Source organism: Rothia sp. HMSC068F09 (assembly GCF_001812775.1).
GTDB classification, from domain to species: domain Bacteria; phylum Actinomycetota; class Actinomycetes; order Actinomycetales; family Micrococcaceae; genus Rothia; species Rothia mucilaginosa_A.
The window spans coordinates 25,050-82,720 of the sequence record NZ_KV810427.1 but is presented as its reverse complement, the minus strand read 5'-3'; the positions used below and the strand labels follow the sequence as shown (position 1 = coordinate 82,720).

Sequence of the window (57,671 nt, the reverse complement as noted above, 5' to 3'; positions counted from 1 at the left end):
ACCTTAATCAGAACCTCGCCCGCAGCGGCTTCGGGTGCGGGGATGTCTTCAATGCGGATGTCGTGGCGGTCGTAGAAGCGTGCTGCCTTCATGGGATGGAGCTCCTTAAACGTATTAAAACGTGGTTGTGGCGTCTCACGGCGGTGTGCATCTGCCAGGTAGTTACCATCGGGTTCTGCCGTGGTGAGCGGTAGAATGACGGTGCGCGCTCGCGAGGTCGAAAAGGGGACAACCTGCGGATGCGTTCACCGAGATAGTGAACTTTCCTGCCGACATGCTCATCGCAACGCCGGTTGTAGGAGGGCGGTAGGATTACCGCTCCCACTGCTTAACGCTACTCCTGTGAGGCGTATAAAACCAGGCGACATACAAAAAATCTTTTATGTGACGCACATTTCTTCATAAAGTTATCTTGACCTACCGAATAGGGTTACTTCAACCCTTCATGTGCGGGTTGGCTAGCGTCGGTGATGCGCGCACGGTAGCGTAGAGTCCATGAGCACGAACCCCGCAAGCACTCCCGAAAATCCCGCCGCACCCGAGACTAAAACTACGCTTGGAGCGGAACCCTCTCGCCCCGAACAGCCAGCCCCCACCGTGCACCGCTACACCGCCCCGGATGCCGACCGCCAGCGCGGCAGCGAGTACGCCGAGGTACTCGCCTACGAGACGCAACAGCGCAAGAACGCCGCCGACCGCCGCATCGGCAGAGGCAAACACCACGCCGGTCACCACGGAGAACCCGACGGCGGAGGCTCTCTGCCCGGCCCGCACCCCAAGAAACGCCCGAGCAATCGCCACGGCAAACCTTTCGGTTATCGCCTCGACCACGACTGCGGCCTGGACGACACCCGCCGTGCCCTCGCGGACTCCATCGCCAACCGTTCCAGCGATCTCACCGAAATTCTTCGGGCAATCCACGCGCATCCCGAAACCGCCTACCGCGAGCGCTTCGCCTCATCCACGCTCGTCGAGGCCGTGCGCACCGCGCATCCGAGCCTCACCGTCACCCACCCCGCCTTCGGAATTGACACCGCTTTCGCGGTCGAGCTGACCAGCGCCGACTACGACCCCGAAAAGCACCGCACCATTGCGATTCTCTCCGAGTACGACGCGCTGCCGGGCATCGGGCACGGCTGCGGCCACAACGTTATCGCCACCGCCGGCCTCGGTGCATTCCTCGCCCTGGCGGATGCGCTCGCGGCCATCCCGGACGCCTTCAGTGGGCGGGTGCTCTACTACGGCACGCCCGCCGAGGAGTCCGAAGCCGGCAAGGAGCTCATGGCCCGCGCCGGCGCCTTCGACTCTGTGGATGCCGCAATCATGGTGCACCCCTACTTCATGGATGTGGCGGATCAGGCGTGGCTGGGCCGCCGCGAATGTCGCGTCACCTACACCGGTGTGAGCGCGCACGCCTCCTCGCATCCCTTCATGGGACGCAACGCGCTGGATGCGGCCAGCCTCGCCTACCAGGGGCTCGGCCTGCTACGCCAGCAGATTCCCGGGTCCGACCGCATCCACGCGATTATTGACCGCGGGGGAGAAGCGCCGAACCTGATTCCCGCCACCACGAGCCTGCACATTAATATCCGCTCCAAGCACGCCCCCACCCTGCGAGCGCTCTCACGCCGCGTGGAGGAGGTACTGCGCGGCGCCGCCCTCATGGCCGGGGTGTCTGCCGAGGTGATGTGGGACGGCTCGCCCATGACCATGCCCGTGCGCACCAACGGGCCGCTACTGAAGCGGTGGGTGGCCTCCCAGCGTGCCGTGGGTCGGCACCCGTACCCGCCCGGGACCGTGAGTGATACCCTGGCGGCCTCCACGGATTTCGGTAACGTGAGCCTGCGCGTGCCCGGTATTCATCCGCTCATCGGCATCGCGCCGGAAGGCACCGGCATGCACACCGAGCAGTTCGCGCTCGCGGCCAACACCCCGGAGGCTGTGGCCGGCGCGCTGGATGCCGCCTTCGGCCTGGCGTTTGTGGCGGTGGATTACCTGGTGGACGACGAGCTGGCCCGCGCGGTGCGCACCCATTTTGAGGAGGCAGGCGGCGCCGTGGATGTGGAGGGCTACTTCGCCGGGCAGTAGTCGCGTGCCGTGGTCTTCGGGGCCGTATTGGGGTTTCCGGCCCCCGCGGGTTTGTAGGGGTTCGGGCTCGCACCGCTCGGGGGACAAGATACCCAAGTGCCCCAACCGGCAGATGTGAGATTGCTCAAAAGGTCAGAACCGCATTATTTGGTTTTATGAGCGAAAAACATCCCCGCACGCTCATAAAGTCACCATGACCCATCAGAAAAGACAAATTAACCCCACACAAAACGCAAATTCTTCGGCATAATAGAACATAACGAAGCGAGGCACCGGGAAACACCTCACCTCGGCCACGCGTGCACCTCGCACGGGGCAACAGAACCCCGAGGCACACACCCCGCTTCGCCATCCCGCGAGAAAACCCTCGCACAGCACAGATAACTCTCACGAAAGAGGGCATACAGCAATGAACGGTGTCAACACCCCCACCAAGCTCGGCGTCATCGGTGCAGGCGGCGTCGGTAGCGCAACCGCATACGCAGCAATGGTTCGCGGTTCCGCCGATGAAGTCGTCCTGTACGACATCGACGGCAAGCGCGCTCACGCAGAGGCACTCGACATCGCCCACGGCGCAATGTTCGCTCACGAGGCAACCGTCACCGGCGGCGACGATATCGAGCTGCTGCGCGATTGCGACATGATCATCATCACCGCAGGTGCCCGCCAGAAGCCGGGCCAGCCCCGCCTCGAACTGGCCGGCGCAAACGTTGCCATCCTCGAGAAGCTGCTGCCGAACGTGCTTTCCGTGGCCCCCAACGCCATCATCATGCTCGTCACCAACCCCTGCGACGTGCTGACCGTCGTGGCCCAGAAGATTACCGGCCTGCCCGCCAACCGCGTGCTCTCCTCCGGTACCGTGCTCGACTCCTCCCGTCTGCGCTGGCTGATCGCCAACAAGGCCGGCGTCTCCATCAAGAGCGTTCACGCGAACGTCGTTGGTGAGCACGGCGACTCCGAGTTCCCCGTCTGGTCCGCAGCTAACATCGGCATGGTTCCCCTGACCGAGTGGGAGCAGGACGGCAAGCAGCTCTTCACCGAAGAGGTCCGCACCGAGCTGGCCACCGAGGCTATGCGCGCAGCCTACAAGGTTATCGAGGGTAAGGGCTCCACCAACTACGCCATCGGTATCTCCGGTGCACGTATCGCCGAGGCATTCCTCGGCGGCCAGAACGCAGTGCTGCCCGTCTCCACCACCATCGCAGGCGAGCTCTACGGCTTCAAGGACGTTGCACTGTCCCTGCCCACCATCGTCAACCGCGAGGGTATCCAGCGCGTTCTGCCGGTTCCCATGAACGAGGCTGAGATGGCACAGCTGAAGGCATCCGCTGAGGCAATCCGCGCTTCGGCCGCATCGCTGGGCTTCTAACAGCTAGACCCGGGGCCAGCGCCCCATGAGAGCCCGCCGCATCCGTCACAGTACATGACCGGATGCGGCGGGCTCAGTCTATGGGGTCGTAACGTATGACGGGCGAAAACACACCGCGTCCCCGTAGGTAGTAGAATAAAGAGCATGAGCACTGATCCTCGCACCGAACTCACCCGCCTCCTCGACGCGCTGGAGGCCCACCTGTCCGCCGTGATTGAACGCAACGGCGAGCATGACCCCGCCATCGATGAGGCCTACGTAGAAATTGCCAACGCCTTCGAAGCCTACGAAGACGCCCTCTTCGAAGCCTACGAAGAGGTCACCCCCCTGAGCGTGTACGGTGATGACGAGGAAGACGATCTCGAAGAAATCCTCGACGACGAAGACGACATCGACGACGACGATATCGAGTACGAGGACTAATAACCTCACCATACATTCCGACCCCTGACCGCAACCCCCACGCGGGGTGATGCGGCAGGGGTCGAACCGTACCCGGTGCACCCGCATCGGTAGCGACGGATACCGCAGACACCGCAGCCTCAGATACCGCACGCACCCCGCGGGGGAACCGCCGCGCACCCGCCAGAACCCGCAGAGACAGCCAGTGAACAACTACCGAGAACGGAGACACCCGTGAGCGAACCCCGCACCTGGCGCGATGCCGCCCTCATCCTCCGCACTCAAAAACTCGGCGAAACCGACCGCATCATCATCATGCTCACCCGCGACGGCGGAATCACCCACGCCGTAGCCAAAGCCGTGCGCAAACCCACCTCCAAGTTCGGCGGACGACTCGAACCGTTCATGCACACCGACCTATCCTTCAGCCGCGGTCGCACCAACCTGCACACCATCACCCAAGCCGCAACCCTGCACGCCTACACCGGCCCCATCATGGCCGACTACGCCGCATACACCTGCGCCTCCACCATCGCCGAACTCGCCGAAGACCTCACCCAAAACAACGCCGGAACCACCGAACTGTACACGCTCACCCACGGGGCATTCGCAACCCTAGCCCACGCGCAGCACACCCCCCAACGCGTGCTCACCCGCTACCTGGCCCGCGCCATGGACCGCTCCGGCTGGCCCCTCATCGGCGAACGATGCACCCGATGCGGCACCCCACTCACACCCGAAGCCACGGCTCGGGAGGGCACGGCGGAAGCCCCGGGCCGATACCTCGCCTTCCACACCGCCCACACCTACGGCCAGTACACCGTCCTCTGCCCGAAGTGCGCCACCGTCACCGATGCGCCCCTCACCGCCCTCACGGCCGAAGACCTGGCCTACGCGCTCGCCGCCGCCAGCCCCAACCCGAGCGCCTGGGAAACCATCGACGCCGCACCCTTCGGAACCGCCGATAAAATCCTCAAACTCTACCTCGCCACCACCCAAAATCTGCTGGAGCACCCTCTCAAAACCCTCGGGGCGCTCGAGACGGAAACCCCCGCAAAATAAACCCCGAAGCGCCCGCCCATGCGTGCCGTGCCACGGTAAAATAGCTAACAGCATAACTCGGCAGACAACCCCGGGGGAGAACCCCCGTCTGGGAAGAAAGGCACACATGGCACGCACCCAGCCCGTACCCCCGCCCCCGCACCCCACCGGGGCAACCCCGCCTCCCATCCCGAAGAAGTTCATCCCCCAGCACGTCGCCGTCGTCATGGACGGCAACGGACGCTGGGCCAACGAACGCGGCCTGCCCCGCACCGAAGGTCACCGCGCCGGCGAGGCCGCCCTGCTGGATGTTGTTGCGGGCGCCATCGAAATGGGCATCCCGTACGTGACCGCCTACGCCTTCTCCACCGAAAACTGGAAGCGCTCGCCCAGCGAGGTTGCGTTTATCATGCGTTTCTCCACCGAGGTGCTGCAGCGCCAGCTGGCAACCCTCAAGACCTGGGGTGTGCGCATCCGCTGGGCCGGTCGCCGACCCAAGCTGTGGAAGAACGTCATCGAAGAGCTCGAGCTCTGCGAGCGCGAAACCATCGACAACACCGTCTGCACCCTCACCATGTGCGTGAACTACGGCGGCCGTGCAGAAATCGCCGACGCGGCCGCAGCCATCGCGGCGGACGCTGCCGCGGGCAAGCTCAAGCCCGGCAGCATCACCGAAAAGACCATCCAAAAGTACCTGGACGAACCCGACCTGCCCGACGTTGACCTGTTCCTGCGCTCCTCCGGTGAGCAGCGCATCTCGAACTTCCTGCTCTGGCAGAGCGCCTACGCCGAGTTCGTCTTCATGAACGTGCTCTGGCCCGACGTCGATCGCCGCACCCTCTGGGAAGCCGTCGAAGAGTACGCGCGCCGCGACCGCCGCTACGGGGGCGCAGTCGACGCCGTAGCCGCCGAGTAGGCCGATTACTAAGCCCGGCGTTAGCGCCCCAACGCGGCGACCCGGTTCGCCGCCCCTCAAACCACCCACACCTCCAACACTAGGGAGAACAAATGCGCATCTACCCGACCTTCTTCAACATCTTCTTCAAGGGCATGGACCCCGAGAAGGCACACCACATCGGCTTCTGGGGCGTTCAGACCCTGCGTAACGTCGGCATCACCCGCGCGCTGCGCAAGTACTTCCAGCCCGCACCGGAACTGGCCACCACCGTCATGGGCATCACCTTCCCCTCGCCCTTCGGCCTGGCCGCGGGCTTCGACAAGGGCGGTAAGGGCATTGCCGCGCTGGCTGGTATCGGCTTCGGCCACGTCGAGATTGGCACCATTACCGGCCAGGCACAGCCCGGCAACCCGCAGCCGCGCCTCTTCCGCCTCGTCGAAGACAAGGCCGTCATCAACCGCATGGGATTCAACAACGACGGCGCCGCTGCGGCAGGCCCGCGCGTAGCCGCCGCCCGCGCAGACCTCGAAACCGAATACCGAGGCGTCGTACGCCCCATCATCGGCGTGAACATCGGCAAGACCAAGATCGTGGAACTCGAGAACGCCATCGACGACTACCTGATCTCCACCCGCACCCTGGCACCGCAGGCAGACTACCTGGTCGTCAACGTCTCCTCCCCGAACACCCCCGGCCTGCGCACCCTGCAGGCCATCGAGTCCCTGCGCCCGCTGCTCACCGCCGTGCGCGAGGAGGCAGACCGCGTCAGCCCCAATCGCCACGTGCCCCTGACCGTGAAGATTGCACCGGACCTGGTCGACGAGGACATCATCGAGGTGGCGGCCCTGGCCAAGGAGCTGAAGCTGGACGGCATCATCGCCACCAACACCACCATCGCCCGCGAGGGTCTGGGCCTGACCAGCGATATGACCAAGGTCAAGGAAATCGGTGCCGGCGGCCTCTCCGGTGCACCGCTGAAGCCCCGCTCCCTCGAGGTGCTGCGCCTGCTCAAGCGCGAAATCGGCGACGACCTGGCCATCATCTCCGTTGGCGGCGTGACCACCGCCGAGGACGTGCAGGAACGCCTGGATGCTGGCGCCGACCTGGTGCAGGGCTATACCGCCTTCCTGTACGAGGGTCCGCTCTGGGCGGCACACATTAACCGCGGCCTGGTGAAGCTGCGCCGCGCTCGCCGCTAAAAGGTTTACGCCCCGCCGGGTGACTGGCGGGGGAGGGAGCCTCACGCTCCCGGCGTGCTGAGGGGGGCACCGCTCTCTACCCGTTGGGGTGGAGGCGGTGCCCCCCTGCGTTTCTGCGCGGTTAGAGAGCCCGCATAAGAGGGCTAGCTGGTAATAGCCGCGATGGGTTCTTAGGGCGCAGGGTAGTCCGCCAGCACAGCTTACGTAATCGGACAAACCACCGCCGGACAACAATCGGGCAACAACCGGACGATGGGAATAGACCAATAACGGGTTCTAGGCGCACACCCCGCATAATGGAGATAGACGGGAAATCATGCACTACAACGATGTGGAGGACCGCCCATGACCCCCAACGCGCTGAACCGTCGGTCGATGCTGACGGGAGGCACACTCATCAGCCTCGGCACCATGCTCACCGCGTGCGCCCCGCACGACACCACGACAACCACGCCGGCAGGAGGCGCATCCACGGCATCCGGCGCAGCCACCACCAACGGCAGCCCAAGCAGTAGCACCGGCAACAGCGCCGGCGAATACCGCAAAGCAGATGCCAACGGCCCCGCCCAAAACGTCCCCAAGCCCAACGCGCCCGAAGACGGCTACCGCGAAAAGACCGCCGACGGCATCCGCAAAACCATGGACGCCTGGAACCAGTGGATTAACTACGGCATCCAAACCGGCGACTACAGCAAAGCACGCGAATTTCTCTCCTCGACAAATGACGGAGAACTCAAAATCTACCGGGAGATAGAAGCACTCTACCGGCGCGGCGGCTGGGTCATCGACGGCATCCAATACTTCAAGCCCGCCGGCGAGCCCTGGACCGACGACGACCAAACCTACCGCCTGAAAACCCGCCACGACTGGGACAAAGAAACCGATGTGGAACCCGACGGCCGCCAAGAAACCTGGAGCAGCGACAAGCAAGGAGAAATCTACATCTTCGCCCTCGAACACCGCGACGGCAGATGGCAGATTCTCTACTCCCAAATCGACATCTAGCCGCGATACATACGCCGCGTAAGGAGAAACAGAAGACATAAAAATAGGGGAGAGGCCCAAACAATCAGGACCTCTCCCCACACCCCACAAACGCAACCCCCAACACGGGACCGCGCCACAGGGCACTAACGACCTAGCGAGGGTACTCGCCGTACTTCACCATCGGAACCGGACGGCGCCAACGACGAACCATCATCACACGGTTAAAGGTGTACATACCACCACCGCGCTGAACCTCGCCAAACTTAGCAATCAGCTTCTTCTTCAGGCCACGCCACAGAATGAAATAATCAATCACCCACAGCAGCATCGCGGCGTACATCGCATACACAGAACCGTAATAAATCGAGACGCCAACCTCGGACGAGCCCGAAACACCCTGACCGATCCAGCCGCCAACCAGCAGAACCAGCAGAACAATCAGCATGAAATCGCCCAGGTTACGGCGCGCATCCACGTAATCACGGATATAACGACGCTGCGGACCCTGATCCACAAGAGGCAAGAAACGCTGATCACCGCCACGCAACGCCTCATTCTGACGAGCACGAAGCTTAGCGTTATCCTCACGCTCACGACGACGAAGCTCAGCACGCGCCTCACGATCATTCGCAAGCGCATGATCCCCGCCGCCCACCAAAGGCTTACGACGAGCCGCCTCCCGCTCCTTACGCGAAGGAGTCGGACGGCCCTTCTTCGGGGTAAACTTCGGATCAACCGGAGCCTGCGGCTCCTCTACAACCTGCGGCTGAGCAGCTTCAGTCTCAGCCTTCTTATTCTTACGACCAAACACCCTCCCATCATACCCGACACACACAGATACACCCCCTCCACAACAAAACCACACCAGAGCCTGAAACAACACAGCACCAGCCCACCGCAAGACCCCGAATAACACACCCCCACACCCCGCGATGTAAGGTAGAAACATGACTACTGAATTCACCCACCACAGCGCCCTCAACGACGCAATCAACGAACGATTCGAAGCCACCCTACAAACCCTCACCGACCTCGTCGCCATTCCCTCCATCGCCTGGGAATCGCACGACCTCACCCAGGTAGACCGCAGCGCCGAGGCAGTCGCCGCGCTCGCAACCAAGGCAGGCTTCGACAACGTACGCATCGAACGCGCCACCTACACCACCGCAGACGGCACCGAAAAGCAGGGCATGCCCGCCGTCATCGCCTCCCGCCCCGCCGCAGAAGGCTACCCGACCATCCTGCTCTACGCCCACCACGACGTACAGCCCGCCGGCAACCTCGACCTGTGGGACACCGAACCCTTCGTCGCCACCCGCAAGGGTGACCGCCTCTACGGCCGCGGCGCAGCAGACGACAAAGCAGGCATCCTCGTACACCTCGCCGCGCTCGCAGCCATCAACGAAACCCTCGGCGATGACTTCAAACTCGGCGTGAAACTCTTCATCGAAGGCGAAGAAGAAGCAGGCTCACCCTCCTTCGTCTCCTTCCTCAACACCTACCGCGACGAACTATCCGCCGACTACATCATCGTCGCAGACTCCGCCAACTGGCGCGCCGGCGTACCCGCACTCACCACCAGCCTGCGCGGCGTCGCATCCGGCGACATCGAAGTACGCGTCGGCAGCCACGCCATCCACTCCGGCATGTTCGGCGGCCCCATGCTCGACGCACACACCCTCATGGCGCAGCTCCTCGCAACCCTGCACGACGCCACCGGCGCCGTAGCCGTCGAAGGCCTGCACCGAGCCCCCGAACCCGAACTCGAATACGCCGAAGCAGACTTCCGCAACGACTCCGGAATCCTCGACTCCGTACCCCTCGCAGGCACCGGAACCGTCGCCTCCCGCCTGTGGACCCAGCCGGCCATCTCCGTTATCGGCATGGACATCCCCAGCATCGCAACCTCCTCCAACACCCTGGCAGTCCTCTCCCGAGCACGCATCAGCACCCGCCTCGCACCCGGCGACACCCCCGAAAACGCACACCGCGCGCTCGCCGCGCACATCAAGGCCCACGCACCCCACGGCGCCGAGGTCAGCTACACCGCCGTGGATTCCGGCATGCCCTTCTCGACCGAGGTGGACGCAGACGGTGCGCAGACCGCCCTGGACGCCATGCGCGCTGCCTGGGACCTGGAACCTGTGCAGACCGGCATGGGCGGCTCCATTCCGTTCATCGCCGACCTGAAGCAGACCTTCCCGCAGGCACAGATCCTGGTCACCGGTGTGGAAGACCCCGACACCCGCGCCCACAGCGCCAACGAGTCCCTGTACATCCCGGACTTCAAGAACGCAATCCTGGCGGAGGCACTGCTGCTTAGCGCACTCGGCACCCGCTAAATCAACCCGCAAAAAGTGGGGGAGAAGGGCCACCAAACCCCAACCCCCACTTTTTCGGTATCCTAGAAGCAGAATTACCGTGAAAGCCCATACGCAAACGCTCACGCCCCCGGCGAACTACACACAACCCAGGTTGTGAAGAACTCACCCCGGCGCGTATCGTGAAGGCTAAAACGCCCGCAACACCGCACACGGCCAACACGGGCAACCAACACAACAAAGGACAACACTCATGAGTGAAACCACCACCGAACTGCCCACCCACGGCGTCACCCTCACCGAAGTCGCACAGGCCAAGGTCCGCGCACTCCTCGAACAGGAAGGCCGCACCGACCTGCGCCTGCGCATCGCCGTCCAGCCCGGCGGCTGCTCCGGCCTCATCTACCAGCTCTACTTCGACGAGCGCGTCCTCGACGGCGACGCAGTCCGCGACTTCGACGGCGTAGAGGTCATCGTCGACAAGATGAGCGCACCCTACCTCGACGGCTCCACCATCGACTTCGAAGACACCATCGAAAAGCAGGGCTTCTCCATCGACAACCCCAACGCAGCAGGCTCCTGCGCATGCGGTGACTCCTTCCACTAAACCGAAGACACCCCGGCGCTAAGCACAACCAAGGTGCATCACGCCTAGTAAACCCCCGTCTCGCATACTGCACCCAACCGTGCAGATACGCGACGGGGGTTTTACACTTAAAACATGACTACGCACGAAATCACCTGGAAATACATCCTCAACCAACTGATTAAGCACCAGAACCTCAGCGACACCGAAGTCGCCTGGGCCATGGACCAAATCATGACCGGCCAAACCGAACAGCCAATCCTCGCATCCTTCCTCACCGCCCTCCACTCCAAGGGCGAAACCCCCGAAGAACTCGGCGCGCTCGCAGCCGGCATGATCGCCAAAGCCGAGACCGTAGACATCGACCCCCACGCCGTAGACATCGTCGGCACCGGCGGCGACCAGCAAAACACCGTCAACATCTCCACCATGGCTGCCCTCGTCATCGCAGGCACCGGCGCAACCGTCGTCAAGCACGGCAACCGCGCCTCCACCTCCAAATCAGGCTCCGCAGACGTCCTCGAAGCCCTCGGAATCCGCCTGGACATGCTCATTCCCGCCGTCGCCGAGTGCGCTCGCGAGACCGGCATCACGTTCCTGTTTGCGATGACCTTCCACCCGGCCATGCGCCATGTGGGCCCGACCCGCCGCCTGCTGGGTATTCCGACCGCCTTCAACTACCTGGGCCCCATGACTAACCCGGCCCGCGTGAAGTCATCGGCAATCGGCGTGGCAAACCCGGTCATGGCCGAGAAGATGGCTCACGTCTTCGCCGAGCGCGGCGATCACGCCCTGATTTTCCGCGGAGACGACGGCCTGGACGAGCTGACCATCGCCACCACGAGCCGCCTGTGGGAGGCTGTGGACGGCAAGCTGACCGAGTACCGTTTCGATCCGACCGAGTATGGTCTGCAGAACGCACCGTTGGAGCAGCTGCGAGGCGGCGACGCCGAGTACAACGCGGGTGTGTTCCGCGCAATTTTGGCGGGGGAGGGGGAGTCCCCGAAGAGCCCGCTGCGCGCCATTCACGACGCCGTGCTCATCAATGCGGCCGCCGGCCTGGTGGCCTACCGCCCGACCAACGGCGAGAGCTTTGAGACGCGTTTCACTCAGGCCCTGGCTGATGCGCGCGAGTCCATTGCATCCGGTGCAGCGGAGCGAGTGCTCAATGCCTGGGTAGAGTTCAGCGAGAAGCATGCGGAGGACTAGAGAATCAGTAGCCAGAGGTGAGAGCCTCAGAGGCTGATTTCAAGAAGCCGGGCTGAGAAGAGCTAGGAGCTCTGGAGGTCGAAAGCTCTAGAAATCCTCTAGAAATCGATAGATAGCAGGCACCCGAGACGAACAGAGCGCACCGAAGGGTGCAGGGTCTCGGGTGCCTGTCGTTTACCGGGACGCGCCGCAGGGCGTGAACGGTCAGGCGTTCGAACGCATAGCTGCTGCGGATTGAGGAAGCTGAAGCGCGCGGAGTTCAGAGCAGTGGACGAGAACAGCGTAGTCGTACTACAAGAGCGCAGGTTTGGCCCACGCCAGCCCGAGCGCAGAAAGCACCGGTGAACCGCCGGTAGGGTAGCGAAAAATAGGCCTACTTTACATAATGTATATTATCGGCTTTTTAAGGAGGTTGATGAATACTCGATTCTGCCTTGTTGAACGCCGTCTTAACACTCGATGTATTCACCCGCATTTTCCGTCATAACCTGTCCCCGCAGGTGCCCCACCTGACATAATGAGCGTAGGCCGCCGAGACATTGATGACTCAGAACCCGGTACGTCCGAGACGTGTTGAGCTTGCACCCGCGCGGCACACATTCCGAAACTCCGAAGGAGGAAACATGGATTGGCTCTTCGAGACACCCTGGACGCTCTGGGTTGTTCTCGCCCTCGCCTTCGCCGTTATTGAGATGCTCAGCCTCGACCTGTTCTTTCTCATGCTGGCGATCAGCGCAGGCATTACCGCGGCAATATCGCCCTTCGTGGATAACATGCTCATCCGAACCGTTATTTTCGTAGTGATCTGCCTGATTCTGGTTCTTGGCCTGCGCCCGCCGCTGCTCAAGAAGCTCAATCGGTCGGCCGGTAACACCGCCACCAATGTCGAGGCACTCATCGGGTCTGAGGTACGCATCACTCAAGATGTGACTAGCGAAACCGGTTTGGTGGTACTGGCTGGCGACACCTGGACGGCGCGCACCGCCTCCGGAACGCTCCCCGCGGGAAGCCTCGCGAAGGTCAGGTCTATTGATGGTGCCACCGCAATCGTAGAGCCTCTCCCCCACAGCTAATACCCACCTGAATACCGGCTCTAGAAGCAGATTCAGATACCCAAAAACACGCCATATAACACACCGATAAGGAGAAATAATGCCTATCAGCCTTATTCTGACGGTCCTACTCATCCTCTTCGTGCTGACGATGCTCGCCAAGACCGTGCGCGTCATTCCGCAGGGACGAGCCGGCATCGTCGAACGACTGGGTAAGTTCCGCGCCGTTCTCAAGCCCGGCCTGCACATCGTCATCCCCGTGATTGACCGCGTGCTGCCCCTCATCGACCTGCGCGAACAGGTGGTGTCCTTCCCCTCGCAGTCCGTGATTACCGAAGATAACCTCGTGGTCGGCATCGACACCGTCGTGTACTTCCAGGTCACCGACCCCCAGGCCGCAACCTACGAAATCACCAACTACATTCGCGCCGTGGACGAGCTGACCAGCGCAACCCTGCGTAACGTCGTCGGCGGCCTGAACCTGGAGCAGACCCTCACCTCCCGCGATCAGATTAACGCGGAGCTGCGAGGCGTGCTCGACTCCACCACCGGCCGCTGGGGCCTGCGCGTCTCCCGCGTGGATATCAAGGAAATTCAGCCTCCCGTGTCCATCCAGGACTCCATGGAGAAGCAGATGCGCGCTGAGCGTGACCGCCGCGCGGCAATCCTCACCGCAGAAGGCCAGAAGCAGTCTGACATTCTGACCGCCGAGGGTGAATCCCGCGCCGCCATCCTGCGTGCAGAGGGTGAAAAGCAGGCACAGATTCTGCGCGCAGAGGGCGACGCACAGTCCGCCATCCTGCGCGCAAACGGTGAGGCCGAGGCCGTGCAGAAGGTCTTCGCCGCCATCCACGAGGCCAACCCCAGCCAGCAGCTTCTCACCTACCAGTACCTGCAGACCCTGCCCAAGCTCGCCGAAGGCGACGCCAACAAGCTCTGGTTCATCCCGACCGAACTCGGCGATGCACTGCGAGGCCTGGGCAACGCGTTCGGCACCCTGCCCGCATCCGACCTTGCGGACGCGCCGAAGAAGCCCGCAGCAGCGGCTCCCAAGAGCGCACCGCAGGCACCCGGAAGCTACGGCATCAACGGCTAGCAGGCACCTAAAAAATTCATAGGGTTCAACCCCTGCACAGTGGGCGGGCGGAGACTATTACCGATATAATGGATGTTTTGTAAACGTTCGAGGGAATAGCTCTCCCCCGCCCAACGTTATACCTGAAGCGCCGCCCGGCGCACACGACGGACACTGGAGGAAAAATGAGCGATCGTAGCCTGCGCGGTATGCGCCTGGGTTCCCAGTCGATGGAAACCGAATCGAACGTGCAGCCGGCACCCCGCCAGCGCGTCGAGTACCGCACCGCAGACGGTGACCGTGTTTTCGTGACTTTCGCGGCCGAGGCAGAGATTCCCCCGGTCTGGACCGCAAAGTCCGGCAAGGAGGCCTTCCTGGTCAACGGTGATTCCACCGCCAACGCCGAGGACGAAAAGCCCGCACGTACCCACTGGGACATGCTCATGGAGCGTCGCAGCATTGAAGAACTGGAGAAGACTCTGGAGGAGCGCCTGGAGTACTACCGCAACCACTTCGCGGTCTAAGGAACGTCTAGATACGTTAGGGGGGCCTTTCAGCGGCATGTGAGCCGCCGAAAGGCCCCTTTTGTGTACCCCGGATGCCTTCCTGCCCGTCATGTGCGAGAGGCGTTAGGGGCTCTCGGAGGATTCCAACAGAAAGGGGCCGGGGCGGATGCTCGTAATGCGCATCCGACCCGGCCCCTCATATGAGGTTGGGTTATGACCCGGGACTACTTCTTGCCCAGGGCCTTCTTCAGCTTCTCCGCGTGGCTCTTCAGGCCCCAGCGGGTCACCTTCGACATCGAATCGAAGATGATGTTGCCGTCCATCTTCGAGGCACCCACCTCGCGCTCAACGAAGGTAATGGGCACCTCGACAATCTTCAGGCCGGCCTGCTCCGAACGCCACGCCAGATCAACCTGGAACACGTAGCCCTTCGAATCGATGCCGTCCAGGTTCAGACGCTGCAGGGCCTCGCGGCGGTACGCGCGGAAACCTGCGGTGATGTCCTTGATGGAGGTGCCCAGCACCATACGGGTGTACAGGTTAGCGCCGCGCGAGAGAATCTGGCGGTGAGCCGGCCAGTTCTTCGTCTTGCCACCCGGCACGTAACGCGAACCGATGGCCAGATCGGCGCCCGCCTCAACGGCGCGCACCAGGGAGGGCAGCTGCTCGGGCTGGTGGGAGCAGTCAGCGTCCATCTCAATCAGAATCTCGTAGCCCGCCTCCAGACCCCAGTCAAAGCCCGCCAGGTAGGCGCCGCCCAGGCCGTCCTTAACGGTGCGGTGCAGAACGTGAATCTGAGGGTCCTTGGCCGAGAGCTCGTCAGCGATCTGGCCGGTGCCGTCGGGGCTGTTATCATCCACCACGAGAATGTCTACCTCGGGAGCTGCCTTGCGAAGACGCTCCACCACAACCGGTAGGTTCTCCTTTTCGTTATACGTCGGGATGACAGTCAGAACGCGCATAATACTCTCTCACGTGTGCATATAAAACGGGCAGTGTAGATTTCCAGTATACCGGTTAACTATGTGAGCGACGGTACGCAATGGGGTATCTGGGTATTTCATTTCCTGTAAAAGGTGGTGGACTAGCCGAAAAAATTATTTACTTTCAGTGTAAATAGACTCAAGAACGGGTAGGGGCGAGTCGTCCTCCAGGACCGGAAGCAGCGGAATCCGGGCGCGCGGATCGGTGCTCCACGAGGCAACGCGCGAATCCGGAGCCTGAACCATCAGCGCCTCCACACGCCAACGCGTCACGAAGGCCGGGGTATCCGGCGCCAGCTGGCCCATAAACGGGTTCTCCTCATGCGCCAGACGGTATACGCCGCGGGTCAGCGCCGCAAACGCGCTACGTGCAGACACGCCGTGCTCATCGTTCACCAGCGCGCGCACCAGGGCCCACGCACCCGGCGCAAACAGCTGGGTATCGGAACCCAACGCAATCGAGGTGCCCGCGGCATTCGCGCGGCGCGCAACCGAAGCCACCGACTCCTGGCCCTCTCCCCCGGCGGCCAGTGTGGCCAGCGCCTGCACAGCCTCATCGTCCTCGTCAGACTCCGGCTCGCACACGCTCAAACCCAGGTGCACGCGGCCCTCGGCCAGCTTCTGCAACCACTCATCGCTAATGGGATCCTGAGCCGTGCTGTACGCTGCGTCCAGGCGAATCGGAAGCCACGGACGCTCCCCACGAATCGACAGGGCGGCCTCGGCGGCGGTAGCAAAACCTGCGGAAGCGTCAATCGACAGAACCAGCGCGGCGTCCTCGGCCACCTGGGCGTAGCGCTCCGCCAGCCCCGCGGGAACGTGGATACCCGTCAGCGACAGACCCGGCAGCGCGCGCGGGCCCTCGGTCAGCGGACGCAGCGCCTTAATCGCGCTCACCAGCTCCTCAAGGTCGACGCCCGCCCGCTCACGGCCCTCAACCCGCGGGCCCGAAGCATCAAGAACCAGACGGATATCCGTCGGGCCGTGCTCCTCGATGTTGTGGCGCAGGGCCGACACCAGATCCGCCGCATCATCCATGGAAGCCAGCAGGGTATGGGTGTGGTAACCCACGGCGCGGTAGACATCCAGGTACTCGAGGATCTCGACGGGCTCCTTACCGCCCACCGGCGCCAGGGCGCGCGCAAAAGCGGGCGTCAGCAGGGCCCCATCGAGCTCCACCACCTCGGTGGACTCATCGGCAATCGAATGAGCACCCGCATCAGAACCAACCCAGCGGACGACGCCGTCCTCCGTCAAGAGAGCCGTGGCATAGGGGTCGACGGGGCTGTACACGCTACCGTCCACAAAAATACGGGTGGCCATTGTTAATCCTTTCGCCATTGAGCGGAACGCTGGGACTCGGGCCCGGGGCGCATCCGCCAACGCGGCGGAACACCCCAACAGGCCCTAGTCCGAGTATAAAAGCACCCCCGGGGGCTGCGGTAGTATGTGCATCCTTTCACGACAAAGAATGACCCGCACCCTCCGGGGGGTATCGAATGATGGAACGGCGATGGCGGCGGGGAGCCCCCGGCCACCGCTAGAGACACACCGCGAGCGCGCTAGACGTCCAGCGCCACAACGCCGCGGCGTACCGCCTCGATCGCCTCTTCACAGCGGGCGCGGATGACCGGGTCCAGTGAGCGGATGTGCGCGATCTGGTCCAGGGCGTCCAGTACCTGCTTTGCCCAGCGGACGAAGTCGCCGGCGGCGAGGCCGGTGTCCTCGATGGCTTTTGCGAGGTGGGCGCCGTTTGCCCAGGCGTACATGGGTTCGACCAGGCCGAAGTCGCATGCCGGGGTCAGGTCGACCTTGAACTGTTCTTCTGAAGCGTTGAGGTCGGCGAGGCGCTGCGTGATGGTGGCGATGGGTGCGCGCAGGGAGGGATGCGGGTAGTGCGCCAGGTACTCTACCGCGTCGCGTTTGCCCTGGTAGGTTAGGGCGGCGACGGTTGCGGCGATGGCGGCTGGTTCCAGGCCGTCGAGGAAGTGCGCGTCTAGGCACAGGGCGGTGAGTAGGTCGCGTTCGCCGTAGATGCGGCGTAGGGCCTGGCCGCCGGTGGTTAGCGACAGTTCACCGTCCTCGGTGCGTTCGACGTAGCCGTAGCTTTCCAGCAGGCGTGCGATGCGGTTGAAGACCTGCGCAATCGTGTTGGTGCGGCGGGCGATTTGGCGGCGCAACCCTTCGGTTTCGGAGTTGAGTTTCTGCCAGCGTTCGGCCCAGCGCATGTGGTTTGCGCGGTCGGAGCAGCCGTGGCACGGGTGGTTGCGTAGCTGCGACTGTAGAGCCTCCAGCTGCGCGTCGATGCTGTTTTGGCGTGCCGGGATGTTCTGCTGTGCGAGCGCACGCGGGGCGCGGCCGTCGTAGAGTGCCTGACGCATGCGGCTTGCGGTGTCGCGGCGTTCCTTGGGGGTTTTGAGGCTTAGGCGCTTGGGGATTTTGATGCGTGAGACCGGTTCGATGGCGCCCTCGAAGTCGCGGGTTGAGGCGGTGCGCTGGTGCGCGTCCTCGGTGACAATTCCGATGCGGGGGTCGGCGTGCGAATCGGAGCGGGTGATGACGACCGCGTAGCCGCGGGAGCGGCCGTGCGGGATGTAGATGATGTCGCCGGGCAACAGCTGCTGGATGCTGTGGTGTGCCTGCGCGCGGGCGTGGCGTTCGTTGCTCTTGGAGGCTTTCTTCTCCAGCTCGGCGATTTGGCGGCTGAGCTGTACGTATTCGGTGAAGTCGCCGAGGTGGCAGGCCATGGCTTCGCGGTAGCCTTCTAGGGCGTTTTCGTTTTTGCGTACGCGGGAGGCGATGCCCACGACCGACTTGTCGGCCTGGAACTGTGCGAAGGAGGATTCCAGGATTTTGCGGGTGCGTTCGGCGCCGTAGGAGGCGATGAGGTTTGCCGCCATGTTGTAGGTGGGGCGGAACGAGGAGTTCAGCGGGTAGGTGCGGGTTGAGGCGAGGGTCGCCACATGTTCCGGGGACAGGCCGGGTCGCCACATGACGACCGCGTGGCCTTCGATGTCGATGCCGCGGCGGCCGGCGCGTCCGGTCAGCTGGGTGTATTCGCCGGGGGTGATGTCTACGTGGGATTCGCCGTTGTACTTGGTGAGCTTTTCCAGGATGACGGTGCGTGCGGGCATGTTGATGCCCAGCGCGAGGGTTTCGGTGGCGAAGACCAGCTTGACCAGTCCCTGGGTGAAGAGAGCCTCCACGACCTCCTTGAAGAGGGGTAGCAGGCCGGCGTGGTGTGCCGCGATACCGCGAATCAGGCCGTCGCGCCATTCGTAGTAGCCGAGGGTGTTCAGGTCGCGGGTGTCCAGGTGAGCGGTTGCTTCCGCAATGTAGGCGCGGATGGTCTGCTGCTGTTCGGGGGTGGTGAGCGTAATGTCGGCTGCCACGCACTGGCTGACCGCGCCGTCGCATCCGGCGCGGGAGAAGATGAAGCAGATGGCGGGCAGTAGACCCTGCTTGTCGAGGGCGCGGACCATTTCGGGGCGGGTGATGCGCTGGGGGCGCAGCGGTGCCTGTTCGCCGCGCTCACCGTCTGAGTAGCGGCGCGTGCGGTCTGAGCGGCCGCGCTCGCCGCTGCTGAAGGTTTCGTTGAGCCAGCCTTCGCGGCGGTGGCGGAAGCGTTCACGCTTGCCGCCGTAGCGGCCGCGTCCCGGGCCGGAATGGAAGCCGGGGCGTAGTGCCTTCAGCTGCGGGTTCAGGCGCAGGCCGGCCAGCAGAGGGTTGGCGCCCGCCTCTACGGATGCGCCGCGCTGCTTGGCCTTCTGCGCCTTCTTTGCCTGTTTGCGGGAGAGTTGCTCCTCCGGCTCCTGGTTTTTGCCGTTTTTGCCGTGTGCCGAGTTGTCCTCGGGCACGAAGAGGTCTACCACGCGGTGGCCGACCATCATGTGCTGCCACAGGGGTACCGGGCGGTGCTCGGAGACGATGACGTCCGTGCCGCCGCGCACCGTGTCCAGCCAGGCTCCGAACTCCTCGACGTTTGACACCGTAGCCGACAGGGAGATGACGTTCACGTGCTCGGGCAGGTGGATGATGGCCTCTTCCCACACCGCGCCGCGGAAACGGTCCGCCAGGTAGTGCACCTCGTCCATGACCACGTAGCCCAGGCCGTTCAGGGTGGTGGAGTTGGCGTAGAGCATGTTGCGCAGCACCTCGGTGGTCATCACGACCACGGGGGCTTCGGTGTTGATGCTCGTGTCGCCGGTCAGCAGACCCACGTAGTCCTCGCCGTACGCGCGCACAAAATCGTGGTACTTCTGGTTGCTCAGCGCCTTGATCGGGGTCGTGTAGAACGCCTTCATGCCGCGGCGTAGCGCCAGGTAGATGCCGAACTCGCCCACGATGGTCTTACCCGCGCCCGTGGGGGCGGCCACGAGGACGGAGCGGTCCGCCTCCACAGCGGCACACGCCTGACGCTGAAAGTCGTCCAGCGGGAAATCCAGGGAGGCCTCAAACGCGCCCAGGGCGCTCTTGGCGTATGCGGAGCGTTCGCGGGATGCGGCGTAGGCGGCGGCGTAGTCGGTGCCGGGGTGCCCGTTAGAAGCGGTAGAAGTGTGTGCGTCAGAAGTGTGCTGTGCGTGGTGCTTAGTCATGGTACATCCAGTGTAGCGGCTGGCCTGCCGGCGCTCGGCTCGAAGCGGCGGCTTCCGGCAGATATCAGGTACGGGCGAACACACGGGTGAAAACACGGGTGGCACGCGGCGGCTCGAGCCCGACCGCGAGCGCATCCGGCGCGCCTTCTGGGTTTTGGGGCCGTCCGGGGGCGGGTATGCGGAAAGGGCGGGGCGCAGAGGTGAATCTGTGCCCCGCCCTTTCGGCGAGTACCCGTGATGTGGTGTTCCGTCAGGAACGTTTAGGAGGTTTTTTCTTCGTCGAAGTAGCCCATATTGGCCAGGTCTTCGGCGCTGGTTGCGGTGTTCAGGGTTGCTTCGTCTGCGCCTTCTGCCAGCTTGGCGAGCTTGCGGTCGCGGCGCTTGTCGTTGAACATGCAGATGCCGATGGCCGCGAAGAAGAAGATGAGTAGCGGCGCCATGAGGACGAACATCATCATGATGTCGCTACCGGGTGCGGTCAGTGCCGCGATGACCGCGACGAGGACGACGACCCAGCGCCAGGACTTCAGGATGGTCTTACCGCGAATTAGGCCCAGCATGTTAATGCCGACGAGAATGACGGGGATGATGAAGGCGCAGGAGAACGTCACAACGAACTTCAGGATGAAGGAGATGTACACGCCGGCGTCAATGTAGTTACTTTCGTTGACGGGGGTGAACTTCAGCAGTGCGTAGACGACGCCGGGGAGGGTGAAGTACGAGATGGCCACACCGCAGCCGAAAGCGAAGATGGCTGCGGTAAGGAAGCCGAAGAGATACTTCTTCTCCTTGGTGTGCAGCGCCGGTAGCAGGAATCGCAGCGCCTGGTAGAGCCAGACGGGGGACGCAATCACCATGCCGATGTACATGCCGACCTTGAGCAGCTGGTCGAAGGGGGATGCAACGGAACCGTAGTTGAGGTTGGCGTTGCGGCCGGTTTCTGCGTTGATCTGCTGCAGGGGTGCGGAGATCATTTCGATGAAGGGCTGGTAGAGGAAGACCGTGCCGATGATGGCCGCGATGATGGTCGCGATGGCCGCCTTGATGAAGCGGTCGCGAAATTCGCGTAGGTGTTCCTTGAGTTCCATGCGCGCTTCAGGGTTGAGTTTGCGGTTGCGCACGTCCTGGTCGGGTGTTGCCACGGGGGTGTCCTCTGGGTGTCTGTGCCTATGGTTGGCTGAGGGGTTTGGGGGCGGTGCCGCAAAACCCGTGCCGGCCGGTGGGCGGGCACGGGTTTGGGGCGTGGTGTGTTGAGACCGTTGGTTACTTGGTTTCGGTCTTGCCGTTGTCTACGACCTCGCCGGTGACGACCTCTTCACCGTTCTCTGCCTTGGTGGCGTCCTTCTTGGGGTCGCTCTTGGCGTCGTTCTTGAGGCCTTCGACCTCGGTCTTGAAGATGCGCATGGACTGGCCGAGGCTACGTGCCATGCCGGGGAGCTTGGGGGCGCCGAAGAGCAGGACGACGAGGAGGATGACGACGATGATGGTCGCGGGGTGGCTGAAAATCTGGCCCATGGTGTGCCTTTCTGGTTAGAGCAGGTCTCCGATGTTTTGAGGTTGGCCGAGTCGATCTCGTCGGGAGACCCGTCGCTTGATCCGCTCAGACCTGCGTGTCTGTTTGCCTTGTTCGTAGTTATTGTATGCCTCGGTGATGGGTGTGAATACCCCGAGGGTGGTGTCTCGCGGGAGTTTTCGAGTGGCGTTTGCTTGCGCGGTGTCGAATTGTCCCTCGATTGACTCGACCCAGGTAACGGTTTCGTCGAGTAGCGTGAAACCGCGAGTGAGTGCTTTGTAGGTGAACCATGCCAAGTAGAGGAGCGAGCAGATGATGAGCGCGCCCCATAGCAAAATCCAGAACCACCAAGACATGGGCACCATTATACAAGTTTTGAGGTGTTGTTTTGGTGGGGTGTTGATGTGTTCTGGGGGTTTTAGTCGTGTTTTTGCGGATGGGTGTAGGGTCTAGTTTTCTCTGGGCGAAGCGGGGTTGGCGTTGGCGAGGGCGGTGAGGTGCTCGAGGAGGGCGGCGCGCAGGTGCGCGGGCCCGGTGATTTCGAGGGATCCGCGGTGTGCAATGACGGTGTCGATGATGTTTTTGTCGCCGGCGCCAGCGATGTTGTTGTAGTGCACGCGGACGTGGGTGGTTTTGGTGCCTTTTCGGGCGTGCTCGGCGCTGCGGCGCTTGTAGGTTGCGGTGAGGTTTTCGAGGGTTTCGCCGCCGGGGGTGTGGTCGGTGGGGTGGATGCGCAGCTCGACGCTGGGGTTGGTGGTGGTTTTGTGCTGCTTGGCGTGCCAGTCGTTGACGGTGCTGTCGTGGTTGGGGCCGATGTAGTGCGGCTGTGCTTCGCCTGCGGGCGCGTAGCTGCTGATGCGGGTGAGGCGGAAGTTGCGCCAGAAGACAGGTTCGACGGGGGTGGGCTCGGCGCTGGTGGAATTGGTGGAGGCGCTCTCCCCCGCCGCGCTCGCGGGCTTTGCCTCCTCGGCGGCATGGCTCTCTGCGGCGGCGTCCTCAGACAGCGTGGCGAGGTGGCGTGCCTCGCTGGCGCGGCACCACGCGTGCAGGTAGAGGCGGTCACGGTGCAGGGTGAGCGCTACCGGGTCGACGACGCGTTCCGCGGCGCGGGTGCCGTAGGTGATGGTGAGGGCGCGTCCGCTGGCGAGGGCGGCGCGCGCCTCCTGCAACAGGGGGTCCTCGGGTGCGAAGAGCAGGTGCTTCGCGTAGTCGGTGGTGCGCGGGTAGGCCTCCGCGAGCGCGGCGAGAATCGCGGCCGGTCGCGGGTCACCCGAGTACATCAGGTCGGCTGCGGAGAGCGTGAAGACGAGGATTGCCAGCTCGGTGTCGGTGAGGCGGGTGTAGTTGAGCAGGGTGAGGGACGCGGCGCCATCGCTGAATTCGGGGAGCAGGTTGAGACGGGCGGGGTTGGCTGCGTCGGGATCCTTAGCCTCGGAGTAGAAGGGCACCTCGTCGAAGTCTTCGTAGATGGCGTTGATAATTTTGTCGAGCTTGGCTGCGTTGTTGTTGTCGACGCGGTAGAGGGGGTTGAGCTTGTTGAGGGGCATGGGCGCCTCGCCGTGGACGTCGGCCCAGCGGTCGGCGCGGTGCAGCGCGAGGATGAGGTCGTCGAGATCGTCGAGGGCGTCGTTGCGGGAACGCTGGGTTGTGAGGAACCACTTGGCGGGGGTTTCGGGTTCGCCGGTGTGCAGGGCGATGAGCTCACGCAAAAGTTCCCGCTGGGCGGCGTGGCTGTCCTGCTGGCGGCCGGTCAGGGTCTTGCCGGATGCGGGGTTCGCGTCGTGGTGCGGCTGGATGAGCCAGCCGGCGCAGGTGGCGTCGATGGCGCTGTCTACGGCGCCGTAGGAGGGCACGGTGAAGGGTGCGGCGGGGTCCTCGGCGCCGGGGTTGGGGTCGAGGACGGTGAGGGTCTCTTCGTAGCCGCTGATTTTCTTGAGGCGGGTGCGGGCCTCGTAGGCGGGGTTGATGGGTGCGGGGTCGATGCTTGAGAACACGTCGAGGCTTCGGATGCGGTCGGTGCGGTAAGTGTAGGTCTTGCGCTCTTCGGGGGTTTTGTCGCCGAGGGGAAAGTGCGCGACGAGATACCAGGAGCCGTAGCTGTAGATGAGGCCGGCAACGCTGACCTTCTCGTAGGTTTTGATGTCTCCACCGCTGCCCTGATAGGTGAAATTGAGGGTCTTGCGCTGCGCGTAGGCGGTGAAGAGCTCGTAGAGGTGCGGGTCGTCGCTGAAGTGCAGGCGCTGGATGTGCTCGCGGTAGGCGTGCAGGTCGCGGGCGCGCTGCTTGACGGTTTTGATGAGGGGCGGCTGGTTGTCCCGTTTGATCTCTTCGATTCGGGTGACGTTAGCCGCGGTGAGCGCCTCGTCGGTGAGGTGTTCGCTCGTGAGCGCAATCTTGCGCAGGATGCGGTAGGCCTCGTCCTGCAGTTCGGTGCCTTCCCAGCCGCGCAGCTCGGCGTTGAGGAGGAAGAATTCTTTGGCGGTGGGGTTCCACGCGGTCAGCGAGTTGGGGGCTTCTGCGTTGAGGCGGTAGCGTCCGGAGGTGTCGGTGGTGAAGTGGGTGATGCGCGCGCCGGCGTCACGCAGGGTCTGCTTAGCGCGTTCGAAGGCGCGTTCGCTCGCCTCGGAGAGCGCGGCCCCGGGGGCGGAGGTCTTGATGCCCAGGAGGCTGAGGAACTCGTCGCGGCTGATGCCGTTGCGGCGGGTGGCTTCGTCGGGCGCCTCGGCGACGGTGGCGAGGCGGTTCAGGGTCATGAAAAGCTGAGCTGCGGTGGACATGGTTCCATCATACCGGGGTGATTTGTGTTCCGCGGCACTCGTTGAGCGTGCGGGACGGCTGCGGGAAGGTTACGGGAGGGATACGGAAGAGCCGTAGGAAGGGCGAGCCGGTATAGAAAGCCTACCGGCACGCGCCATCAACACGCATCCCCGGTGCGCAAAAGCCCGGCGCCTCTCCCCCGTCGAGGGTGAGGCGCCGGGCCGAGTATCTCTTACGCAAGAAGCGTGAGAACCTGGCTAGTCCTTAGCGAACGTCGAGCAGGTCCACCACGAAAATCAGGGACTCGCCGGGCTTAATGACCGAGCCCGCGCCGCGGTCACCGTAGGCCATGTCGGCGGGAATCTCCAGGCGACGACGACCGCCGACCTTCATGCCGAGCAGACCTTCATCCCAGCCGCGGATAACCTGGCCAACGCCCACCTGGAAGGGCAGCGGCTCGCCGCGGTTCCAGGAAGCATCGAACTCCTCGCCGGTAGAGAAGGCCACGCCGACGTAGTGGGTGAGCACGCGGGAACCGGGAACGACCTCGGCGCCGGTGCCCTCAATCAGGTCGGTGATGACCAGCTCGGTGGGGGCGTCGCCCTCGGGGAAATCGATTTCGGGCTTTTCGCGGTCGAGCTTACGCTGGCCGAAAGACATGGTGGTCTCCTTTGATTGATTCGAAGTGATTCGAAATGGTGGGGTGCGCTCGCCGCCCATCTCATGTGGGCGGCGATCGCGGTTGAAAACGTGGGTAGCGTTCCCGGGTTTACTGCGCGGTAGCCGAGGGTACCGGGGTTGCGGTGGCCGCATCCGTGGAGGCGCCCGAAGCCGATGCGGAGGCAGCGGCGGCGGAAGCGGCCTGAGCCTGCTGCAGGGTCTGCGGGTTCTCCTCGGCGCCCAGGATATCCACGACGAACACGAGGGTGCCGGTCGGGGTGGAACCGTTGGCGGACTCGTTACCGTACGCCTGGTCTGCCGGGATAATCAGCTCAACGCGGGAGCCGACCTTCTTGCCGGTCAGGCCGGCGGTCCAGCCCTTGATAACGCCCTGCAGGGACAGCGCCGCGGGGATCTTCTCGTAGTTGCCGTCGAAGACCTTGCCGTCGGAGTACTGCACACCGAGGTAGCGCACGTAGATGGTGTCGGTAGCCTTCACCTCGGGGCCGGTGCCCTCGATGAGGTCCTTCGAGACGAGCTCGGTGACGTCCTGTTTGGTGTCGGGCAGCTTGATTTCAGCCTTGCCGGTGGACTCGTCCAGGGTGAAGGAGGGCAGGGACGGGTCGGCGGGCTGAGCGGTGCCGGTGGCGTACTTGGGTAGCTTAGCCTTGACGGTGTACACCTCAACGTTGGTTGCGGTACCCGGGGACGCGGTCGAGGCGGTGGGCGTGCCGGAGGCGGTGCGCTGCTGCAGGATGTTGGTGCTGTAGGAGAAGGAGCCGCCAACCTTGATTTCCTTGAGCTTCTCGTACACCTCGGGGGCTGCCTGCTTGAGCTGGTCGTTGATGGGCAGCAGAATCGGTTCGCTGGAGTAGGTGGAACCGGCCACCTTGCCGTTAGCACCGTTGAACACGGCCGCCTCAACGAGCACGAAATCGCCATCGTTAATGGAGTCGCCGTTACCGGTCTCAATCACGTGCGCGGTGGGGGTGGATGCGGCGAAGGGGGTCGCGAAGGACACCTCGGGCTCCGCGGTGGCGCTCTTGAGGGTGTACTTGACGCCGGAGAGGTCGTCGTTGGGACCGGCCTTGGGGGCGCAGGCGCTGAGAGTAAGCGCGAGGGCGACGCCTCCGACGCCGATATAGGTTAGGGGTGAGCGTTTGGTCATGATATATCCTCTGGTTGTGTGCGCGCCGGATAATGCGCGCGCCTTCAGAATAGTTTACAGGTACGGGGTCTGGGCGGTCTCATGCTACCGTCCGCTGCTGTGGGCAGGCTGTGCGCGGACGGAGTATCCGCAGGATTGGGGCGCCGTCTGCGGGGTTGGGGGCGTTCGCCGGAGCAAACGCCCCCTCACGTGTTTCCCGAGCAGAGTTCGCCTAGCAGGGCTTGTCTAGCAGGGCGGCGGGAAAGCCGCCTCGCGGTGCTGACGCGCCTTGCCTTCCAGCAGGGTCAGTACCTCCTGCAGGCCCTCGCTGTCGGTCGCGAACGGGTCCTTGCACACCAGGGTGTGCTGCGGGTACGCGTTGAGCTTAAGATGCACCCAATCGACGGTGAACTGCTCCCCCGCCGCAACCGCCGCGTTAATGAAGCGCGAGCGCTGGGTGGCGCGGGTTGCCGGCGGCTCGGTCTTCGCCGCCTCTGCGGCGCCCTCGGGCAGGATGCGCTTGACCGCACCGCGACGAACCAGGGCGTGGAAGACGCTACGGTCCGGATCGATGTCGTGGTACGCCAAATCCAGCTGGCGGATGCGGGCGCTCGCATAATCGGCAGGCTGGCCGGCCGCGCGGGCACGGGCAATGTACGCATCCAGAAGCTTCTTCTTGATGGCCCAGTCGATTTCGGTGTCGATGCCGCTGTAGTCGCCGGACTCGATAGCGTCCAGGGTGCGCTGCCACAGGTTGAGGGCGTAGTCCACGTGGCGGTGGTGTGCGCCGTACTGCTGCACGTACTGGCGTGCCGCATCCAGGTAGTGACGCTGAACGCTCAACGCCGTGTAGTACTGCCCGTCGGTGGTCTGGAAGGTTGCGGTGCCGGTCAGATCGTGGCTGATGGCGCGCAGGGCCGCCGGGACGGACACAATATCCAGGCTCGTGACCGGGAAGCGGTCCTCGAGCATGCGCAGCACCAGGTCGGTGCTGGCAATCTTCAGCAGCACGGTCGGCTCGGCCATGTTCGAGTCGCCGTTGATGACGTGCATGCGGCGGAACTTCGACGCGTCGGCGTGCGGCTCGTCGCGGGTGTTAATGAGCGGGCGAGCGCGAGAGGTTGAGGTAGATGCCGCCTCCCAAATATGGTCGGCACGCTGCGAGAATGAGTACGAGGGCACGCCCGTGCTGGAGGCCGGGTCGGTCGAACCGGGCACCGGGCCGCCCTGCGGGTGGGTCTTACCGGCGCCCACCAGAATCTGGCGGGTTACCAGGAACGGCACGAGCTGGGCAATCAGGTCGTTGAACTGTAGCTTGCGGCTAATCAGGTAGTTCTCGTGGCTGCCGTAGGAGTTGCCCGCCGAATCCACGTTGTTCTTGAACAGGTACAGTTCGCCGTCGAGGGGGCGGCCCTCGGAACCGGCGAGCAGGCGCTTGCGGGCGGTGCGCGCCAGGTCGGCGAAGAGCAGCTCGCCGGCGCGTTCCTGTGCGAGCAGCTCGTCGATGCTGCTACATTCGGCGGAGGCGTATTCGGGGTGCGAGCCGACGTCCAGGTAGAGGCGGCCGCCGTTGGGCAGGAAGACGTTCGTCGAACGCCACTGGTCCAGTACGGGCTTGAAGAGGGCGGCGGCGGATTCTTCGATGCTCAGCCGGCCCATGCCGTGCGGGACGTAGCTGAGCCCGAATTCGCTCTCAATGCCGAAAATGCGGTGTTCCATGATGATGACCCGGCGCGCAGGTGCGTCGGTTACTCGCCGCCCTTCTGGACGAAGCCGGTCACGAAGTCCTCGGCGTTCTCGGCCAGCAGGCCATCGATTTCGTCGAGCAGGTCGTCGACCTCGCTCACGTCAGAAACCACGTGGGAGGCGGCCAGGGTCAGTTCCTGCTCCTGCTCGGCTGCGGTGGTTTCGGTCTGCTGCGCGTTAATGCGTTCGCGGCTCATGGTTCTCTCCTTGAGGTTGGTTAGGTTAGTTAGTTTGGTTAGTTGGTCTGTGGCGGAGGCGGTGGTGCCGGTCGGCGCGGGTTGCGTTCCCGCGCCGGATGCACCGGATGCACCGCCTCAGTGGGTTTTGTGGGTTTTGTGGGTTTTGTGGTTTTCACTCTTCCGAATGGGGGTATCAGCCCCGGGACGGAATGTGAGTTCGTGTGGGTTTGGGGGCTGAAACGCCCCGCGTCGGGCCCAAACCCCGACACTGCCCCCGCGCCCTAGCGCAGGCCGTTCAGCAGCGCATCCGAGTGGTTTGCCTCCTCCAGCAGCGGCTCCACCTCGGCGGCACCGTAGCGGGTCGGCTCCATCATCGTAAAGCGAGTCAGCTCCTTCGAATAGCGGCCACGGCACGAAACCGTATCCCAGTTAATACCCAGAATCTCCTCGGGCCAGCGGGACATCAGCGTGCCGCGCAAAAACGCGCGCGTCTCACGCGGCGGCTCAGACGCCGCACGCTCCACCTGCTCCGCAGAGAACAGCGTGCGCATGCGCCCGCGCGCCACCAGACGATGGTACAGGCTCTTCGACGGATCAATATCAGCGTACTGCAAATCCAGCGCCTTCAGCTTCGGGTTCGCGTAATCCACGCCCTTCTCAACGTAGCCGCGCACCAGCGCGTACTTCGCCACCCAGTCCAGGCGGTCCGCCAGCGAGAGCGGGTTGGTCTCCAGGGCGTCCAGCACCTCGCCCCACAGGTCGAGAATCTGCGCGGTCGCCGCATCCACACCCGCCGGGTTCGACTCCTCGTGCGCGCGGGACGCCTCGTAGTAGGCACGCTGAATCTGCAGGGCGCTCGCCGAACCGCTCGTCGACACCGGGTTCGGCAAGGTTGCCGAAGACGGCGCCAGCGGCAGCTGAACCGACAGTGACAAATCGTGGCTGACCGCGTGCATCACCGCCACCGGGTCGGACAGGCGCACACCCGGCAGCACCGGGTGCTGCTCGCTGTGCGACTCAATCAGGTTCATGACCAGCGCCGCCGTGCCGAACTTCAACAGGTTCGAGTAGTGCGAGAGGTTCGCATCCGCCGGAATCACGTGCAGGCGGCGGTACTTCGACTCGTCCGCGTGCGGCTCGTCGCGCGTGTTCACAATCGGGCGGCGAATCGTGGTCTCTAGACCAATCGTGCGCTCAAAGAAATCGGCGCGCGAACTAATCTGAAAGCCAGGAACCTCACCGTGCGTGCCGATACCCACGCGGCCCGCACCCGTGAAAATCGCGCGCGTGGCGAAGAACGGCAGGAGCGCATCCGCCACCTGCTCGAACGGAACCTCGCGGCTAATCAGGTAGTTCTCGTGCGCGCCGTAGGACTGACCCTTAGAGTCGGTGTTGTTCTTGTACAGCTTCACCTGCGGCAGGTCCTCGGCGTGCTTGCCCAGCTCCACGAGCGCCTGGTAAGCCAGCGCGTCACCGGCGGCGTCGTAGAGCACCGCGTCGGCGGGGCTCAGCACCTCGGGCGAAGAATACTCCGGATGCGCGTGGTCCACGTACAGGCGCGCACCGTTGGGCAGGATCGCGTTCATGGTCACGCGGTCCCAATCCAGACGCTCCGGGAAGCCGCCGCGACCGTGTACGCCGGCGAGCGCATCCAGGGCGCTGCGCGGCTCGGCGGGTTCGCCCGGCGCCTGCACGCCAGCCTCGCGCATAATCTCCAGGGCGATGTCCTGGCTGGTCAGCTCGGTGCGGGTGTGGGTCATCTGGCTTGAGTGCGCGGTGGAGGCGTCCTGCACCCGGCCGAAGGCGTCGCGCAGGGGCGACTCGGACTCCCCCAGCCACTGGCCCTCGGGGGCGGCGGGGGCGCTGGGTTCGGTCGAGTAGTTCTCGGCCTGGCGGGCCTCCTCGGCGGCGAGCTCGGCGGCCAGGGCGCGGCGCTGCAGCTGCTCGCGGAAGGCCTCGCCGCGGCGGAAGGCGAGCTTGGCGTAGGTGTTGACCACCAGCGCCGACAGCACGGTCGGGTTGGTGCCCGGCGCGGAGGGTGCGATGACGCCGTATTCGGTTTCGGCGCCCATGATGCGGTGCACGCCGTAGCTGGGTGTGGAGTTCATGGGGTTCTCCTGAAGGGTTCCTATATAAAGTCTGGACCTGCGGTAATGCCGGTCGTGTCGCGGGATAAGCGCTCGGTGAGTGCCGGATGAGCGCGACCCGGCTCATGCGTGTAAAGGCGGTTTAGCGGGCCGGTTCCACCGACACGAGGCGGCCGCGCACACCGGCGACGGTGAGCGCATCCTCGATATCGGGCAGAGGCGGCAAATCCACCTGGTCCTCAAACTCGGCGCGTACCGCCTCCAGCAGGTGGCGGGTGCCAATACCCACACCCGCCGCGCCGTTTACCTCGGCCGCACCGGAAGCACCGGCGGCGGTCAGCGCCTGCAGCTGCTCCTTAATCGCGGCCTTCTTCGCGCGGTCCACAATATTGCGAATCACCGCACCCGAAGCAAAATCGCCACGGTAGAGCGTGTGCGTGGAGAGGTGGCCGGTCGCGGCGTTCGAAGAGCCCACAATCATGGAAGAATCCACGGTCGCCACGGCGTACGCGGTGGAGGGGGTACGCGCGTACAGCTGGCCCGTTGCGGCGGCAATCATCGAGGTCAGGGCGGCGCGGACGGATCCGGCGGCGGCCACCTCCGCAGCGTCTAGCGGCAGGTCCTCGGTCAGGTACAGGCCGAAGATTTCGGCGGCACCGGCGGCGTCCGGGCGGTTAATGCGAATCTTCAGGTCCAGGCGGCCAGGGCGCATCACGGCGGCGTCGATGAGGTCCTCACGGTTGGTCGCGCCAATCACGATGACGTTCTGCAGTGACTCCACGCCGTCAATTTCGGCCAGCAGCTGCGGCACGATGGTCGTCTCAATATCGGAGGAACGGCCCGAACCGCGCATGCGGAACAGCGACTCCATCTCGTCGAAGAACACGACGACCGGGTGACCGGCCTCAGCCTTCTCGCGGGCGGCCACGAAAATATCGCGAATCTGGCGCTCGGTCTCGCCCACGAACTTATCGAGCAGCTCGGGGCCCTTAATGTTCAGGAAGTAGCCGCGGGTATTCGACCCCGGGTTCAGCGCGGCGGCGCGGGCGGCCAGGGAGTTCGCCACGGCCTTAGCAATCATGGTCTTACCGTTACCGGGAGGGCCGTAGAGCAGAATACCCTTGGGCGGTGCCAGGTGGTAGCGCTCGAAAATCTCGGGGTGCAGGTAGGGCAGCTCCACCGCGTCGCGAATCTGCTCGATCTGCGCGCCCAGGCCACCGATCTGGCTGTAAGTGACGTCCGGGATTTCCTCAAGCACGAGCTCCTGCGAACGGGAGGCGGGCACCTGCGAGGTAATCATGCGGGTGCGCGTATCGAGGGTCACCGCGTCGCCGGTGCGCAGCTGCTCAACATCCAGGGAACCGGCCACGCGCGCCACCTGCTGGGCGCCCGAGGAGGTATCGACCAGCACGCGCTCGCCGTCGAGCACCTCGCGCACGGTCACCACGTCGCCAAAGGGCTCGGTGTCCAGGGCGACCACGGCCTCGGACTTGTCGTTGAGGAGCACCGTCATGCCGGGGGTGAGGGTGGACAGGTCAATCAGCGGGGACACCGGAATACGCATGAGGCGGCCGCCAACCTGCACGTCCAGGTAGGTGTCAATCTCGGCGGGGGTCTTATCGTCGGCAACCTGCTCGTAGGTCATGGTCTGGCCCTCGTGCACGGCCAGCACAATCGCCGAGTTCAGCGGCGGCATGACGTTCTGCGAGAGGGAGGCGCGCAGGCGCTCCACCTGGTAGCGCATGCTGGTGATGGCCTCGACGAGCTTGCGGTTCTTCTCCCCCGCGCCGCGAATCTGTCGGCTCATATTGTCGCGGGTTGCCTCGGCGGCGGTGAGGCGGCGCAGCACGGCGTCGTACTCCTGCGCGCTCACCGGCTGGGAACCGGGCAGGGAGGTCGAACCGAACGCGGCGGAGTAGTGCGGCGCGGCGGATGCGGCACTGTGCGCGGTGCCGTGCTGCGGGGTTCCGTTGCGGTCTGCGGATTCGTGGGGGGTCACGGTCTCTCCTATGCGTGTCCGGGCGGGTCGGGCTGTTGCTGGCGGGCCCTTCGGCTGCCTCGATGCGCGGGCTCCGTCAGGGCCGCATCGAGGACGGGGTTGGTACTTTCAGTCTATCGAGAACGCGCGGCTCGGCCGGGGTTCGGGGCGCCAAATTCTCTGCGGGCTCACATGCTGACCCAGTAGTTCTCAGCTGTTCTCAGCTATTCCACGCTCATCCCGGCGGTTTTAGATTTTTCCGGCGGTTCTTAGCTCTGCCCCGGCGTTTCGGGGATCAACGGGCCGGGCGGGGCCTGAGAACAAAACCTGTGGGCGCGCCGCGGGGGCACCGGCTGATACCCGTGCCCCCGCGTGCCCGTATGAATTATTCAGCGGCCTCGACATCCTGCGCGGCCTCAGTGCTCTGCGTAGCCTCGGCGGTCTTCTCAGGCTCCAGGCCGTTCTGCTCGAGCGCAATCTCGTTCGCGCGGGCGGCGTGCGCGGCAAGGTTCTTCGCATCGCGGGCTGCGCGGCGAATCTTCTTGTCGGTCACCTCGCGCTCACCCACGTTCATGGGGATCCACGCGTTCATGTCCTCCTCGGAGAAGTCCGTCTTGGAGGCGCGACGCTTCGGCGCCAGGCGTACCGCACCGTCGGCCAGGCGACGAGCCACCACCAGGAACGCGGTGTGCGCAACCATGCGATGATCGGGGCGGACCGCCAGGCCCTCCACGTGCCAGCCGCGCACAATGGTCTCGTCACATTCGGGTTCGGTGAAGCGGCCGTCCAGGCGCATGCCCTCGACCAGGCGCGACATCTGGGTTACGGTCGCAACGTAGCAGATGAGCACGCCGCCGGGTGCGAGCGCCTCCGCCACGGCGTCCAGGCACTCCCAGGGCGCGAGCATGTCGAGCACAACGCGGTCGACGCTGCCGGGCTCTTCAACCTGCGGCAGGGTGTCCTGCAGGTCGCCGATGCTCAGCTTCCACGCCGGGTGGGGTCCACCGAACATGGTCTCGATGTTGCCGCGGGCGACGTCCGCGAACTCTTCACGACGTTCGAAGGAGTGTACGCAACCGTAGTCGCCGACTGCACGCAGCAGCGCGATGGACAGCGCACCGGAGCCGACGCCGGCCTCGACGACGCGTGCGCCGGGGAAGATGTCTGCCTTGACGATGATCTGGGCGGCGTCCTTGGGGTAGACGACGGCCGCGCCGCGCGGCATGGAGAGCACGAAGTCCTTGTAGAGGGGGCGCAGCGCCTGGTAGAGGATGCCGTGGGTGTTGGCGATGACGGTGCCTTCGGGTGCGCCGATGAGGTCGTCGTGCTTGAGGAAGCCCTTGTGGGAGTGGTATTCGCCGCCTTCGGCGAGGGTGATGGTGGTGATGCGGCCGCGTTCGTCGGTAATCTGGACGCGCTCGCCGGGGCGGAAGGGGCCGCGGCGGTTAATTGCGCCGGTGGGGGTGGGGGTGCCGCTGCTCACGGGGTGGTTCTCCTCGGGTGGGTCTGTGCTGACGGGCTGGGTCCTCTCGGCGGGGAGAGCGTTTCCAGCAAAAAATCTCTACTCATTCTACCGGAGGTTACGGCGTGCACGGAGTGAACACAGAAAAGCGCGAGGGGCGGTGCCACGGCCGTATGCCGTAGCGCCGCTCCCCCGCGCTGTCTCGTCCTAGCCGGGCGTTGCTATAGAAGCCGTCTTAGAGGACCACGCCCAGGCGTGCCGCCAGGACGTCACGCACCAGCGCGCCACCGCCAACGGTGGTGTCCGCCAGAGCCTTCACAGCCCACGCATCCACAGCAGCCAACGCCGCCGGTGCGTTCAGGTCCTCGCCAAGCGCCTCACGCACAGCAGCCAGTAGCTCAACAGCCGCCTCGTCGCTCGCGCCCTCACGGCCCTCAGCCACCGACACCGCATGACGGTAGGTGTCCAGGCGGGCCTTCGCGTGCTCGAGTAGCTCGTCGGTCCAGAACCAGTCAGAACGGTAGTGCTGACCCATAATCGCCAGGCGAATCGCGTTCGCATCCTCACCGGCGGCGCGCAGGCGCGAAACCAGCACCAGGTTGCCGCGGGACTTGCTCATCTTGTGGCCATCCAGACCGACCATGCCGGTGTGCGCGTAGTGCTTGGCGTGCGGGCGTGCAGACACAGCCCACGAATGGCCCGCACCCAGGTCGTGGTGCGGGAAGGTCAGGTCGTTACCGCCGGCCTGAACGGTCAGCGAACCATCCACAAAACGGCGGGCAATCATCGTGCACTCGATGTGCCAGCCCGGGCGGCCCGCGCCCAGCTCGCCGGCATCCCAGCTCGGCTCGCCCTCGCGCTTGACGCGCCACAGCAGCGGATCCAGCGCGTCACGCTTGCCGGGGCGGTTCGGGTCGCCGCCGCGCTCAGCGAAAATCTCGAGCATTTCGTCGCGGCTCAGGTGCGATACCTCGCCCGGTGCCCACGAGTAGCCCTCAGCGTTGGCCGGCAGCGCGCGCACGGCCTGCAGGTCCAGGTACACGTCACCGTCGGGCTGCTCAACGCCCTGCTCATCGGTGTAGCCGGGCACGCGGTACGCCAGGCCGCGGCGGTACAGGTCCTCAATCAGCGGGAACAGCCACTCAATGGACTCCACCACACCCACATAGTGAGCCGGCGGAATCACGTTCAGCGCCTTCATGTCGGTGCGGAACAGTTCCGTCTGATCCTCAGCCAGCTCACGCCAATCAACGTTCGTCGCGGTCGCACGCTCCAGCAGCGGGTCGTCCACATCGGTCACGTTCTGCACGTACGTCACCGGCACGCCCGCATCCAGCCAGGCGCGGTGCAGCAAGTCAAAAGCAACGTAGGTGGAGGCATGACCCATATGCGTCGCATCGTACGGGGTGATACCGCAAACGTACAGGCTCGCCGCCTTATCCTCCTGAACCTGAACAATCTCACCGGCAGAAGTATCAAAAATGCGCGGCAGCGCAGCCTGACCGGGCAGAGTCACAGAGGCGGGGGCATCCCAAGCTCGCATGGGTTTCCTTTCTGTAAAAACGCCCACAACCGGTGGACGCGCCACACCCGCCGCCCAACCTCAGGGCATGCGGATGCCAAAAAATCTACTCCAATAAGAATACCCGCCCGTGAGAAACTCACGGACGGGTATGTCATATCACGCTGAGGGCTAAAGCCTTAGAACGCCGAAGAAGTAGCGTTCAGAACGCCAGTGCCCAGGCCAACGAAAATCAGGATACCGAGCGCAATGCGGTACCAAATGAAAATGCCGTAGGACTTCGAAGACACGTACTTCAGGAACCAACCAATCATCAGGTAACCCACCACGAACGCGACCAGAGTAGCCACGATGGTCGAGGGAATACCGTAGAAGCCGGTGGCCTCCTCGCCGGTGACCACCTTGAAGGTCTTGTACAGGCCAGACATGAACACGGCGGGCATGGCCAGCAGGAACGAGTAACGCGCCGCGGCCTCACGGGTGTAACCCATGAACAGACCCGCAGTAATGGTACCGCCCGAACGAGAAACACCCGGGATCAGTGCCAGCGCCTGTGCGCAACCGTACAGCAGGCCGTGACGGAACGTCAGATCCTTCAGCTCACGCTGCTCGCGGCCGAAACGGTCCGCAAGACCCAGGAACACGGCGAACACAATCAGCATGGTCGCCACAATCCACAGGCTACGGAACTGTGTGTCGATGTAGTCCTCCAGCAGCAGACCCAAAATGCCGATGGGCAGGGAGCCAATAATAATCAGCCAACCCATGCGGGCGTCCGGATCGTTACGCGGCACGCGGCCGGCAAGAGCACCAAACCACGCCTTCACAATGCGCACAATATCGCGCCAGAAGAAGATCAGAACCGCGGTCTCAGTGCCCAGCTGGGTGATCGCGGTGAACGCGGCACCCGGGTCGGCCTTCTCCGGCAGGATCTGGCCAACAATGTTCAGATGCGCCGATGACGAAATCGGCAGAAACTCTGTCAGGCCCTGAACGAAGCCCAAAATAATCGCTTGAATCCATTCCACGCCTTCAAGGATACAGCAGGGGTACGGCGACGGGGCGGTCCGCGGAGGGTGATATATCACCTCCGCAAACCGCCCCGTCCACACCGCGGAACGCCGCCGAGCGAGTCAAATGCGCCTATCCGCGCCGGATGCGCTCCCCCGCCCTCGCGGAAAACCCGCGTAGCTTAGGCGTCGCGCAGCGCACGGTTCACGGCCGAAATCATGGCCTTCAGAGCCGCACGGGTCGTCGAGTTATCCACGCCAATACCCCACAGCACGCGCGAATCCACGGCGGCCTCAACGTAGCAGGCCGCGTTCGCGGTCGAGGAGGAAGACATCGTGTGCTCGGAGTAATCCATCACGCGAATATCCACGCCCTCACCCGAGAGGATGTTCTGCAGAGCATCCACCGGGCCGGTACCCGATGCGGTGCGGTTGTAGGTGTGACCGTTAATGTTCAGGGCCACGCGCAGGGTGGTCGCACCGGTATCGGCCGAATCAATGTTGATCGACTCGATGCGGTACTTACCCCAGCGCTTCTCGGAATCGGTGGCGGGCAGGTACTCGTCCGCGAAGATGTCCCACAGCTTCTTGCTGGTCATCTCGCCGCCCTCGGCGTCGGTGCGAGCCTGAACAATCTTCGAGAACTCCACCTGCGCACGGCGCGGCAGGTCCAGGCCGTGATCCTGCTTGAGCAGGTAGGCCATGCCGCCCTTACCGGACTGCGAGTTCACGCGAATAATAGCCTCGTAGGTGCGGCCCAAATCGCGCGGGTCGATCGGCAGGTACGGGACCTCCCAGTAAACCTCATCCACGCTCTTTCCGGCCTCGGCGGCGGTGCGCTCCAGGGCCTCGAAGCCCTTCTTGATGGCGTCCTGGTGCGAACCCGAGAACGCGGTGAAGACCAGGTCGCCGCCGTACGGGGAACGCTCGTGCACCTTCAGCTGGTTGCAGTACTCGACGGTCTTGCGGATACCGTCAATGTCCGAGAAATCAATCTGCGGGTCAATGCCCTGGGTGTACAGGTTCAGGCCCAGGGTCACCAGGTCGACGTTACCGGTGCGCTCGCCGTTACCGAACAGGCAACCCTCGATGCGGTCCGCGCCAGCCAGGTAGCCCAGCTCGGCGGCGGCCACGCCGGTGCCGCGGTCGTTGTGCGGATGCAGCGAGAGAACGATGTGCTCGCGGTGGTTCAGGTTGCGGTCCATCCACTCCACCGAGTCGGCGTACACGTTCGGGGTGGCCATCTCGACGGTTGCGGGCAGGTTCACGATCAGCTCGCGGCCGTTCTGGCCAATCTCCAGCTCGTCGGCCACGGCGTTGACCACGCGGGCCGCGTACTCCAGCTCGGTGCCGGTGAAGGACTCGGGCGAGTACTCGTAGATAATCTTCGTATCGGAAATCATCTGCTCTTCGTACTTGCGGCACAGGCGCGCACCCTGCAGGGCGATGTCGAGCACGCCCTCCTGATCCTGGTGGAACACCACGCGGCGCTGCAGCACGGAGGTTGAGTTGTAGAAGTGCACGATGGCCTGCGGTGCGCCCTCGATGGCCTCGAAGGTGCGGGCAATCAGGTGCTCGCGGGCCTGCACCAGAACCTGAATGGTCACGTCCGAAGGAATGTGGCCGTCCTCGATGAGGGTGCGCACGAAGTCGAAGTCGGTCTGCGAGGCGGAGGGGAAGCCCACCTCAATCTCCTTGTAGCCCATCTTGACCAGCAGCTTGAACATGGCCAGCTTGCGGTCGGTGTCCATGGGGTCAATCAGCGCCTGGTTGCCGTCGCGCAGGTCCACGGCGCACCAGCGCGGTGCCTTCTCCATGACCTTGTCCGGCCAGGTGCGGTCGGGAAGGTCGACAACAATCTGCTCGTGGAAGGGGCGGTACTTGTGTACCGGCATGGGGCTGGGCTTCTGGTGGTTTTTCATGATGAATTTCCTGTGGGTTGGTCCGTCTCGTGCAGCCCGCTTCGGGGCCTGTGCTTTGCCCGGGTATCGGGTCCCGGGCCGTCGTCATCAAGGCGGTGCATCGTATCGATGCTGGTGAGATGCCGCGTCAAAAAGCCGGAACGGTCGCGGCAGGTTCTAGCGTGCCCCGTTCCGGCGAATAAGCAGCAGGTTTACTGCGGTGCGGTGCGCGCCGCTCATGCTCTCACCGTAAGTGGTCATGCCTCCACGCTATCACAGCCCGTAAAAGATTACCGCCGGCGCGGTCGGGCCCGTCCATCATCTGGAAGAACACGAGGTCGACGACTACGCCCGCACGCGGCCATACGCCTGGGCACACGAAAGGGGGCGCACCCACCGCAATGGCGGATGCGCCCCCCTCACTCACCGGAGACAACCCCGTAGGGTGTCTAGAAGGCGAAGGCGGTCTGGCACTTGTTCTGGTCGGCGGTCTGGCCGCTCGCGTTACCCGCGATGGCCGCCTCCTGCTTCTCCATAGCCTCGCCCGAGGGGAAGTCAGTACCAATCGTCACCGACACGCCCTGAACCTCTTCGGTTGCCACCACGCGGGTGACGTTCAGCTTGCCGGCAATCTCCTGAGCCTCAGCCTCGTAACCGGTCGAGTAGAACACCGTGGTGAAGTTCGTCGGAGTAGCCGAAGTACCCGGAGTAACATTCGTGTAGCCCAAGCCCTCAATCACCGAGGCGATCGTGGCGGAACGGCCCTCCAGGCCGGTCGCGTTGTACACGCTCACCGGTGCCTCACGATTCAGCTGAACCGCTGGGGCTGCTTCTGCGGGCTTTTCCTCTTCCTTCAGCGACTTGTCATCGCGCAGACGCTGGAAGACATTATTGGCCGCTTCGGAAACCTGCAGTCGGTTCGAGTCCTGGGTCCACGGCTCGGTCGGCACGGTCGCGAACACCACGTTCGACAGGTCCACACCACCGAGGGTTGCGCCCACACCAATCAGGGTGCCGATATTGCCCAGGCCCTTGTCAACGGTCACGTTCTGGGTAATCGCCTCGGCGATACTTGCCAGGCGGCCCGGGTTCGACAGGGTTCCTTCGCTCTTGACCTTGCGCAGCAGCGAGGCCATAAAGCCCTGCTGAGCCTGAATACGACCGATATCGGAACCATCCGAGAAGCCGTGACGGCTACGCAGGAACGCAAGAGCCTGCTCACCCTCAACGGTGGAAGTACCCGCGGGAAGCTTCAAGCCGCTGTACTCGTCATCAATCGGAGCGTCCACACAAACCTGAACGCCGCCAACAACCTTCGACAACTCCTTCACAGCGTTGAAGTCGACCAGCATAAAGTGGTCGATGTTCACACCGGTCAGCTTGCTAATGGTCGCCACGGTGCAGCCCGCACCGCCGCGAGAGAGCGACTCGTTAATCTGAACGTTATCCTCGGCCGGGTAGACGGTGCCATTATCCGGGTCGGTGCACTGCGGTACCGAAACCATCAGGTCGCGGGGGAAGGACAGCACGCTCACGTTCTTGCGGTCCTTGCTAATCTGCAGGAGCATCATGACGTCCGCGCGAGCCTCAGAATTGCGGTCCTCCTCGTCACCGTAGGCGCCATTATTGCCTTTGCGGGTGTCGGAGCCGATGATGAGGATGTCCAGCGCGCCGTTCTCCAGGCCGTCCTTATAGTTACTGATGTTCAGCTCCTGCGTGTGCAGGTTATTGCGCATACGCAGGGCGAATACGCCGCCGAAACCAACAACGATGACGAGCATGCAGGCCGTCAGCAGGGCAATCCAGCGATTACGTTTCGAGGTCATCACCGAGGTGCGCATATGGCGCCCGGTGCTTCGTAGGCGAGGTGCCTGGGGCATACCTATTCTCTTTCTGCCGGTGAGCAAGTATTTTCTCAGAGTAACATTCTTCGCTATGAGCGCCGAAAAGAAAAGGGGTGCACGTCACCCGAAAGACGCGGACTAGGCGGCGTTCTCCGGGTGACCGACCCCCTCTCGGGCGGCTGGCCTAGAAGCCTAGACGGTTCAGGGCGCGGGGGTCAGACTGCCACTCTTTAGCAACCTTCACGTGGATGTTCAGGTACACGCGGGTGCCGAGCATTGCCTCAATCTGCTCGCGGGCCTTCGTACCAATCTTGCGCAGGTTCGAGCCGCCCTTACCGATGATGATGTACTTCTGCGACTCACGCTCCACGTACAGGTTCACGTGCACGTCCAGCAGCGGGTTATCCGCCGGGCGGCCCTCACGGAATTCCATCTCCTCAACCGTCACGGCAATCGAGTGGGGCAACTCCTCACGCGCACCCTCCAGGGCGGCCTCGCGCACCAGCTCGGCGATGAGGGTTGCCTCGGGCTCATCGGTCAGCTCACCCTCCGGGTACAGCGGCGGGGAGAGCGGAACGTACTGCGCCAGCAGGTCGGCGACCGCATCCACCTGGAAATGCTGAATCGCGGACACCGGGATGATGGCCGCCCAGCCGCCCTTGCCGTCTACGGGCATCGGCTCGGAGATTTCGCCGGCGCGGCGCTGTGCTGCCGGGCCGGAGCCCTTCGCGAAGGGGGTCGAGGCGTTCTTGCCGCCCTTGCCGCCCTTCTTCTGGGCGCGGTGGGCCGCACGCTTCGCGCGCTGGGCACGCTCGGCGCTCATGATCTCCTCACCGAGGGCCTCGACGGCCAGCAGCTGTTCGCGCAGCTCGTCGGAATTCACGGTATCGGCCTTGGTCACAATCGCGACGACCGGCTTGTTGCTCGAAGCCACCAGCTGCGAGGCGATGTAGCGGTCACCCGGGCCGATCTTCTCGTTTGCCGGAATGCAGAAGCCCAGCACATCCACCTGCGAGAGGGTGCCGGCCACCAGGTCGTTCAGGCGCTCACCCAACAGAGTGCGGGGGCGGTGAATACCCGGGGTGTCCACCAGAATCAGCTGGTACTCGTCCTTGTGCACAATACCGCGAATCGTGTGGCGGGTCGTCTGCGGACGGTTCGAGGTGATAGCCACCTTCTGGCCAACCATAGCGTTCGTCAAAGTGGACTTACCCGCATTCGGACGGCCCACCAGCGACGCGAAACCCGAACGGAAATCCTTCGGGTAGGTCGGCAGCGGGGTGCTCAAGTCCAGAGTGCTCAAATCGAGCGGGGTGTACTCCTGGTCCATTGTGTTTCTCCTTATCAAACCCCGTGCGGGGTGTGTGGGGTGTCAGCCTCATCTGCCTGCGCCTTCGGGGCGGCGGCGGGCTGGCTCAAAGTGTGTATGGGATGATGCGGTGTCTACGTTCGATATTTAGCGGTTGCCGTGCTTGTCGGTGGCAGGTTCAGCCTCTGCGGTATCTCCCGGAAGGTCCGGATGCGCATGCGGCTCAGTCACAGCGGGCGGCTCGGTATCCACGGTGAGAAGGTCAGCAACCTCAGCAGAATGAGCCTCTGAGGAACCCTCAGCGTTCTCCTGCTCATCACGAGGCGGCTCGTACCAGGCCTGCAACATATCCACCTGGTGGCGGCGGCCCGACGAACCAATCGCACGAATATGAATACCGTCAATCTCAATCTCAGAACCAACAATCGGTACCATACCCAGGTGCTTGGCGAGCAAGCCGCCGACCGTGTCGACGTCCTCATCCTCCAGGTCGATACCGAAAATCTCGCCGAGCTCATCAATACCCAGACGAGCCGACAGACGGAACGTGCCGTCATCGTTCAGCGTGTACTCGGGGCGCTCGTGGTCGTACTCGTCAGAGATATCGCCGACCAGCTCCTCAATCAGGTCCTCCAGAGTAACCAGACCGGCGGTTCCGCCGTACTCATCAACCACAATCGCCACGTGCGTGGACTCGCGCTGCATATCGCGCAACAGGTCCATGGCGCGCTTCGTCTCGGGTTCGAATCGGGCCGGGCGCATGATCTCCACCAGGGTCGGCATGGGGGTACCCTCGGGGGCCTCGGAGTGCAGAATGTAGGTGCGCATCGAATCCTTGAGGTAGAGAATACCCAGGATCTCGTCGCTCGAATCGCCGATCACCGGCATGCGGGAATAGCCCGAACGCAGGAACAGGCTCAGCGCCTCGCGCAGCGGTACGTCGCGACCCACGGTGAGCATATCGGTGCGGGGCACCATGAGCGAGCGGATGCGCAGGTCGTCCATCTCGAACACGGACTGCACCATCTGCGCCTCGTCGTCCTCGATGGTCTCGGCGTCGGAGGCTCGCTCCAAGAACTCGCGTAGCTCCTCTTCCTCGAACACGCCAGCGGGGGCCTCTGCCTCGCGGGCCGGGGCGATGCGCGTCGCGAGGTGATCGAGCAGGCCGGTCACGGGGGTCAGCAGCTTCGACAGGTAATGCACCGGGCGGGCCAGCACGCGAATCGACGAAACCGGGCGGTTACGCCCCGCGGAGCGCGCCAGCACGTGTAGCACCGGGTAGCCGACGAAGGCAACCAGCACGAGGGTCAGGAACACCGCGAGGGCCTGAACGTCCACGAGCTCCAGCCAGAAAGTCATGGTTGCTAGCACCGCGGCCGCCGCCGCGATGAGGCGGGTCAGGCGCAGCGGGTGCGTGTACACCTCAGAGTCACCGTCGAGGGTGCGCTGCAGAACGTGTGCGCCGAGCGTGCCGGGATGCGCCTCCACGGCTTCTTCCGCCTCGTTGTGCGGCAGGTACGTGAACGCGGTTTCGGCAATTGCGGCCACCACCGTGAAGCCGAGCGCCACGACAGCCAGCAGAATCGAGATGAAAATACCCATGCCGCTCCCCTAGTGTCGAGTCTCGACCGGTGCGGGTCGGCCCAGGAACTCTTCGAGAATCGAACGCTGAATACCGAACATTTCGGCTTCCTCTTCGGCGGTTCCGTGGTCGTAGCCGAGGCAGTGCAGAATACCGTGGGTGGTGAGCAGGCACAGCTCATCCAGGGTGCTGTGGCCCGCATCCGCGCCCTGACGTGCGGCAACGGGCGGGCAGAGGATGATGTCGCCGAGCATGCCACTGGAGGGGTTTTCGGGGGTTCCCGGTTCCAGCTCGTCCATGGGGAAGCTCATCACGTCGGTGGGGCCGGGCAGGTCCATCCATTCGATGTGCACGCGCTCCATCTCGTCTTCATTCACGATGGCGATGGACAGGTAGGTGTCATCGGCAAGGTGCATGCGCTTGAAGGCGTGCTCGACGAGGCGGGTGAGCACCTCGGTGTCTACCGCCTCGAAGGATTCGCGGACGAACGCGTCGGTTGCCGGGTCAGCACCGGTTGCGGGCTCTTCGCAGTCGAATTCGATCTCTGCCACCGTTTAGCGTCCTTCCGGGGTGGTCTGTGCGTTGTCGGGGTTCTGCTTGGCGTTCTTTTCGGAGCCGCCGTTAATGCCGGCGCGGTCCAGAAGCTTCTCGGCCGCAGCCTCGATGGTGGCGCGCTTGACCTTGCGGTTACGCTTGCGTTCCATGGCCTTCTGGTCCTCGCCCCACTGATCGTAGGCGGAGACGATATTCGAGACCAGGGTGTGGCGCACCACGTCGGAGGATTCCAGAATGCTGAAGTGAATGTCCTCCACGCCCTGCAGAATGTTGCGCACCTGCTTCAGGCCGGATGCGGCGCCACCGGGCAGGTCAACCTGGGTGATATCGCCGGTGATGACCATCTTCGACCCGAAGCCCAGGCGGGTCAGGAACATCTTCATCTGCTCGGCGGTGGTGTTCTGCGCCTCGTCGAGGATGATGAACGCGTCGTTGAGGGTGCGGCCGCGCATGTACGCCAGCGGTGCGACCTCGATGGTGCCCGCCTCCATGAGCTTGGGGATGGTTTCGGGCTCGAGCATGTCGTGCAGCGCGTCGTAGAGCGGGCGCAGGTACGGGTCAATCTTCTCGTTGAGGGTGCCGGGCAGGAAGCCCAGACGCTCGCCGGCCTCCACGGCGGGGCGGGTGAGGATAATGCGGTTCACCTCGTGGCTCTGCAGCGCCTGCACAGCCTTCGCCATGGCCAGGTAGGTCTTACCGGTACCCGCCGGGCCGATACCGAAGATCACCGTGTTCGCGTCGATAGCGTCCACGTACTTCTTCTGGTTAATGGTCTTGGGGCGAATCGTGGTGCCGCGGGTGGAGAGGATGCTGGTAGACAGCGAGTGCGCCGGGTTGCTCAGCTCCTCGCCGAGCATGCCCATGAGGCGGTGGATCACCTGAACGGTAATCTGCGTGTCGTGGCTGGAGAGCACGCGCAGCTCATTCAGCAGCTTTGCGGCGGTGTTGACGGCCTCGGAGGGGCCGGTGATGAGCACGTCCAGGTCCTTGGGGCGCAGGCTAATCTGCTCGAAGTAGTCCTCGATGATGCTCAGGTGCGCGTCCTGCGGGCCGAGCACGGCGATCATCTCTGCGGCGCTTTTGAAGGATACGGTGCGTGCGGTCGACAGCGGTCGGGAGGTAGTCATATGGGCTCCTTGGCTAGTGATGTATTTACAAGTATAGATGTGCGTGATGCGTCACGCCCCGGCCGGGTTCCAGCAGTTGGGTTTTACCGGCCGGGTTTAGCGGCGGCGCTCTACCAGCGGCCCAGCACCACGTTCAGGGTGCACATGGCGGCGGACCCGGCGGTGGAAGAACGCAGCACCTCGTCGCCGAGCAGCGCCAGGTGCGCGCCGGCCTCGGTGAAGAGCTGCACCTCGCGGTCGCTGATGCCGCCCTCGGGGCCGACGAGCAGGTAGATTTCTTCGGGCAGGTTCTCCCCGCCCGCAAGCTTGGCGGCCTGAGCGCTCAGGCGTTCGGTGGCCTGCTCGTGCAGGATGAACACAGCAGAACCCTGCCCGGTGACCTCCTCGATGAGCTCCACCAGGTCGGTGGTGCTGTACAGGTCGTACACCTCGGGAATGAGCGCGCGGCGGGACTGCTTCGCGGCGGCGGTCACCGTGTTTTGCCACTTGGTGTGCGCCTTGGCGGCGCGTTCTCCCTTCCAGCGCACAATCGAACGGTCCGCGCTCCACGGCAGCACGCCGTATACGCCCAGCTCGGTGGCGGTCTCAATGGCGAGCAGGTCGCGGCCGTCCTTTGCGAGCGCCTGCACCAGGTAGATGCGAGGGCTGGTGTGTTCCTCGCGGAGCTGCTCCACGCGCACGATGACGCCGCGGTCGGTCAGGGAGTGCACGGTGCCCACGGCTCGGCGGCCGGTGCCGTCACCCAGGTCGATGCTCTCCCCCACTTCCATGCGCTTGACGAGGGCGTGCTTGCCCTCGGGGCCGTCCAGCTCGAAGGATGCGCCGGGGGTGAGGGTCTCGTACTCTTCGGCGCTGATGTAGAAGATGGGGGCGCTCATAGTGCTCCTTGGGTTCTTATGGGCGGTGCTTCGTGCGGGAGGTGCGGTTCAACGCGGCTACGAGGCGCGGTCGCCGTCTCGGGGTCGTCCCCGCATAAACGCGGCGGATGCGGCGCCCACCGGAAAGGCCCGGCGGGTACCGCATCCGCTACAGAGATTTACTTGAACTGGTCCTTCAGGCGGGAGAACAGGCCACCGCGCTGCTTGACCTGCGAGCCTTCGTTCAGCGGCTCGTTGCGCAGGGCCGCGAACTGGCGCAGCAGTTCACGCTGTTCCTCGGTCAGGTCGGTCGGAGTCGTCACCTGAACGCGCACGAGCAGGTCGCCACGGCGTTCGGTGCCGAGCACGGTCGCGCCCAGGCCGTTGAGGGTAATCGTGTCGCCGCTCTGGGTGCCGGCGGGGATGCTGACTTCCTGGTCGCCGTCGAAGGTCTTCAGCGGAATGACGGTGCCCAGTGCCGCCGCGGCCATGGGGATGTTCACGGTGGTGACCAAGTTGTCGCCCTCGCGGCTGAAGTACTTGTCGCGCTTGACGTTCAGGTCGACGTACAGGTCGCCGTTGGGGCCACCGTGCAGGCCGGCCTCACCCTTGCCTCGCAGGCGGATGCGTGCCTGGTCGTGCACGCCGGCGGGAATCGTGAAGGTCAGCGGCACGTCTTCGCGCACGCGGCCCTGGCCGTGACATTCGGGGCAGGGGGTCTTGATGACGGTGCCGTAGCCGTGGCAGTCGGGACATTCGACCTGCTGCATGACGGTGCCGAGGATGGACTGTACGCGGCGCTGCATGTAGCCGTGGCCGGCGCAGGTGGTGCAGGTTTCGGGCTGGGTGCCCTCGGCGGTACCTTCGCCGTTGCAGGACTTGCAGGTCACGGCGGAGCGGCGCTCGATGGTCTTCTCGACGCCGAATACGGCGTCCTGCAGGCTGATGGAGACGGTAATCAGGTCGTCCTGGCCCTGACGCACGCGGGATGCGGGGCCACGAGCGCCTGCGGCACCGCCGGTGAACATGTTCAGCAGGTCCTCAAAACCGCCGAAGCCGCTGAATCCGCCGCCCGGGTAGCCGCCGCCTCCGGGGTAGCCCGCGCGGCCCTGCTCGTCACCGGTGGTGTCGTAGTTGCGGCGCTTTTCGGGGTCGGAGAGCACCTCGTAGGCGAGGGTGACGCGCTTGAACTCTTCGGCAGCGTCCTCGGAGGGGTTCACGTCGGGGTGGAGCTGGCGTGCCTTCTTGCGGTACGCCTTCTTGATCTCTTCGGGGCTGGCGTCGTTCGATACGCCGAGAGTCTCGTAGTGGCTCATGTGTCTGTGTTCCTGTTCCTCTCAAGATGGTGACGGCGCTCGATGAGCGCGCCGCCACCATAGTCGTATCAATTCTATGGGATAGTGTACGCGAGCCGATACAATGGCTAGGCTGAAAGGGGCTGCTCCCGCTATCCGCTTAATCCGCGGCGCGCCTGCGGCCCGGCGGCGGTTATTGGGCGCGGCGTTTACTGCGCATCCGGCGCCGTCTTCCCGCCCACCTAACCGGTCGTTTCCGCACCATCCGAAGGAGAATACCTTGAGTACCCACCACTCCCCCTACGGCTGGGGCGCACAGGATCTGAACGCAGACCGCCTGAGCCGCAAGGCCCCGCCCGCGCGCAAGGTTCCCCTGCAGCGGGGCTTGCTCATCGAGAGCGTGGACGGCTGGGTGGGTGAGGTGGTGCGCGCTGAACGCATCGGCGGTGCTATCTTCTTCGGCCTGGAGGACGCCAAGGGTCGCGTGAAGAATTACCCGCTCGGCACCGGCTACCTGATTGAGGGCGAGCCCGTTGAGATTGTTGCTCCGGCACCGGCTAAGGCGCCCAAGCGCACGATTTCTCGTTCGGGTTCCATCGCCGTGAAGAACGCCCCCGCGCGGGTTGCGCGAGCCTCCCGCATCTGGGTTGAGGGTCTGCACGATGCCGAGCTGGTGGAGAAGGTTTGGGGCCACGACCTGCGCGTTGAGGGCATCGTGGTGGAGCCGCTGCACGGTGTGGACGACCTGGCCGGCGCGGTGCGCGAGTTTGCCCCGGGCCCGGGCCGCCGCCTGGGTATCCTGGTGGATCACCTCATTGAGGGCACGAAGGAGCAGCGCATCGTTGCGGAGGCGCTGGCCGTTCCGGGTGCGGCGGGGCACGTGAAGATTGTGGGCCACCCGTTCATCGATATTTGGCAGGCGGTCAAGCCCTCGGTCCTGGGCCTGAAGGCCTGGCCGCAGGTGCCGCGCGGCGAGGACTTCAAGAAGGGCACGCTGCGCCGCCTGGGCCAGCCGCACGAGACGCAGGCGGATGTGGCGCAGGCCTGGAAGCACATTCTTTCGCGGGTGGATTCCTACGCCGATTTGGACCCGACCCTGCTGGGGCCGGTGGAGTCGCTCATCGACTTTCTCACCGAGCCCGGCGCGTAACCGCGCTGTGCGGATGTGAGTTTGCTCAGAACCTTGCAATCCAGCGCATTAACCGCCGGCGGGGCTGGCTTGAGGCGGTACAATGGTGGAGCACCGATGCGGCCGCTCCGTTGAGCCGCGGCGGTGCTTCACTACACTCAAGGGCCGTCACCACCCACGCGGTTCGCCCCATTCGGGCGGATTCGCCGTTCGACGGTGACCACCACAAGATACTTCGATTGAACCAGGATTTTCGTGACTAACGACGCACGCCCGGCCACCGGGCCTCAGAAAACCCGCAAGATTAGCGTGATTCAGGACCGTAACCGCGCGACTCTCGCGCATTTCGGGGGGATTCTCGGCATTCTTCCCTCCGCCGCGGTGTTCTACGTGAGCCGCCGTAACGCACCCTTCGCTGAGCAGGAAGCTTTCGAGGCCATGAACTTCACCCTCGTGCCCTCTCTGCTGATTGTTGTCTGCTTCATCCTGGGCTTTGTGCCCGGCCTGGGTAACATTGCCCTGGTGCTGGGGATGCTCGTGTGGCTGTTCATGGCGATTGCTTCGGTACGCGCCGGCATTGAGGTTAATCGCGGTGAGCCGTACAGCTACCGCGTGAACCCGCGCCTGCTCGACCGCGTGGTGAAGAGCAACTAGGTTAAAGCACCAGGTCTGGCGACTAACGCCGAACCGGTTGCGTTCACGAACGCCGCACCGCATTTTGAATACTTAATTTGAATACTTAAGGGGCCCGCACCACTCGGTGCGGGCCCCTATCGTTTAAGTCTGCGTCTTCGGTGCCCGTCGGCTCGCCTCTCGAGTCAGCTCCCCCATCGAGTCTGCACGCTGGGCCATTAAGTCAGTTTCGTGCCGCCCGCGAACCGGCGGAGGCTATCGCGAATCCGGGAGAGGCACGTAACGGCACCAAACAACCCCGCTGGAAATCGTCGTTAAACGATCGTGGGCCCCTGTTGCCAGGAGCCCACAACCGTATTCACTCAACTTCAGCAAAGACGAGAACACGCTGTTAGACATATACCGTCCTGCCGTGAACTATTATGGCACAGCCTAACCTTCAACCACAACTTGAGAAACGCTCTTTGGAGAAAGTTTTTAGGCCTTTGCGGCGGCTTCCAAAACCCGGTGACCGGCACCTCACGAAAACCCACTAAAAACCCACATACCTTTGAGCTAGTCCAGCGAAAATTTCCGAATCAAACCCAAAGATTCCACACCAAAGCCCACCGATAAGCGGTCAAAAATCCCTCAGAAAAAAATTTTTAAATTTTTTTCTCGCAACATTCGCGCGGCCCGGTGCGGCCCAGCGAATACGCGGAAGGTAGCCCTTCCCCACCCCGCGCTTCTACCCTCTGGCGCACCTGATGGCACGCGGGGGCCGGCCCATCGCTCCCTCCGGAATCGTCATCCGGGCGCCCGGGGGTAGGTGTCAGAGGGGCGGGCGCCTGGGAGCGGGTGCCCCATTCCCCGAGCCTTCAGTCTTCGGCGGCCTCCGAGACCTCCGGCAGCAGCTCGCGCGTCACGGCATCGCCGAGCAGGCGACCCTTGAGGGTCAGGCGCACGTGCGCATCCGGGTCGGGCTCGGCGGAGGCGGTGAGCGCATCCGGTTCGATGAGCCCCTGGGAGACGAGCCAGCGCAGGGACGTGCCCAACTGCGCCTCGTCGTGGACGGCGAGTAGCTCGCGCATCGCCAGGCCCTCGCGCACACGAATCATGAGCATGATGGTCTCGAAGGCGCGGGTCGAGGCGTCTAGCACCTCGCGCGCGGCCGCCGGGGACTCCCCCGCACGCACCTTCTGCGCGTAGGGTACCGGGTGCTTCACGTTCCACCAGCGGGTACCGTTCACGTGCGAGTGCGCGCCGGGGCCGATGCCCCACCAGTCCTGGTTGCGCCAGTAGGCGAGGTTGTGGTCGCTGCGGGTGTCCTCGCTGCGCGAGTAGTTGGACACCTCGTACCAGTTATAGCCGGCTTCGGTGAGCAGCTCTTCGGCGAGCAGGTACATATCCGCCATGAGGTCCTCATCGGGCATGGTGTACTCACCGCGGCGAATCTGCGCGGCAAGCTTGGTGCCGTCTTCGACGATGAGCGAGTACGCCGAAATGTGGTCGGGCTCGTAGGAAATGGCGGCACGCACGCTGCGCTCCCACTGCTGCAGGGTCTCCCCCGGCGAACCGTAGATGAGGTCCACGGACACCTGCAGGCCGACCTCCTTGGCCCAGGCGACGACCTTCGGCACGTTGGAAGGCGTGTGGGTGCGGTCGAGCACCTTTAGCACCTCGGGCACGACGGACTGCATGCCGAAGGAGACGCGGGTAAAGCCGCCGTCCTTGAGGGTCTGCAGGTCCTCAAAGGTGACGGAATCGGGGTTCGCTTCGGTGGTGACTTCCGCGCCCTCGACAAGGCCGAATACGTCGATGGCTGCCTGCAGGATGCGCACGAGGTCGCTGGCGGGCAGTTTGGTGGGGGTGCCGCCTCCGAAGAAGACGGTGTGCATGGGGCGTTTTGCGACGCCGGATGCTTCGAGGGTGCGGGCGGCGAAGAGGATTTCTGCGATGGCGTCGTCGGCGTAGGTGCCGAGGCCGATGCCGTCGCCGAAGTCTTCGGTGGCGTAGGTGTTGAAGTCGCAGTAGCCGCAGCGTACGGAGCAGAAGGGGATGTGCACGTAGAGGCTGAAGTCGCGGTTTTCGCATCCTGCGGCGCTGGTGGCGGGGATGCGCCCGTCGCGGGGTGCGGGGTCGCCGGTGGGCTGGGCGGGCATTCTGCCTCCTGAAAAAGCAAAGGTGCGGACACCCCATTATAGGAGATGCCCGCACCCTTTGATAATTACCTATCTCTAAGCCCGAGATACTTTACGATTGCAGGATGGAATGTAAATGTCGTTTTCTCATCATATTTAAGACGTGGACTATTGTACCTGTAAACATGTTTACTACCACCAGTGCTTCCACCCTTTTGTATTACACCAATAACAGAAACATTAAATAACGTATCAAAAACCTTTTTATATTCGAAATTGCCATCTACTTCTTCACTTTTCCCCACCCATTCATCCATAGAGAAGGAACGTTTATTAATTTTCTGAACAATTTTCTCAAAATTTTTAAACCAATTTCCATTCAGCTTATACTCATTCTCAAGTTCGTTATATATATGCTCGCTATACTCCAATTCAACATCTGTAATATCTGAATTTTTGATTATTGGATGGTTTAACTCCTGCGCCTTATTTAGTGCCAACCTGGAGAAACTTAGAATGTCCCTTGGGCGACCCATGGTTCGAGATAATATGTATCCCTTAGAATCTCGTCGATTTCTAATAGGTGCGCCTGTTTCAAATATCTCCACCCAACCAATGTCACTCTTTCCAATGCTATATTTAGCACGCGCTTCTACAACTGATACAAGGTTCTCATCACTCCAATTGAGCTTTACCGCATCTTGCATGTATTTATTTTTGTCATTAAAATTAATTGAATCCCAAATATCAGTTCGAAGGAACATAACTGCAGGCGCCATACTTTTCGTTCTGTCAAGCTCGGAGTACAAGTTTCTCACTGCACGGAGAGAACCAATTATGAAGTTCTTAGTGGACTCTTCTCCATCCCATGAATCATCTATTCCATCAATTAAAACCGTGACAGGATTCCCTGATGAATTGTAGTAACTATTTAATACATTGATACCTTGTTCTATAAATTCATGCATGTGCACGGAGAGTGAATCATCCATGGAATCACTTATTTCCAAGCCAGCGCCAGACCCCAAAATTTTTAAATCCCATTTCTTAACTCTCTTAATCCAGGTAAAAACTGAATTAAGACTGCTATATTTACCCATTACCTTTAGGGCATTATTTAGGACCTTGCGCTCTTTTCTAGATAGTTTATCTTTAATATCCAAAAATTTTATAGATATTAGAACGATTAAGAATATCCAGGAAAGAGTATGAGCATTATCATCACTCATGCCATTCTCTTTAAGCATCTTGTGCGCGGCATATGGATATTCTTTTAGGTCTAGTGATACGACGTTGTCTTTGGTATGCTCTTCTTTTTCAAGGTATTTAAATATAGCGGTTTTTCCCGAACCTTTTCGTCCGAGAACTAGATATTTTCCTTCCTTTATTTCTTCTACAGACCCTGTCTGAACAAAATAATTTAAGATACTTCTATCAGACTCTGCATCAAGACGTCCAAAGTCCAACTCTTTAACTAAATTAGACTGACTGCAAAGGTTTTTCTCGTTACCCATTTATGTATATTCTCCTTTGAATGTAAAACCGTGGGCGTAATCATCGATGCTACACCCACGCTAACTCTACTCTTTCATGCAGTGCCCTGACAAGGGGTAACACGCATTACACCCTAATGAATATCAAATATGGGTGATTCCTAATCACCAAGCAACCTGCATCAGCCTAGGCACAGCAAAGGCGGCGTGCCCCTCCCCCACTTAGGGATAGAGCACGCCGCCTACATCGGAAGAGCTGAGAAGGCTACTTCTTCTTTTCCTTCTCCTCGCCCGAAGACAGTGCCGCAATGAAGGCCTCCTGCGGGACCTCCACACGACCGACCATCTTCATGCGCTTCTTGCCTTCCTTCTGCTTCTCCAGCAGCTTACGCTTACGCGAAATATCGCCGCCGTAACACTTCGACAGAACGTCCTTACGCATCGCGCGGATATTCTCGCGGGCAATAATACGCGAACCGATAGCCGCCTGAATCGGCACCTCAAACTGCTGGCGAGGAATCAGCTCACGCAGCTTCGAAGTCATCATCAGGCCGTACGAGTACGCCTTATCGCGGTGGGTAATGGCGCTGAACGCGTCCACCTTCTCGCCCTGCAGCAGGATGTCGACCTTCACCAGGTCAGCTTCTTCCTCGCCGTCGAACTTCCAGTCCAGCGAGGCGTAGCCGCGGGTGCGGGACTTCAGCTGATCGAAGAAGTCGAACACAATCTCTGCCAGGGGCAGGCGGTAACGCATCTCCACACGGTCCTTGGAGAGGTAATCCATGCCGCCCATCTGGCCGCGGCGAGACTGGCACAGCTCCATGATCGCGCCAATGTACTCGCTCGGGGCAATAATCGTACACGCCACCATGGGCTCGCGGATGGTCGCGACCTTGCCCTCGGGGAATTCGCTCGGGTTGGTCACGCGCTTAGCGTTGCCAGCCTCATCCACCACGTCGTAAATAACGTTCGGCGCGGTCGAAATCAGGTCCAGGTTGAACTCGCGTTCCAGGCGCTCACGCACAATCTCCAGGTGCAGCAGACCCAGGAAGCCACAGCGGAAACCGAAGCCCAGCGCGGCAGAAGTTTCCGGCTCGTAAATCAGCGCGGCATCGTTGAGCTTCAGCTTATCCAGCGCGTCACGCAGCGCCGGGTAGTCCGAACCGTCAATCGGGAACAGGCCAGAGAACACCATCGGCTTGGGATCCTCGTAACCACCCAGGGACTCCTGCGCAGGCTTCGCGGCGGAGGTGACGGTATCACCCACACGGGACTGACGGACGTCCTTCACACCGGTAATGAGGTAACCCACCTCGCCCACGCCCAGGCCCTTCGACGGGACAGGCTCAGGGGAAATCACGCCGATTTCGAGCAGGTCATGCTCAGCGCCGGTGGACATCATCTTAATCTTCTGACGCGGCTGCAGGCTACCGTCCACAACACGCACGTAGGTGACCACACCGCGGTACGAGTCGTACACCGAGTCAAAAATCATGGCACGGGCCGGGGCGGATGCGTCACCCTGCGGGGCGGGAATCGCCTCCACAATACGGTCCAGCAGAGCCTCAACACCCTCACCGGTCTTACCCGATACGCGCAGAACCTCGTCCGGCTCGCAACCAATCAGGTTCGCCAGCTCCTCGGCGTACTTATCGGGCTGAGCCGCGGGCAGGTCAATCTTGTTCAGCACCGGGATGATGGTTAGGTCGTTCTCCATCGCCAGGTACAGGTTAGCCAGAGTCTGAGCCTCAATACCCTGGGCGGCGTCCACGAGCAGAAGCGCACCCTCACACGCGGCCAGGGAGCGGGAAACCTCGTAGGTGAAGTCCACATGGCCGGGAGTGTCAATCATGTTCAGCGCGTAGGAGGTGCCGTCAACATCCCAGGGCATGCGCACGGCCTGAGACTTAATGGTGATGCCGCGCTCACGCTCAATGTCCATGCGGTCCAGGTACTGCGCCTTCATATCGCGCGGGGCAACCACGCCGGTGGCCTGCAGCATGCGGTCCGCGAGGGTGGACTTACCGTGGTCAATGTGAGCGATAATGCAGAAGTTGCGAATAATCGCGGGGTCGGTCGCCGCCGGAACGGGCGGGTTCTTCGACATGGGTGCCAATCACATCATCCTTTCGAGATGCTGGGCGCGGGTATGGGCATAGTTACCTATCATTTTCCCATACCTGCGGCCGATGCGCGAACGAACCTAACGTTCCGAAGAATCCTCCGGGGCTCCAGCACCACCATCGGCAGGGTTTTCACCCTCGGATGCGCCGCTGAGGGAATCCAGGTAGCCCTCAATATCCTCGGCAATCACCTCGCCGGAGACAGTGCGCAGGGTCGAATCCATCCTCTGCTCAATCTCACGCACCAGCTCGACCTTCTCGTAGTCCTTCGCCATTTCTTCGGCGAGCTCCGCCTCCCACTCGTCGGCGTGGGTGCGCAGGCTGTCGTACTCCTCCGACTCGACCTTAATGCCGAGGATGACCTCCAGCGCCTCGATCAGGCTCACGACCGCGCGCGGGTTCTGCTGGTCAAAGCTCAGATACCCTGGGATGCTCATACGCAGCATGACCGAGGAGGGCAGGCCGTGCTCGGCGGCGAGCGCAGACATCGCCATCGTCACCGAAGTAGAACCGGTGTAGTCCTCGTGCAGAATACCGGGGATTGCCGCCAGCTTCTCGTCGTGAGTGGTCAGCGTGTACGGGTACGGGCGGGTGTGCGCCACCTGATCCTCGAAGGTCTCAACGAAGATGGCGTGGTCCATGTGGAGCTTCTTCACGTACTTGAAGAAGCGGGTCATGAACCGCTGCAGGCACAGACTCGGGGCGGGGCCGGTCACCACGAGCAGGCGCAGGCGGCGCTCCGGGATGGTGACCATGTTGTAGAACATCTTGGGCCACACCAAAACCGTGGATTCGGAGTCGTCGGATTTCTGCAGCTGCGGGGCAACGGAACCGTAGTCGTAGAAGTCGTCCATGTCGAAGCCGGGGCTCTCATCGCACGGGTCGAAGGCGCGGTGAATCACGTCGAGGGCGTCCTCACCGTTGCCCGGCGGTTCTTTGGCGGAGTTAAAGCCGACCAGCATGACGGTCGTGTAGTTGTCCTCCTCGGAGGGTTCGCCCAGGCCCAGCTTGCCGAGCAGGCCCTTCTTCGCGGGCTGTTCGGTGGAGGCGGGCTTGGCGAAAGCGTCAAAGAGTCGGGCGGGTGGGAAGTTCGGCTGGCTCATCGTTGGTCCTTAGCTCGTGGTTAGGTTACCGGGTGTGGGGCGTATGGAAAGTTGCCGGTGAACCATCGGTGGTTGTGTGGTGTGTATCGGCGGTACTCGCTCCCCCGGCGCCGTTCGCAGCGCTGTGTACGGCGCTGTTGATAGGGCTCGGGCGGTGTGCGGTACCGCTGATAGTTCCCACTATACGGGCTCTTCCGCGACCCGCAAGCGGTTTCGTCACCGGGCGGGCACCTCCCCCCTCCCCCCTCCCGAATCTGTACGTCATAAAAACCACGGCAAGCGGGCATAGCAAAAGGCACCCCACCACTTAGCAGGATGCCTTTCACAAAAGTTATAGGGAGTTAGCCAGTGACGCCCCCGACGGTCTTCTAGACTGAAGCATAAAGCCGCAGCCGCCCAAGCATTATTGCCTCACCAGTAGGTGAGGCTCAGGGTTACAGAGGAATTGTCTAACTCCTTGACCCCAAGTATACACGAAAAAGAGACCCCCTGCGTTCCCCTTAGAGGAGGGGGAACACAGGGGGTCTCTGCCCTTAAACCAGAGAGGTACTTAGGTACCCCGCAAGTTTTAGAAAGGCAGAAGCGCCAAATCGTATGGAGTGCCAGCATAAACATCCGGCAACTCGCCTTTAGCTACCTTCTCACGATACAAGCTGGTTACTTCGCTGTAGTTGAAGGGGAATTCCTTAGCTTCGTTCCTACGCTTAATCTCTGCCAGACCCCACTCATATTCGGCACCGGGGCGCGCAGCCGGAGCATTAAAAAAACGCCCTTTCAACTCAGCACGCATCCACCCCTCCGGAGTATTTACATCAAACGTGGGCTTCGTAAAATCGAACGGAGCTCGCCAATACTCAGGGTCTTCACGATAATCGTAAGCTTTTTCTGCGGTCTCGTTACTCATGGGGAGCCTCCTGATAATATGCAAAAATGTGTACCCACACCGGCGCTATGTGCAACGCCGTTTAGGGCGCTCATGATAGGCGCGGGGTGTGCAGTACCGCCGATAATTCCCACTATACGGGCTCCCGCGCGACCCGCAAGCGGTTTCGTCACCGGCCGGGCGCCTCCCCCAATCTGTGCGTCATAAAACCACGGCAAGCGGGTATAGCAAAAGGCACCCCGCCGCTTAGCAGGATGCCTTTCACAAAAGTTATGAGGAGTTAACCGGTGGTGCCCCCGATGTCTTCTAGACCGAAGCATAAAGCCGCGGCCGCCCGAGCGTTATTGCCACACCAACAGGTGAGGCTCAGGGTTTCAGAGGGGTCGTTTAACTCCTTAACCTCAAGTGTACACGAAAATCTATCTTCTTATCTCGTCATTTGTCTTTGTATTACTAGCTTGCTACTACTCCAATGGATCGCAGAAAGCCAAGGATAAGACCGAAGCTACACATCAGACGGCTGCGAGTCTAGGGGTCCGAATTAGTGGGCGGGATGATGTCCTCTCTGCCCCGGTTCCTCGATAGTTCAATCTTTGCGGTTCCAAAGATGTACATACATTCTGCGAGGGTAACAATGACGCTGAGGCAATTAGCTTCTGAACCGATTGCGCGGGGACCTAACGTAGCCTGCAAATAGGTTTGCCCCAAGTAATTTCACATCTTCCAGATACAGACACATGATGCTGGCAGTTTCATAGGACATCAGAATATGTGGCTATCCTAATCAGGCTCCGTCTGTTGGAGGAAACGGTGGAATTCTCTCTGGGATAAGAACCTCACCGGCTGCGGTACGCTCATCATACTCGCGTGCGATAGTACGCATTTGGACATGCGACCCCCGTTTAAAGCGCTCCTCAAGCACCCACTGGCGTTTCATGGCCTCAGCCTTATTAGCTGGTGCCGGCGGCGTAATCTTAGTTACGCAGAAGGTGATAGGGTCGCTCAGCGTCGGAGGGATTTTTTCAGGTTCCATGTGTGTATTCTAGTCTAGCTTCTTACTGAGTTCTGCTGGCATGGTACACATGCACCGCATCTTTAGGGTTCCTTCTGGGCATAGCAAAAGGCACCCCGCCACTTAGCAGGATGCCTTTCACAAAAGTTATGAGGAGTTAGCCGGTGACGCCCCCGAACGGTCCTCTAGACCGAAGCATAAAGCCGCGGCCGCCCGAGCGTTATTGCCACACCAACAGGTGAGGCTCAGGGTTTCAGAGGGGTCGTTTAACTCCTTAACCCCAACTATACACGAAAAAGAAATCCCCTGCATTCCCCTTAGAGGAGGGGGAAC

At 62.7% G+C, this 57,671-nt stretch carries 46 protein-coding genes (1 of these 46 only partly in view); 15 read left to right on the top strand and 31 right to left on the bottom strand.

Features of this window, described 5'->3' with window-relative positions:
- On the bottom strand, positions 1 to 92 hold the 5' portion of the coding sequence (locus HMPREF2874_RS06080; RefSeq protein ID WP_070649429.1) for a 2,3-butanediol dehydrogenase. It extends 994 nt beyond the left edge of the window; the window shows 92 of its 1,086 coding nt (coding positions 1-92); the start codon lies at positions 90 to 92; its stop codon lies beyond the left edge, outside the window.
- A 403-nt stretch (positions 93 to 495) separates the two neighbouring features.
- Here HMPREF2874_RS06080 and HMPREF2874_RS06075 point away from each other — a divergent pair, with 403 nt between their 5' ends.
- From HMPREF2874_RS06075 to HMPREF2874_RS06045, 7 genes are all read left to right on the top strand, one after another.
- Entirely contained in the window at positions 496 to 2,088 is a 1,593-nt protein-coding gene (locus tag HMPREF2874_RS06075) for an amidohydrolase (RefSeq protein ID WP_070649426.1), read from the top strand.
- A gap of 409 nt (positions 2,089 to 2,497) precedes the next feature.
- Positions 2,498 to 3,457, top strand: a complete 960-nt coding sequence (locus HMPREF2874_RS06070; protein ID WP_070649424.1) for an L-lactate dehydrogenase — start codon at positions 2,498 to 2,500, stop codon at positions 3,455 to 3,457.
- Positions 3,458 to 3,601: 144 nt separating this feature from the next.
- Positions 3,602 to 3,880 (top strand): hypothetical protein, encoded by a 279-nt coding sequence (locus tag HMPREF2874_RS06065; protein ID WP_049334173.1) that lies wholly within the window; start codon positions 3,602 to 3,604, stop codon positions 3,878 to 3,880.
- A 213-nt stretch (positions 3,881 to 4,093) separates the two neighbouring features.
- Positions 4,094 to 4,921, top strand: a complete 828-nt coding sequence (gene recO / locus HMPREF2874_RS06060) for a DNA repair protein RecO (RefSeq protein ID WP_070649422.1) — start codon at positions 4,094 to 4,096, stop codon at positions 4,919 to 4,921.
- A gap of 106 nt (positions 4,922 to 5,027) precedes the next feature.
- Positions 5,028 to 5,816: an isoprenyl transferase gene (locus HMPREF2874_RS06055; protein ID WP_070649420.1), complete on the top strand. Its 789-nt coding sequence runs from the start codon at positions 5,028 to 5,030 to the stop codon at positions 5,814 to 5,816.
- 92 nt (positions 5,817 to 5,908) lie between these two features.
- Complete coding sequence (locus HMPREF2874_RS06050) at positions 5,909 to 6,997, top strand: quinone-dependent dihydroorotate dehydrogenase (protein WP_070649418.1); 1,089 nt, start codon at positions 5,909 to 5,911, stop codon at positions 6,995 to 6,997.
- A 345-nt stretch (positions 6,998 to 7,342) separates the two neighbouring features.
- Positions 7,343 to 8,002 (top strand): DUF6318 family protein, encoded by a 660-nt coding sequence (locus tag HMPREF2874_RS06045; protein WP_070649417.1) that lies wholly within the window; start codon positions 7,343 to 7,345, stop codon positions 8,000 to 8,002.
- Positions 8,003 to 8,135: 133 nt separating this feature from the next.
- Here HMPREF2874_RS06045 and HMPREF2874_RS06040 read toward each other — a convergent pair whose 3' ends face one another.
- Positions 8,136 to 8,795 (bottom strand): DUF3043 domain-containing protein, encoded by a 660-nt coding sequence (locus tag HMPREF2874_RS06040; RefSeq protein WP_070649415.1) that lies wholly within the window; start codon positions 8,793 to 8,795, stop codon positions 8,136 to 8,138.
- Between the two features lie 136 nt (positions 8,796 to 8,931).
- Here HMPREF2874_RS06040 and HMPREF2874_RS06035 point away from each other — a divergent pair, with 136 nt between their 5' ends.
- The 6 genes from HMPREF2874_RS06035 to HMPREF2874_RS06010 all read left to right on the top strand — a co-directional run bounded on the left by HMPREF2874_RS06035 (position 8,932) and on the right by HMPREF2874_RS06010 (position 14,751).
- Positions 8,932 to 10,326: a M20/M25/M40 family metallo-hydrolase gene (locus tag HMPREF2874_RS06035; protein ID WP_070649412.1), complete on the top strand. Its 1,395-nt coding sequence runs from the start codon at positions 8,932 to 8,934 to the stop codon at positions 10,324 to 10,326.
- 232 nt (positions 10,327 to 10,558) lie between these two features.
- On the top strand, positions 10,559 to 10,912 hold the full coding sequence (locus HMPREF2874_RS06030) for a HesB/IscA family protein (RefSeq protein ID WP_070649410.1): 354 nt from the start codon (positions 10,559 to 10,561) through the stop codon (positions 10,910 to 10,912).
- 114 nt (positions 10,913 to 11,026) lie between these two features.
- Positions 11,027 to 12,100, top strand: coding sequence for an anthranilate phosphoribosyltransferase (gene trpD, locus HMPREF2874_RS06025; RefSeq protein ID WP_070649408.1), 1,074 nt, complete (start codon positions 11,027 to 11,029; stop codon positions 12,098 to 12,100).
- Between the two features lie 623 nt (positions 12,101 to 12,723).
- Positions 12,724 to 13,173 (top strand): NfeD family protein, encoded by a 450-nt coding sequence (locus tag HMPREF2874_RS06020; RefSeq protein ID WP_049345272.1) that lies wholly within the window; start codon positions 12,724 to 12,726, stop codon positions 13,171 to 13,173.
- 79 nt (positions 13,174 to 13,252) lie between these two features.
- Entirely contained in the window at positions 13,253 to 14,248 is a 996-nt protein-coding gene (locus tag HMPREF2874_RS06015; protein WP_049345267.1) for an SPFH domain-containing protein, read from the top strand.
- 164 nt (positions 14,249 to 14,412) lie between these two features.
- Positions 14,413 to 14,751: an RNA polymerase-binding protein RbpA gene (locus HMPREF2874_RS06010; RefSeq protein WP_049334184.1), complete on the top strand. Its 339-nt coding sequence runs from the start codon at positions 14,413 to 14,415 to the stop codon at positions 14,749 to 14,751.
- A 206-nt stretch (positions 14,752 to 14,957) separates the two neighbouring features.
- Here the strand turns inward: HMPREF2874_RS06010 and HMPREF2874_RS06005 are convergent, their stop codons facing one another.
- From HMPREF2874_RS06005 to dnaJ, 24 genes are all read right to left on the bottom strand, one after another.
- Positions 14,958 to 15,695 carry a polyprenol monophosphomannose synthase gene (locus tag HMPREF2874_RS06005; protein ID WP_070484396.1) on the bottom strand — a complete coding sequence of 246 codons (738 nt, stop codon included), beginning with the start codon at positions 15,693 to 15,695 and terminating at the stop codon, positions 14,958 to 14,960.
- A gap of 135 nt (positions 15,696 to 15,830) precedes the next feature.
- The gene (locus HMPREF2874_RS06000; protein ID WP_070649407.1) at positions 15,831 to 17,039 is read right to left on the bottom strand and encodes an amidohydrolase; all 1,209 of its coding nucleotides are present in this window, start codon (positions 17,037 to 17,039) and stop codon (positions 15,831 to 15,833) included.
- A 239-nt stretch (positions 17,040 to 17,278) separates the two neighbouring features.
- Positions 17,279 to 20,311 (bottom strand): DEAD/DEAH box helicase, encoded by a 3,033-nt coding sequence (locus tag HMPREF2874_RS05995; RefSeq protein WP_070649403.1) that lies wholly within the window; start codon positions 20,309 to 20,311, stop codon positions 17,279 to 17,281.
- A gap of 260 nt (positions 20,312 to 20,571) precedes the next feature.
- Positions 20,572 to 21,453: a twin-arginine translocase subunit TatC gene (gene tatC, locus HMPREF2874_RS05990; RefSeq protein ID WP_070649401.1), complete on the bottom strand. Its 882-nt coding sequence runs from the start codon at positions 21,451 to 21,453 to the stop codon at positions 20,572 to 20,574.
- 121 nt (positions 21,454 to 21,574) lie between these two features.
- Positions 21,575 to 21,826 carry a Sec-independent protein translocase subunit TatA gene (tatA, locus tag HMPREF2874_RS05985; protein ID WP_049334189.1) on the bottom strand — a complete coding sequence of 84 codons (252 nt, stop codon included), beginning with the start codon at positions 21,824 to 21,826 and terminating at the stop codon, positions 21,575 to 21,577.
- Between the two features lie 15 nt (positions 21,827 to 21,841).
- Positions 21,842 to 22,180: a hypothetical protein gene (locus HMPREF2874_RS09390; RefSeq protein WP_049334190.1), complete on the bottom strand. Its 339-nt coding sequence runs from the start codon at positions 22,178 to 22,180 to the stop codon at positions 21,842 to 21,844.
- A gap of 93 nt (positions 22,181 to 22,273) precedes the next feature.
- Complete coding sequence (locus tag HMPREF2874_RS05975; protein ID WP_070649399.1) at positions 22,274 to 24,601, bottom strand: helix-turn-helix transcriptional regulator; 2,328 nt, start codon at positions 24,599 to 24,601, stop codon at positions 22,274 to 22,276.
- 244 nt (positions 24,602 to 24,845) lie between these two features.
- Complete coding sequence (locus HMPREF2874_RS05970; protein WP_049334192.1) at positions 24,846 to 25,241, bottom strand: FKBP-type peptidyl-prolyl cis-trans isomerase; 396 nt, start codon at positions 25,239 to 25,241, stop codon at positions 24,846 to 24,848.
- Positions 25,242 to 25,350: 109 nt separating this feature from the next.
- Positions 25,351 to 26,409 (bottom strand): FKBP-type peptidyl-prolyl cis-trans isomerase, encoded by a 1,059-nt coding sequence (locus tag HMPREF2874_RS05965; protein ID WP_070649397.1) that lies wholly within the window; start codon positions 26,407 to 26,409, stop codon positions 25,351 to 25,353.
- A gap of 225 nt (positions 26,410 to 26,634) precedes the next feature.
- Positions 26,635 to 28,107 (bottom strand): Pup--protein ligase, encoded by a 1,473-nt coding sequence (pafA, locus tag HMPREF2874_RS05960; protein ID WP_070649394.1) that lies wholly within the window; start codon positions 28,105 to 28,107, stop codon positions 26,635 to 26,637.
- A gap of 29 nt (positions 28,108 to 28,136) precedes the next feature.
- Positions 28,137 to 28,331, bottom strand: a complete 195-nt coding sequence (locus tag HMPREF2874_RS05955; protein WP_049334195.1) for a ubiquitin-like protein Pup — start codon at positions 28,329 to 28,331, stop codon at positions 28,137 to 28,139.
- A 263-nt stretch (positions 28,332 to 28,594) separates the two neighbouring features.
- Entirely contained in the window at positions 28,595 to 30,421 is a 1,827-nt protein-coding gene (gene dop, locus HMPREF2874_RS05950; protein WP_070649393.1) for a depupylase/deamidase Dop, read from the bottom strand.
- A gap of 121 nt (positions 30,422 to 30,542) precedes the next feature.
- Positions 30,543 to 32,399, bottom strand: a complete 1,857-nt coding sequence (gene arc / locus HMPREF2874_RS05945; protein ID WP_070484421.1) for a proteasome ATPase — start codon at positions 32,397 to 32,399, stop codon at positions 30,543 to 30,545.
- 364 nt (positions 32,400 to 32,763) lie between these two features.
- A complete protein-coding gene (locus HMPREF2874_RS05940) occupies positions 32,764 to 33,861 on the bottom strand; it encodes a tRNA (adenine-N1)-methyltransferase (protein WP_070649390.1) in 1,098 nt (365 codons plus the stop codon).
- Positions 33,862 to 34,075: 214 nt separating this feature from the next.
- Entirely contained in the window at positions 34,076 to 35,383 is a 1,308-nt protein-coding gene (mshC, locus tag HMPREF2874_RS05935) for a cysteine--1-D-myo-inosityl 2-amino-2-deoxy-alpha-D-glucopyranoside ligase (RefSeq protein ID WP_070649389.1), read from the bottom strand.
- 158 nt (positions 35,384 to 35,541) lie between these two features.
- Positions 35,542 to 36,390, bottom strand: a complete 849-nt coding sequence (locus tag HMPREF2874_RS05930) for an undecaprenyl-diphosphate phosphatase (protein WP_049343292.1) — start codon at positions 36,388 to 36,390, stop codon at positions 35,542 to 35,544.
- A gap of 164 nt (positions 36,391 to 36,554) precedes the next feature.
- On the bottom strand, positions 36,555 to 38,294 hold the full coding sequence (leuA, locus tag HMPREF2874_RS05925) for a 2-isopropylmalate synthase (RefSeq protein ID WP_049334201.1): 1,740 nt from the start codon (positions 38,292 to 38,294) through the stop codon (positions 36,555 to 36,557).
- A gap of 428 nt (positions 38,295 to 38,722) precedes the next feature.
- Complete coding sequence (locus tag HMPREF2874_RS05920; protein WP_049343290.1) at positions 38,723 to 40,153, bottom strand: LCP family protein; 1,431 nt, start codon at positions 40,151 to 40,153, stop codon at positions 38,723 to 38,725.
- Between the two features lie 148 nt (positions 40,154 to 40,301).
- Entirely contained in the window at positions 40,302 to 41,447 is a 1,146-nt protein-coding gene (locus tag HMPREF2874_RS05915; protein WP_210397981.1) for a GTPase Era, read from the bottom strand.
- A gap of 126 nt (positions 41,448 to 41,573) precedes the next feature.
- Positions 41,574 to 43,028, bottom strand: coding sequence for a hemolysin family protein (locus HMPREF2874_RS05910; protein WP_070649387.1), 1,455 nt, complete (start codon positions 43,026 to 43,028; stop codon positions 41,574 to 41,576).
- Positions 43,029 to 43,037: 9 nt separating this feature from the next.
- Positions 43,038 to 43,559 carry an rRNA maturation RNase YbeY gene (gene ybeY / locus HMPREF2874_RS05905; RefSeq protein WP_049356917.1) on the bottom strand — a complete coding sequence of 174 codons (522 nt, stop codon included), beginning with the start codon at positions 43,557 to 43,559 and terminating at the stop codon, positions 43,038 to 43,040.
- Positions 43,560 to 43,562: 3 nt separating this feature from the next.
- Entirely contained in the window at positions 43,563 to 44,690 is a 1,128-nt protein-coding gene (locus HMPREF2874_RS05900; RefSeq protein WP_070649385.1) for a PhoH family protein, read from the bottom strand.
- A 110-nt stretch (positions 44,691 to 44,800) separates the two neighbouring features.
- The gene (locus tag HMPREF2874_RS05895; protein ID WP_070649383.1) at positions 44,801 to 45,568 is read right to left on the bottom strand and encodes a 16S rRNA (uracil(1498)-N(3))-methyltransferase; all 768 of its coding nucleotides are present in this window, start codon (positions 45,566 to 45,568) and stop codon (positions 44,801 to 44,803) included.
- 158 nt (positions 45,569 to 45,726) lie between these two features.
- Positions 45,727 to 46,863, bottom strand: coding sequence for a molecular chaperone DnaJ (gene dnaJ / locus HMPREF2874_RS05890; RefSeq protein WP_049334207.1), 1,137 nt, complete (start codon positions 46,861 to 46,863; stop codon positions 45,727 to 45,729).
- Positions 46,864 to 47,122: 259 nt separating this feature from the next.
- Here dnaJ and HMPREF2874_RS05885 point away from each other — a divergent pair, with 259 nt between their 5' ends.
- Both HMPREF2874_RS05885 and HMPREF2874_RS05880 read left to right on the top strand, forming a co-directional pair.
- On the top strand, positions 47,123 to 47,992 hold the full coding sequence (locus tag HMPREF2874_RS05885) for a DUF3097 domain-containing protein (RefSeq protein ID WP_070649381.1): 870 nt from the start codon (positions 47,123 to 47,125) through the stop codon (positions 47,990 to 47,992).
- Between the two features lie 234 nt (positions 47,993 to 48,226).
- Positions 48,227 to 48,625 (top strand): DUF4870 domain-containing protein, encoded by a 399-nt coding sequence (locus HMPREF2874_RS05880; protein ID WP_049343284.1) that lies wholly within the window; start codon positions 48,227 to 48,229, stop codon positions 48,623 to 48,625.
- An 836-nt stretch (positions 48,626 to 49,461) separates the two neighbouring features.
- Here HMPREF2874_RS05880 and hemW read toward each other — a convergent pair.
- The 5 genes from hemW to HMPREF2874_RS05860 all read right to left on the bottom strand — a co-directional run bounded on the left by hemW (position 49,462) and on the right by HMPREF2874_RS05860 (position 56,347).
- A complete protein-coding gene (gene hemW / locus HMPREF2874_RS05875) occupies positions 49,462 to 50,745 on the bottom strand; it encodes a radical SAM family heme chaperone HemW (RefSeq protein ID WP_070649380.1) in 1,284 nt (427 codons plus the stop codon).
- A 65-nt stretch (positions 50,746 to 50,810) separates the two neighbouring features.
- On the bottom strand, positions 50,811 to 52,238 hold the full coding sequence (locus HMPREF2874_RS09200) for a P-loop ATPase, Sll1717 family (RefSeq protein ID WP_141754226.1): 1,428 nt from the start codon (positions 52,236 to 52,238) through the stop codon (positions 50,811 to 50,813).
- Between the two features lie 244 nt (positions 52,239 to 52,482).
- Positions 52,483 to 54,324 carry a translation elongation factor 4 gene (gene lepA / locus HMPREF2874_RS05870; protein ID WP_371440548.1) on the bottom strand — a complete coding sequence of 614 codons (1,842 nt, stop codon included), beginning with the start codon at positions 54,322 to 54,324 and terminating at the stop codon, positions 52,483 to 52,485.
- A 96-nt stretch (positions 54,325 to 54,420) separates the two neighbouring features.
- Positions 54,421 to 55,443 (bottom strand): PAC2 family protein, encoded by a 1,023-nt coding sequence (locus tag HMPREF2874_RS05865; protein ID WP_070649378.1) that lies wholly within the window; start codon positions 55,441 to 55,443, stop codon positions 54,421 to 54,423.
- Between the two features lie 568 nt (positions 55,444 to 56,011).
- Complete coding sequence (locus HMPREF2874_RS05860) at positions 56,012 to 56,347, bottom strand: hypothetical protein (RefSeq protein ID WP_070649376.1); 336 nt, start codon at positions 56,345 to 56,347, stop codon at positions 56,012 to 56,014.
- Positions 56,348 to 57,671 lie beyond the last annotated feature (1,324 nt).

What these genes read in the sequence shown, in the direction of transcription:
- HMPREF2874_RS06075 (WP_070649426.1), top strand. Translation starts at nt 496, where the DNA reads ATGAGCACGAACCCCGCAAGCACTCCCGAAAATCCCGCCGCACCCGAG.
- HMPREF2874_RS06070 (WP_070649424.1), top strand. Translation starts at nt 2,498, where the DNA reads ATGAACGGTGTCAACACCCCCACCAAGCTCGGCGTCATCGGTGCAGGC.
- HMPREF2874_RS06065 (WP_049334173.1), top strand. Translation starts at nt 3,602, where the DNA reads ATGAGCACTGATCCTCGCACCGAACTCACCCGCCTCCTCGACGCGCTG.
- HMPREF2874_RS06055 (WP_070649420.1), top strand. Translation starts at nt 5,028, where the DNA reads ATGGCACGCACCCAGCCCGTACCCCCGCCCCCGCACCCCACCGGGGCA.
- HMPREF2874_RS06050 (WP_070649418.1), top strand. Translation starts at nt 5,909, where the DNA reads ATGCGCATCTACCCGACCTTCTTCAACATCTTCTTCAAGGGCATGGAC.
- HMPREF2874_RS06045 (WP_070649417.1), top strand. Translation starts at nt 7,343, where the DNA reads ATGACCCCCAACGCGCTGAACCGTCGGTCGATGCTGACGGGAGGCACA.
- HMPREF2874_RS06035 (WP_070649412.1), top strand. Translation starts at nt 8,932, where the DNA reads ATGACTACTGAATTCACCCACCACAGCGCCCTCAACGACGCAATCAAC.
- HMPREF2874_RS06030 (WP_070649410.1), top strand. Translation starts at nt 10,559, where the DNA reads ATGAGTGAAACCACCACCGAACTGCCCACCCACGGCGTCACCCTCACC.
- trpD (WP_070649408.1), top strand. Translation starts at nt 11,027, where the DNA reads ATGACTACGCACGAAATCACCTGGAAATACATCCTCAACCAACTGATT.
- HMPREF2874_RS06020 (WP_049345272.1), top strand. Translation starts at nt 12,724, where the DNA reads ATGGATTGGCTCTTCGAGACACCCTGGACGCTCTGGGTTGTTCTCGCC.
- HMPREF2874_RS06015 (WP_049345267.1), top strand. Translation starts at nt 13,253, where the DNA reads ATGCCTATCAGCCTTATTCTGACGGTCCTACTCATCCTCTTCGTGCTG.
- HMPREF2874_RS06010 (WP_049334184.1), top strand. Translation starts at nt 14,413, where the DNA reads ATGAGCGATCGTAGCCTGCGCGGTATGCGCCTGGGTTCCCAGTCGATG.
- HMPREF2874_RS06005 (WP_070484396.1), bottom strand. Translation starts at nt 15,695, where the DNA reads ATGCGCGTTCTGACTGTCATCCCGACGTATAACGAAAAGGAGAACCTA.
- HMPREF2874_RS06000 (WP_070649407.1), bottom strand. Translation starts at nt 17,039, where the DNA reads ATGGCCACCCGTATTTTTGTGGACGGTAGCGTGTACAGCCCCGTCGAC.
- HMPREF2874_RS05995 (WP_070649403.1), bottom strand. Translation starts at nt 20,311, where the DNA reads ATGACTAAGCACCACGCACAGCACACTTCTGACGCACACACTTCTACC.
- tatA (WP_049334189.1), bottom strand. Translation starts at nt 21,826, where the DNA reads ATGGGCCAGATTTTCAGCCACCCCGCGACCATCATCGTCGTCATCCTC.
- HMPREF2874_RS09390 (WP_049334190.1), bottom strand. Translation starts at nt 22,180, where the DNA reads ATGTCTTGGTGGTTCTGGATTTTGCTATGGGGCGCGCTCATCATCTGC.
- HMPREF2874_RS05975 (WP_070649399.1), bottom strand. Translation starts at nt 24,601, where the DNA reads ATGTCCACCGCAGCTCAGCTTTTCATGACCCTGAACCGCCTCGCCACC.
- HMPREF2874_RS05970 (WP_049334192.1), bottom strand. Translation starts at nt 25,241, where the DNA reads ATGTCTTTCGGCCAGCGTAAGCTCGACCGCGAAAAGCCCGAAATCGAT.
- HMPREF2874_RS05965 (WP_070649397.1), bottom strand. Translation starts at nt 26,409, where the DNA reads ATGACCAAACGCTCACCCCTAACCTATATCGGCGTCGGAGGCGTCGCC.
- pafA (WP_070649394.1), bottom strand. Translation starts at nt 28,107, where the DNA reads ATGGAACACCGCATTTTCGGCATTGAGAGCGAATTCGGGCTCAGCTAC.
- HMPREF2874_RS05955 (WP_049334195.1), bottom strand. Translation starts at nt 28,331, where the DNA reads ATGAGCCGCGAACGCATTAACGCGCAGCAGACCGAAACCACCGCAGCC.
- dop (WP_070649393.1), bottom strand. Translation starts at nt 30,421, where the DNA reads ATGAACTCCACACCCAGCTACGGCGTGCACCGCATCATGGGCGCCGAA.
- mshC (WP_070649389.1), bottom strand. Translation starts at nt 35,383, where the DNA reads ATGCGAGCTTGGGATGCCCCCGCCTCTGTGACTCTGCCCGGTCAGGCT.
- leuA (WP_049334201.1), bottom strand. Translation starts at nt 38,294, where the DNA reads ATGAAAAACCACCAGAAGCCCAGCCCCATGCCGGTACACAAGTACCGC.
- HMPREF2874_RS05920 (WP_049343290.1), bottom strand. Translation starts at nt 40,153, where the DNA reads ATGCCCCAGGCACCTCGCCTACGAAGCACCGGGCGCCATATGCGCACC.
- HMPREF2874_RS05915 (WP_210397981.1), bottom strand. Translation starts at nt 41,447, where the DNA reads ATGGACCAGGAGTACACCCCGCTCGATTTGAGCACTCTGGACTTGAGC.
- HMPREF2874_RS05910 (WP_070649387.1), bottom strand. Translation starts at nt 43,028, where the DNA reads ATGGGTATTTTCATCTCGATTCTGCTGGCTGTCGTGGCGCTCGGCTTC.
- HMPREF2874_RS05900 (WP_070649385.1), bottom strand. Translation starts at nt 44,690, where the DNA reads ATGACTACCTCCCGACCGCTGTCGACCGCACGCACCGTATCCTTCAAA.
- HMPREF2874_RS05895 (WP_070649383.1), bottom strand. Translation starts at nt 45,568, where the DNA reads ATGAGCGCCCCCATCTTCTACATCAGCGCCGAAGAGTACGAGACCCTC.
- dnaJ (WP_049334207.1), bottom strand. Translation starts at nt 46,863, where the DNA reads ATGAGCCACTACGAGACTCTCGGCGTATCGAACGACGCCAGCCCCGAA.
- hemW (WP_070649380.1), bottom strand. Translation starts at nt 50,745, where the DNA reads ATGCCCGCCCAGCCCACCGGCGACCCCGCACCCCGCGACGGGCGCATC.
- HMPREF2874_RS09200 (WP_141754226.1), bottom strand. Translation starts at nt 52,238, where the DNA reads ATGGGTAACGAGAAAAACCTTTGCAGTCAGTCTAATTTAGTTAAAGAG.
- lepA (WP_371440548.1), bottom strand. Translation starts at nt 54,324, where the DNA reads ATGTCGAAGAACCCGCCCGTTCCGGCGGCGACCGACCCCGCGATTATT.
- HMPREF2874_RS05865 (WP_070649378.1), bottom strand. Translation starts at nt 55,443, where the DNA reads ATGAGCCAGCCGAACTTCCCACCCGCCCGACTCTTTGACGCTTTCGCC.
- HMPREF2874_RS05860 (WP_070649376.1), bottom strand. Translation starts at nt 56,347, where the DNA reads ATGAGTAACGAGACCGCAGAAAAAGCTTACGATTATCGTGAAGACCCT.